This is a genomic window from Chelativorans sp. ZYF759 (assembly GCF_012911015.1).
Lineage (GTDB): Bacteria > Pseudomonadota > Alphaproteobacteria > Rhizobiales > Rhizobiaceae > ZYF759.
Genome location: NZ_WVVV01000020.1, coordinates 1 through 54,150 on the forward strand (window position 1 = coordinate 1; position 54,150 = coordinate 54,150).

Sequence of the window (54,150 nt, forward strand, 5' to 3'; positions counted from 1 at the left end):
GCTTCATCCGTCCATCGACGGCGGCGACCAGTGTCGACGACCTCCAGCCGGGACACTTCGTGAGTGTGAGTGTGAGTATGCATATCCATACGCACAATCTCTTGGCCGCCTTCCAACCGCACAAGGCGTCCTACGCCGAAGGGTTACAGTTCACCGTCATAAGCGCGTTTTTCAGGTGCTTGATGACAAGGTCGAGGTCTACACCAATTGGACCTACGAGGCCGATAATTAGCTCTGGTTCACTTTGTGCCAACTGCCGCGTTCCCCATTCTGTGAATCTCTGATTCAAATGTCCGTTAATTGGTTGTCAATAGCTAGCTCACAGGATTAGATTACGAATCGGCGTCTTTCCAGAAGGAGGATCTTTTCGTGAGAAGATTGGAAACGCGCGACGAGCCAGTGAATGAAGGATTTCGGACACTTTTTGTTGAGCGACTTCTAATCGCCTTCAGGGAGGTTGAGAGTCTGCCTGAGGAACTGCAGATCTCTAGGACGGAGTCACTTGCGATTTGCCAGGGGCTTCGAACTGATATGGGAGTAGGCAGGCAGGGATAAACTAGGCCGCAAGGTTCAGACTCTCGCTTTTCTCCCAATGTGCGGTTCTGGTGGCTGCGGCGGCTACCGCCCGAGCGATCATTGTGTGGCTGCCTTATCTGAAGAATGCGCACTGAGGGTTCGTGAACCGCTTCGCAGTGACTTTGACTATCATCACTCAAATCCCCCCTTTCTATCCACMCCCCTTTCCCCCTCCCCCATACTCCCCCCGCCCAACCAACGGAGGCGGCGATGGATGGAACTGCGGCAATCGAGGCAAACCGGGCAGCACTCATCCGCATTGTCGCGATGCTGGTCGAGATGGCCGGGCTGGCCGATGTTGCGCCTCTTACCTCCCCCTTGATGGGGGAGGTCGCGACGCAGTCGCGGGAGGGGGTGTCCTCAGGGTCGCAACCCCCACCCGGCGCTTCGCGCCGACCTCCCCACAAGGGGGAGGTAGAGGGCCCCACCCTCCCCCGCATCCTCTGGCGCGCCATCCTCGCCCTTCTGCGCCCCGCCGAATCCGCCGCGCGACGGCTGATCATCGCGGCATCGCGTGGCCTCACCGTCCCGCCGCCCCGCCTGCGCCAGCCAAAACCCGCCACGATGGAACCGCTCCTCCGCCGCTTCGGCATTGCTGTCATGATGACCCGAGACGGCCGCGACGGCATATCCTCCCCTGCGAAGCGGGGGAGGGGGACCACGCAAAGCGTGGGGGAGGGGGCGCTTGCACCGGGCGCCGACGAACGCGGCGAACCCACCCAACCCCGCATCCCGGCCCTCCCGCTCTTCGACCCACCGCGCCGCCTCGCCCTCCACGACCGGCGCCGCCCCACAATCCCCCCGCACGCCGCCCCGCGCATTTTCGTGCCCGGCCTCACCGAACCCGCACCCCTTCCGCCGCCGCCCTCTTCCGACGATCTCGTGAGTGCGACGCGCCTGACCCAGCGCCTCGCAGCCCTTGCCGCGGCGCTCGACGATCTTCCCGGCCAGGCAAGGCGTTTCGCAAGATGGCAGGCCGCCCGCGCGGCCGCAGGCGCCCGCCACCCCGCCGCCCCGCGCCGCATCCTGCCCATCCCCCGAATGTCCGCGAGATCGACGAGATCCTCGCCCATGCCCATTCCCTCGCCCTCCACGCGCTCGAAAGCCCCGACACGTCGTGATGGGGGGAGGGCGCCCCCTCACCCTCCCCTTGATGGGGAGGGTCGTGGCGATGGCCGGAACGAAGTGGAGGCTATCGACGCGGGGTGGGGTGACCTCACCGCCGCTCACCCCCTCCCGCGACTGCGTCGCGACCTCCCCCATCAAGTGGGAGGTGATCACCTATCCCTCTGGTTGCAATCGCCCGCCATCCCGGCATAGTCTGGCCGCCTTAAATCGATTAGGGAGGACAAACCATGGCGACCAACATCAAGGGCCCGGCCATTTTCCTGGCCCAGTTCGCGGGCGACGCCGCGCCCTTCAACTCGCTTTCCGAGATTGCGAAATGGGCCGCCGGCCACGGCTACAAGGGGGTGCAGGTCCCCACCTGGGATGCCCGCCTCTTCGATCTCGAAAAGGCCGCCGGCTCGAAGGATTATTGCGACGAGGTCAAGGGCATCTGCGCCGATGCCGGCGTCGAGATCACCGAGCTCTCGACCCATCTCCAGGGCCAGCTGGTCGCCGTCCACCCCGCCTATGACAGCCAGTTCGACGGGTTCGCGCCGGAGAAGGTGCATGGCAATCCGAAGGCCCGCCAGGAATGGGCCGTCGCGCAGATGCTGGCCGCGGCAAAGGCCTCGCGCCATCTCGGCCTCGATGTCTCGGTCTCCTTTTCCGGCTCGCTCGCCTTCCCCTATCTCTATCCCTGGCCGCAGCGCCCGGCCGGCCTCATCGAGGAGGCCTTCGACGAGCTGGCCAAACGCTGGAAACCGATCCTCGACGCCTATGACGAGGTCGGCGTCGATGTCGGCTACGAGATCCATCCCGGCGAAGACCTTTTCGACGGCGCCACCTTCGAGATGTTCCTGGACCGGCTGAAGGGCCACAAGCGCTGCACGATCAATTACGATCCGTCCCATTTCCTCCTGCAGCAGCTCGATTATCTGGCCTTCATCGACATCTATCACGAGCGCATTTCCGCCTTCCACGTGAAGGATGCCGAGTTCAATCCGACCGGTCGCCAGGGCGTCTATTCGGGCTATCAGGGCTGGGTGGACCGCGCCGGCCGCTTCCGGTCGCTGGGCGACGGGCAGGTCGATTTCTCCGGCATCTTCTCCAAGCTCGCCGAATACGGCTACGATTCCTGGGCGGTGCTGGAATGGGAATGCTGCCTGAAACACCCCGAGCAGGGGGCGGCCGAAGGCGCGCCCTTCATCCAGCATCACATCATCCAGGTCACCGAGCAGGCTTTTGACGATTTCGCCGGCGGCGCCGTCGACCGCGCGCAGATCCGCGCCATGCTCGGCCTGAAATAGACGGGGAGGGGAGGAGAACATGGTCAGCGCATCGAAATCATCGGGCGGCAACGGCCCCATCCGGCTCGGCATGGTCGGCGGCGGGCAGGGCGCCTTCATCGGCGGCGTCCACCGCATCGCGTCCCGCCTCGACGGCGAGTTTTCCCTCGTCGCCGGCGCCCTGTCGTCCGATCCCGAGCGAGCAAAGGCATCGGCGGCCGAACTCGGCCTCGACCCGGCGCGGTCCTACGGCTCGTTTGCCGAGATGGCGAAGGTCGAGGCGGCGCGCGACGACGGCATCGAGGCCGTCGCCATCGTCACGCCCAACCACATGCATTTCGCACCCGCCAAGGCGTTCCTTCAAGCCGGCATCCACGTCATCTGCGACAAGCCGCTGACCTCGACGCTCGCCGAGGCGAAGAAGCTGGTGCAACTGGCGGAATCCTCGGCCAGCCTCTTCGTGCTCACCCACAATTACACCGGCTATCCGATGGTGCGCCAGGCGCGCGAGATGGTGGCCGGCGGGGTGCTGGGCGACCTCCGCGTCGTCCATGTGGAATACCCGCAGGACTGGCTCACCGAGAAGGCCGAGGCGACCGGCTCCAAGCAGGCCGAATGGCGCACCGACCCCAAGCGCTCGGGCGCCGGTGGGGCGACCGGCGACATCGGCACCCATGCCTACAACCTCGCCCGCTTCGTGACCGGGCTGGAACTCGATGCGCTCGCCGCCGATCTCGATGCCTTCGTCGATGGCCGCCTGGTCGACGACAACGCCCATGTTCTCCTGCGCTTCAAGGCAAACGGCAAAGCACGGCCGGCCAAGGGCATGCTGTGGGCCAGCCAGGTCGCGCCCGGCAACGAGAACGCCCTGGCACTCCGCGTCTACGGCACCAAGGGCGGGCTCGAATGGTCGCAGGAGCAGCCCAACCATCTCTGGTACACGCCCTTCGGCGAGCCGAAACGCCTGATCACAAGGGGCGGGGCAGGCGCCGGCGAAGCCGCCGCGCGTGTCAGCCGCATCCCGCCCGGCCATCCGGAAGGCTATCTGGAGGGCTTTGCCAACATCTATGCCGAGGCCGCGCGCGCCATCCGCGCGATGCGAAAAAAGGGCGGCAAGGTCGGCAAGGAGGTCGTGTTTCCCACCGTGCGCGACGGGCTGGAGGGGGTCGCCTTCGTCGATGCCTGCGTGCGTTCCTCGAAGAAGAACGGGGCGTGGACGAAGCTGGCTCTCTAGGCCGGACGCGCGGGCGGCCCGGCTTAGAAATTGCCGGGCTGGCCCTGGCAATGCGGGTTGGACCAGTCCTCACAGGGATCGGCCCCCCGCTCCGTACCCGGCCGCGCGTCGGAACGCTCGACCAGCTCGGCAAAGCCGTAGCCAAAGGCGATCACCAGAAGGATGACGATGGAAAGGCGAAAACGCATATTCTGACCCGGCAGCATGCCCCCTGCCGCAATCTTCCTTAAACATGATCGCGGTTCCTTTAGGAACCCTCAACGGCAAGTTTAATGCCTGTGGCGGCAATCTGTCCGGCCCGGAGCTCAGGCGTGGCCGTTGCCCTGCGAGGCGGACGGGAAGTCGGCGGGATCGAAGACATATTCCGTCGAGCAGAATTCGCACGACACCTTGATCCGGCCATCCTCGATGCTCTCGGCGATTTCTTCTTGCGTGAAGCCGTCGAGGATCGACTTGATGCGCTCGCGCGAACACGAGCAGTCGTCGCGCACCGGCGTGCCTTCGAACACGCGCACCCCGCGCTCGTGGAACAACCGGAACAGGAGCCTTTCCGCCCCCACCGTGGGATCGAGCAGTTCGTCCGCCTCGATCGTCTCGAGCAGCGCCCGCACTTCGTGCCATGCATCGTCGGTCGGGTCGGTCCGCATTTCCATCTGGTCGTCGCCATCGCCGCCCGGCAGGTCCGGCAGGCGCATGCGCTCCGGTGCGTCGGGCAGGAACTGGGCGACCAGGCCGCCGGCACGCCAGTGCAGGCGCGCGCCGTCTCCCGGCACCATCTGGCGGGCGACCGCCAGCCTCACCTCGGTCGGCAATTGCTCCGACTGTCGGAAATAGGTGCGGGCGGCGTCTTCCAGCGAGATGCCGTTCAACTCGACGATGCCTTGGTAGCGCTGCATGTGGCGGCCCTGATCGACCGTCAGCGCCAGCACGCCCTTGCCCAGCAGATCCGGCGGCGCGTCCTTGCCGGCGGCAGTCGCCTCGGCGACGCGGTCCGGATCGAAGCTCGCATAGGCCCGCAGCGAATGCGGCGTCGCGAAATCGGCCACCAGCATGTCCACCGGCCCGTCGGAACGGGTCTGCAGGATGAACTTGCCCTCGAATTTCAGCGAGGTGCCCAGTATGACCGTCAGCGCCATCGCCTCGGCCAGCAGCCGGGCGACGGGTTCGGGATAGTCGTGGCGTTCGAGGATCTGGTCGACCACCGGGCCGAGTTGCACCACCCGGCCGCGCGCATCGAGCGCTTCGACCTGGAACGGCACGACATGATCGTCGCCGGCGAAACCGAACTCGCCCAGCTTCCTGTCCGCTTCGGGCACTGTACCTACCTCACGATATGAAACGAGAAGCCGCTGCCGCAGCCCGCCTGTTGTGCGGCTCTTCCGGGCCGCATGAAGGCGTCAGATAGTGCCTTGGGTCGGCACGATCAACCGCGCGGATCGTGCCCCATGCACCACAAGAGGATCGCCTTCTGCGCATGCAGGCGGTTCTCCGCCTCGTCGAAGACCACCGAATGCGGGCCGTCTATCACCGCATCCGTCACCTCCTCGCCGCGATGGGCGGGCAGGCAATGCATGAAGAGCGCGTCGGGCGCCGCCTTTGCCATCAGTTCCTCGTTGACCTGGTACGGCAGGAAGACGTTGTGACCGCGCGCGCGGTGTTCCTGCCCCATCGAGACCCAGGTGTCGGTGACCACGCAGTCGGCCCCGGTGACGGCCTCTTCGGCCGACGCCTTGAACTCGACGCGCCCGCCGCGCGTTCGCGCCCATTCGACGTAGTCCGACGCGGGTTCGCTGCCTTCCGGCACCGCGATGTTGAGGCGGAAGGAGAAGCGCGCGGAAGCTTCGACCAGCGAGTGCAGCACGTTGTTGCCGTCACCCGTCCAGGCGAAGAGCCGGTCGCGCACGGACCCGCGATGCTCCTCGTAGGTCATGAGGTCGGCCATGATCTGGCAGGGATGGGTGTCGTCGGTCAGCCCGTTGATGACCGGCACCGTCGCGTTTTCCGTCATCTCCCTGAGGCGATCGTGCGAGGTGGTGCGCATCATGATGATGTCGACATAGCGCGACAGCACGCGTGCCGTGTCGGCGATGGTCTCGGATCGGCCGAGCTGCATCTCGGTGCCGGTCAGCATCAGCGTCTCGCCGCCGAGCTGGCGCATGCCGACATCGAACGAGACGCGCGTGCGCGTCGACGGCTTGTCGAAGATCATCGCCAGCACCTTGCCATCGAGGGGGCGGTCGCGTTCTCCGGCCTTCAGCCTCTCCTTTCGGCCGATGGCGCCGTCCAGCATGGCGCGCAGGTCAGCGGCATCGGTCAGGGAAAGATCGGTGAAGTGGCGGGTGCCGTTCAGCATATGTCTCGTCCTAACCGTTGGTGCCGGTCGCCGGCATTGCCAGGCTTGCGGCGCCTTCGCGCAGCTTGTCCAGCGCCGCCCTGATATCCTCGTCGGTCACCGTCAGCGGCGGCAGCAGGCGCACCACGTTCTCGCCCGCCGGCACGGCCAGGAGACGGGCGTCGCGCAGCGCCGTGTTGACGACCCCGTTCGGCTGCCGGCACTTCAGGCCAAGCATCAGGCCCGCGCCGCGGACATCCTCGAACACATCCGGGAACTCGTCGACGATGGAAGCAAGTCCTTGCTTCAGCAAAAGCGACTTGCGGGTGACCTCGTCGAGGAACCCGTCTTCCAGCACGATGTCGAGCACGGCGTTGCCGACCGCCATGGCCAGCGGATTGCCGCCGAAGGTCGTGCCGTGGGTGCCGGGCGTCATCGCCTCGGCCGCTGCTTCGGTCGACAGGCACGCGCCCATCGGAAATCCGCCGCCGATGCCCTTGGCGATCGCCATGATGTCGGGTGCTGCACCCGACCATTCATGGGCAAACAGCCGACCGGTCCGACCAATGCCGGACTGCACCTCGTCGTAGATCAGCAGCATGTCGCGCTCGTCGCACAGCGCGCGCAGCTTCTGCAGGAATGCGGCGGGCACCGGGCGGATGCCGCCTTCACCCTGGACGGGCTCGATCAGGATCGCGGCGGTCGCGTCGCTGACGCAGGCCATCAGGGCGTCCCAGTCGTCGAAGGGTACCTGGTCGAAGCCGTCGACCTTGGGACCGAAACCCTCGAGATATTTCGCCTGGCCACCGGCTGCGATGGTGGCCAGCGTACGCCCGTGGAACGCGCCCTCGAAGGTCACGATCCGGAAGCGCTTCGGGTTGCCTTTCGCGTAATGGTAGCGACGCGCCGTCTTGATGGCGCATTCCAGCGCCTCCGCACCCGAATTGGTGAAGAACACCCGGTCGGCGAAGGTGTTTGCCACCAGCCGTTCGCCCAGGCGGCGCTGTCCCGGAATCTCATAGAGGTTGGAGACATGCCAGAGCTTGCCGGCCTGCTCGGTCAAGGCGGCCACGAGATGGGGATGGCAATGTCCGAGTGAATTCACCGCGATGCCGGCTGCGAAGTCGAGATATCGCTCGCCCGAAGCCGTCAGAAGCCAGGAGCCCTCACCCCGCTCGAATGCGAGGGGCGCGCGCGCGAAGGATTCATATAGCGCCGAACCGCTCATCTTCGTCTCCGTCATCCGCTGAGGCGGCCAAATAACCGCCTAAAACCAAAACGCCGCCTCGGCGGCGGCGTAAACACCGTATATCCTGCGTTTGTCGGATCAAGTCAACGTTCCGGCTTTGGCACAGATTGCCCGGCAATTGACAGCGCGCGAACTCCAAGCTGGGGAAAAACGAAAAAAGCGATTCGCCTTGCCGCCCCGACTCTTGTCACGGAGTCAGCCGATAAGGTAGTTTCGCAACCTACAGACTATATTTGGTGCGGCAAAACCTTCCATCACCGTAGATGTGGTGTCACCCGACTGGGTCGGGCGGCGGTGGATTCGGATTCCGCAGGCAACAACAGGAGCCTGGCCACATGAACTGGACCGACGAGCGCGTCGAACTTCTCAAGAAGCTCTGGGCGGAGGGGTTGAGCGCCAGCCAGATCGCGACGCAGCTTGGTGGTGTCAGCCGGAATGCCGTGATCGGCAAGGTGCATCGCCTGAAGCTGTCGGGCCGCGGGCGAAACTCGGCGTCCACGCCACGCCCGAAAAAGACCGCGACGAATACCGGACCGCGTCCCGCCGCGCGCACGCAGCGCCCGGTCACCACGACGGTCGGCGCGACCGCGTTGCAGGCCCGCTTCGACGCCGAGCCGGACGTTCAGGCCAGGGCGCGTCCGCAGGACAATGTCGTCATCCCGATCCCGCTGAAGCTGAAGCTGGTGGAACTGGGCGAGCGCACCTGCAAATGGCCGATCGGCGATCCGATGCATGACGATTTCGCCTTCTGCGGTGTGGATGTGGGGGAATGCGGACCCTATTGCAGCTATCACTCGCGGCTTGCCTACCAGCCCGCCAACGAGCGCCGCAAGGCTCGCTGAATCGGACGTAGCGGTCACCCCGCCGCAGGCAGCAGCCGTTTCGCCTCGTCCCATAATTCAATGACGATTTCGCCCGCAGGGCGACATGGTGCCCGCGAGGCCGCCTGGCCGGCCCAGGCCTGGATGCGATCGATATCGTTTTCCCTCAATCCGCGGCTGCGCAATGCGCCGGTGAGGTTACGCTGAATGGGGTAGGGCGCGGGGGTCGGCGCACCCTCGTCTCGCCAGGCTTCTGCAAAGGCCGTTCTCAGGCTGCGTCCGAGGCGGCCGGAAAAGGCGCGCGTGGCCAGTGTGTGCTCGGGCCGTGCCTTTGACAGCGCATCCGCCCATGCGGGTGCGATCTCGGCTTCGGGTGATCGCAGCAGGGCCGTTCCGATCATGACTGCCGAGGCGCCCAGGATCAGCGCCGCCGCAACCGCCCGCCCGTCCGCAATGCCGCCGGCGGCAATGACAGGAAGGTCGACCGCATCGGCCACGGCCGGGATAAGCGCCATTGAGCCGACCAGATTGGTTTCGGCATCGCCTGCCGCGAAGGCGCCGCGATGCCCCCCGGCTTCCATTCCCTGCGCGATGATGGCGTCGGCGCCGGCCGCCTCGGCCTCGATCGCTTCCCCCACGGTGGTCGCCGTCGCGAACCAGGCGATGCCGGCCCGTTTCATCTCGACGACGAATGCCGGTGGATAGAGACCCATGATGGAAGAAACGACCTGCGGCCGGCTGGCAATCATCGCCCGGCACTGGGCTTCGAAATCGGGCATCGGCTGGTCTTCGGCGCCGGGCGCTGGCTCGGCTTCCCAGCCGGACAGGAACCGGCGGACGGCCGCTTCGCCGGCTGCGTCGCGCAGGGGCGGCGGGTCGGGTATCCAGAGGTTCATCTGGAAGGCGCCGTTGGATCGTGCGCGAAAACTCTCTGCCCAATCCTTGATCTGGTCGGGCTCGAAGAGCAACGCCCCGCACGCGCCCATGCCGCCGGCATTGGCTGTGGCAGCCGCAAGAGCAGGCGGGCAGGCGCCGGCCATGGGCGCCATCAGGATCGGTCGCTGCAGACCGTATCGGTCGCAGAAATCGGCCGCTCTGTCTGTCGGCGATGGGGTCAGCTGTGCCTCCCTGCTGGAACCTTCCTGGCTCAGCACAGTTTCGCCGGTCCGGGCGCTTGGCACAAGCTTCGGTCTCATTCGTGCGCCATCTAACCAATGAAGGCGGGGAAGCGATTCGAAAGGCCGCGCCGGCAAAGGAAAGATGTGCCGATGAAAGACCCTTCCAGCCAACTGGAATTCGTGATGTTCGACCTTGCTTTGCGCAGCGTCGACCTGATGCGCAGGAGCTTTTCCGCAGCCTTGGCCGAGGCGCTCGAAGAGGCGCGGGGCACGTTGCTGTTTGACGAAAAGATGTATGACGACCCGGATTACCAGCGCTGCGCAGCGGTCCGACTGGGCACGGGAAAGGAAACGGTTTCGCTCGTCTTCCTGTCGAAAGACGGTCGGCAGATCTCCGTCGAGAATGCCTTGGGCAGTGACCATCCCATGGCAAGGAAGGCGCTGGAAACGGCGTTGCCAGAAGCGGACTGACCCGCTCAGATCAATCGCGATTCCTGGGCAGCTTTTTCGAAGACCGACCGCGCGACATGCGGCATGGTCTTTCCCTCACTTGCACGGGCGCAGGCGCGGGTGGCCGCGTGATACCATTTTCCGCGCGTGGCCGGCCAGGAACGCTGCAAGAGCCGCGAGGCCTGCAGCGCGTCCTTGACGAGTTCAAACTGCTCGCCTTGGCGCAGGCGGACCGGCTGATCGAATTGCGTGTCGTGCATGGGATGTCTCCTGTCCCCCGCTCAACGCGCGATGAGGCCGCGGAGTTCCCCACGGTCATGCCGTTTCGACGATCTGTCGAAGCGGCGTCGAGAGCGACCGCAGGACCGATGCGGCTAGCCGCCTCGTGTGGCCGACCAGAGCGCTGCGTTGGGACAGAAATCGGGCGCCTTCTCGGCGCCATCGGCATGGGCTTCCTGCCAGCCGGCGCATTCATCGCCATGGGAGCACATTGCGCATGCGCGGGCCGCGTTGCCGAGTTGCTGGCCACGTGCCAGCGTGTCGAAGGCGCCCGGATCGACGCCGAGCCGCTCCATCATCCCGCCCATCAGATCGCTGCGGCGGTCCAGGTGATTTGCCAGTCGTGAAAAAATGCCCATTTCCGTCTCCCTCGCTTCGATGGTCGCGCTCAAGATTGTGCGGATTGGCGGCGACCGTCTTTGACCGAGCGCAAAAATCCCGGGAGAAACGCCCTGCCTCACGCAGGCCAATGAGCCATCGGCAGCCCGGCGACGGGGCTGCGGAAACACGGAATCTTCGTGCCGCGCAGCGAGCCGATATAGACGGTCCTGAGATCCGGCCCGCCAAAGGTCACGGAAGCAAACCACGGCGCGATCTCGCCCCCGCAGGCCAGCATCAGGTCGGGCGTCGCCTCGTCGCGCTCGAAGGCTTCGTAGAGCGCGCGGGAAGGAACCGGATTGTCGTCATCGAGGATCACGCGGAAATCACCCTGCGGCGTGATGGCGAAGATACGGTCCGACATCACATGCGTGCCCCACAGATTGCCATGGGCGTCGAAGGCGATGCCGTCGATGAAGCCGCCCGTGTCGGACGGCCCGAAGATTTCGCGTGCGACCGACTCGCCCTTTTCGTCGATCCTCAGGCGCGTGATGCATCGTCCCGTGGTCTCCACCACATAGAGCCACTCTTCCCTGGCATCGAAACGGATCTCGTTGGTGAAGCGGAACCCGTCGGCGACGATCCTCGGCCCTCTCTCGTCGATGACCGCCACGTAGCCGTCGGCGATCTTCGGGCTGATCGCCTCCATCCAGTTGACGATGCGGGTGGAGATTGTGAGCCAGATGCGGCCTTTGGAATCGCGCAGGACGAAATTGACCTTGCCGATCGGCGAACCGTCGATCGTGTCGAGCATCACCGTCGTCTCGCCGGTGCGGCTCATGCGCTCCAGCCGATCGGTGCCGAAATTGGAGATCAGGATCGACCCGTCAGCATCGAAGGCGAGCCCGTTGGGAAGCGTTCCTTTGGTGAAGCGTTCCGCCTCGTCCTGCGTCGCGCCGAACGTGGTGGCGAGCGCTTGGGCAACCAGTTTCTGGCTGCCGTCGGGTCGGATATGCACGACGCCGCCCCGCGCATCCGCCGACCAGAGCGAGCCGTCCGGTTCGGCGAGGATACACTCGGGTCGTTGCAGGTCCTGGCCGACATAGGAAATGTCGGCCCGGGTGACGGTGAAGCCGTCAATGGAATTGGCCATTGTCGCTCTCCTCAGAACGCGACCCTGTCGCCGCCCTTCAGCGCCAGCATCTCGCGGGCCTCGGCGGGCGACGCCACCTCGAGATCGAGCGATTCGATGATGGTGCGGATCTTGGCGACCTGCTCGGCATTGCTGGTCGCCAGCTTGCCGGGGCCGATATAGAGACTGTCTTCCAGCCCGACGCGCACATTGCCGCCAAGCACGAGAGCCTGGGTGAGCGTCGGCATCTGGTGACGGCCTGCCGCCAGCACCGACCATTGGTAGCTGTCCCGGCCGAACAGCTTATCGGCGGTGTTGCGCATGAAGGCGACATTGTCGGGATCGGCGCCGATGCCGCCCAGGATGCCGAAGATGGTCTGGATCAGGAAGGGCGGCTTGACGAGGCCCCGGTCGACGAAATGGGCCAGATTGTAGAGATGGCCGACATCGTAGCATTCATATTCGAAGCGCGTGCCGTGGCCTTCGCCGAGCTCCCGGATCACATATTCGATGTCCTTGAACGTGTTGCGGAAGATGAAGTCGTCGGAGGCGAGCAGGAAGGGTTTCTCCCACTCGTATTTCCACTCCTTGTATTTGGCCGCCATCGGGAAGATGCCGAAATTGATCGAGCCCATGTTGAGCGAGCACATCTCCGGCGACGCGCGCAGAGCCGCCGCGAGGCGCTGCTCAAGCGTCATGCCGAGCCCGCCGCCCGTGGTGATGTTCACCACCGCATCCGTCTGCTGCTTGATGATGGGCAGGAACTGCATGAAGACTTCCGGGTCGGGGGAGGGTCGCCCGTCATTGGGGTCGCGCGCATGCAGATGCAGGATCGAGGCGCCCGCCTTGGCGGCGTCGACCGCCTGTTCGGCGATCTCGGAGGGCGTGACCGGCAGCCCCTCGGACATTGTGGGCGTGTGGATGCCGCCCGTGACGGCGCATGTGATGATGACCTTGCGCGCTTCCTTAGCCATGGCTGGCCTCCTTGTTCTTGATTGTCAGTCTTCGAAAATGGCGACGGCGCGGATGAAGCCCGCCGAGGCTGCCCGGATCTTGAAGGGGAAGCAGGAGATCCTGAATCCCGTGGGCGGCAATTGATCCAGATTGGTCAGCTTCTCCATGTGGCAGTAGCCGATATCCATGCTGGCGCGGTGGCCCTCCCAGACGATCGAGCCGTCGCCCGTCTCGGCGTAGCGCTTGCTGGTGAATGAAAACGGCGCATCCCAGCTCCAGCCGTCGGTGCCGGTGATGCGCACGCCGCGCTCGAGCAGCCACAGTGTCGCCTCGCGACCCATGCCGCAGCCCTTGTTGAGATAGTCGGGCTGGCCGTAGGCGGCACCCGCCGCCGTATTGACGACGACGATTTCCAGCGGTTTCAGCTCATGCCCGATGCGCGCCAGCTCGTCCTCGATGTCCTTGGCCGTGACGAGATAGCCGTCGTCGAAATGGCGGAAGTCGAGCTTCACGCCGGGCTGGAAGCACCATTCGAGCGGCACCTCGTCGATGGTGATGGCCCGCTTGCCGCCATCCATCGTGGAATGGTGGTGATAGGGCGCGTCCAGATGGGTGCCGTTATGGGTAATGATCTCCAGCTTCTCGATCGCCCAGCCCTCGCTGCCGGGAAGCTCCTCCGGCTTCATGCCGGGAAAGAAGCTTAGGACCTGATGCGCCGTCGATTTGTGGTCGAGATAGGTGATCTTGGGCTCGAAACCGGGCGGGTCGGAAGCGATTCCGGATTCGAGCGGCACGGACAGGTCGACAATGCGCATCTGAAATTCCTCGTTTCGGTCAGAGCAGTCCCGTCGCGATCCAGGGGAAGGCGACGATGAGGATGAGGGCGAGAAGCATGATGAGCGCGAAGGGGGCCGCGCCCGCGAAAACGTCATTGAGGCTGATCGAACGGTCGTCGAGCGCGCCCTTGATGACATAGACCGACAGGCCGAGCGGCGGCGTCAGCAGCCCGATCTCCACGGCCAGCACGGTGATGATGCCGAACCAGATCAGATCCATCTGGAGCGCCGCCGCGACCGGCAGGACGAGCGGCAGGGTGATCAGCATGATGGAGGATGAATCCAGGATGGTGCCGAGCAGGATCAGGATGGCGATGTAGAAGAGCAGGAAGCCGTAGACGCCGACATCCATGCCGATGATCCACTGCGTCATGAAGACGGGTAGGCCCGACAGGGCCAGAAAGCGGCTGTACATGGTGGCGGCGATGATCAGGAAGCAGATGGCGGCGGTGATGTGGCCGGTCTCCAGCGTCACGCCCCACAGGGCGCGCGGCCCGAAGCGGCGCTTGGCGATGGCGATGACGATGGCGCCGAGTGCGCCGATGGCACCCGCCTCGGTCGGCGTGAAAACGCCGCCATAGATGCCACCCAGCACCAGCACGACCAGCGCGACGATGGGCAGAAGCTTGGAGGCGGTGTCGCGCGCTGCTGCGCCGGCGCTCATCTTCCGTTCCTCGACGGGCTGCGGCGTGCCGGTGAAGCCCGCAAAGAAGCGCAGCATGACCCAGATGCCGACGCAGAAGGCGACCGAGAGCAGGATGCCCGGCCCGATGCCGGCTATGAACAGACGCCCCACCGACTGTTCCGCGATGATGCCGTAGAGGATCAGCAGCAGGCTGGGCGGGATCATCATGCCGAGGATCGAACTGCCAGCCACGATGCCGGCGGCAAAGCGGCGCGAATAGCCTATGCGCACCATCTCCGGGACGGCCACCTTCGAGAAGACGGCGGCCGACGCGATCGAAATCCCTGTGATGGCAGCGAAGATCGAATTGGCGCCGACCGTGGCCATGCCCAGGCCTCCCCGGATGCGGCGGAAGGCGCGGTTGGCGACATCGAACGTATCGCGCCCGATATCGGCGCGACTGACGACGAGGCCCATGAGCACGAAGAGTGGCACGACGCCGAAGAGATAGCTGGAGATGCTTTCGCGGGCGGCTAGCGACAGGATGCGCGCGGCCTGTTCGGGATTGTCGCGCAGAAGCCAGATGCCGACAAAGCTGACCAGCGCCAGCGCGATCGCGACATGCATGCCGGTATAGATGAGGACGAGGATGGCCGCCAGCGAGGCAAGCCCGATCTCGATGCCGCTCATTGGCCGGTCTCCGCATCCCTGCTGGCTGCCAGCACAAGCAGCGAGACCGTGCGCTGCAGGAAAACAAGAAAGAGCAGGCTGGAGCCGACAAGCACGACCAAATGGACCGGCCAGATCGGCGCGATGAACTGACCGACTGTGCCCACCGTCTCGCCACGTCCATAGCTGCGCAGGAACAGCGGGTAGAAGGCGGTGATCAGGATACCGACCAGGACGGCGCCGGCGGCGTGCATCAGCGCGTCGATGAGGTCGGAAGTCCGGCGGTAGCGACTGCGCAGATAACCGAGAAGCGCGTCAGAACGGGTCAGCTTGCCACGCGCCAACGTGTTGGCGATCTGCAGGAAGACGATCGCCAGGATCGACATGGCGACCATCTCAGGCACCCCGGCAATCGGACGCCCGAATCCGAAGCGGCCAATCACATCGGTCGAGATCAGCAACATGATCGCCAGAATGCCGACTGTACCGATTGTACTGGCGAAAGCGGTCACCCGTTCGAGCAGGCCTGCGGCGATGTCGAGCGGACGGTATCCCGTCTCGTGTTCGCTGGGCGAAATCATGCTGTCTGCAATCCGTTGGTGTTGGCGCCCGCCCCGGATCGACCGGAGCGGGCGGGAAATCGGCTGGCGATCAGCGATCCGACCAGTCGCGCGGCAGGTCGACACCGGCGGCCTTCAGCGCGGCGATATAGGCGTCGAGCACCTCGGAGCCCGGCAGGCCGCGGCCATCGGCATCTTCCGCCCAGGCATTGGCAACGTTCGGCAAGGCATTGGCCCAGCGCGCGCGTTCCTCGTCCGACAGTTCGTTCACCTGGCCGCCGCCTTCGGCAAGTGCGTTCATCGAGGCTTCAATACGCTGCGCCTGCTCTTCCAGATAGGCGGCAGAGAAGGCGCGCGCGCCTTCCCGCATTGCGTCCTGAACGGTCTCGGATTGCGCGTCGAACCAGCTTTTGTTGGCGACGATCGAACCGGCATATTGCGCGCCAAAATTGGTGATGGTGATGTGCGGCGCCACCTCCTGCAGGCGGGCCGGGGCCGCCGCAGTCGGAAACACGATCACCCCGTCGAAGACGCCTGTCTGGATATCGTTGTAGTAGGTGGTCAGATTGCCGGCGACACCAACCGCGCCGGTGCCCTCCAGCCAGTTTACCGCCGGTCCGGGCGCTGCGATGCGCCGGCCTTCGAGGTCGTCGATGGAGTTGACCGGGAAGTTCGTCATCAGCAGGTAGTTGTCGAGCGCAAAGCCGCCGCCGAGATACTCGACGTCATAGGCATGCCAGCTTTCCGCCATGCCGGGGATCTCGGCATGCAAATTGTCGATGACCTCCAGAATGAGGTTCGGATCCGGCGAGCCGAAGGGCGTGAAGTAGGTGACGTTCTGCAGCGGCAGGTTGGTCGGCTCGAAGACCGTCGGTACGCCCCCGATTTCCGCCAGCCCATCCTCGATGGCTTCCAGTTCGCCGCCGACCGAAGCCAGCGTGCCGCCATAGGCCTCGGTCCAGTCGACCGAATAGTCGGTGCCTTCCAGTGCCGCGTTGACGGTCGGGATGAAGGTCTCGCTCAGATGCTTCACCCAGAGGAAGATCGGCGGATGGCCGTTCACCACGGTCAGGTTGAGCGTCTCCGCTTTGGCCGAAATCGTGGCGCCAGCGAGAAGCGTCGATGCGAGCAGGGTTGACTTCAGGACATGTCTCATTGGGTGGTTTCCTCCTTCAGATCGGTTTGGTTGTTATTCTTGACGGATCGGCCAGCGCGCGGATGCCTGCGGCGATGAAGGCGCGCGCCCGTGCGATCACCTCCTCGACATCATCGTCCTGGCACTCCCCATCGGACAGGTCGGCTGCGCGGCCGGTGCGCGCCATCAGGATCACGCCCACCGAAACGCCCTGCAGATAGCCCCAGACCGCCCGTTCGCGGGTTAGGCCCGGCACGATCTTGAGGATGGCGTCGACGAATTCGATGGCGATGGCGTCGTATTGTTGGCCCGTCATGCGCCGCGAGCGTTCATCCGTGCCGGTCGCGACATGGACGAGGAGGCGCGTGTAATTGTGGCCGCCATGCTCCTCGTCGCGCCCGAGCTCGATGGTGGGACGCAGGAAGGCGTCGAGCAGGTCTTCGAGTTCCGGTGCTCCATCGTTTGCGAAGAGCGCGTCCTTCAGACGCCGGCGTCGGTCGTTGATGGCACCGGACCGGCGTGCGAACACCGCCTCGAAGAGGCGCTCCTTGCTGCGGAAATAATAGTGGATGAGCGCCGAGTTGACGCCGGCCGCTTCGGCGATGGCACGGGTGGTTGCACCATCGAAGCCGCTATTGGCGAAGACGGCTTCCGCCGCATCGAGAATGAGCTGCTGGGTGTCCTGCCGTTCGGAGACGGCAGCTTGTGCCTGAGCCACGACCGCCTCCTCCCTGCGTTCGTTGGTCAATTGATTTAATCAGATGATTAGACAGGCAGGGTCCGTTGTCAAGCTGGGAACTGCGGCCGCAAATCCGGTTGGCATCGGCGTGAGTGAATTTTGCGAGAAGGGACGGCTCGAGCTCACCCGGCTCGGCGCGATCGCCGCCCCGATCCGTCCCGGACTCATGTGCCGCATCAATGGCGAGAGAGGGTCCTGCCCGCGCGGGTCAAGCGCCAGAGTCCGCCAGGCGTTCCGCCTTCGCAGAGCCCACAACAATACCGCCGATCCTACAAAGAGAAGCTGGAGCGGGCGATGGGAATCGAACCCACGACATCAAGCTTGGGAAGCTTGCGTTCTACCTCTGAACTACGCCCGCGCCGGCATCATTAGTCCATTGAGGGAGGACCGTTTGTCAAGCGCCTGACGAGGCCCTCGAAACGGGGATGTTACGGTTGACGGTCGGCGACCGGTGTTTCATGCCGCGATCCGAAGAAGCGCCGCAGCCTCTCGCTTCTCTCGATCAGCAGCGCCCCGAAGACCTCTTCGCCCTTGGCTGACCAGTGGTCGGTGTCGGCATAGGTATACTCGCCGTCGATCACGAATTGCGAACGCCGCATCGGGCCCAGCAGGTCGATCCGGGACAGATACTCAAACGAAGCCTGGCGTCGCTCGAGAACATCTTTGATCGTTTCATCGACGGAGATGATTTCGACGAGCCGGTCTCGCAGATAGTCAGGGCGGTCTCTTTTTCGCGAGACGGCGACAAATTTGTCGACTTCGAAATGTGGTTCCGATTTCGGCCCGACCCACAGGAGGGGAACGCCGTGACGGCCGATTTCCTCGAGATAGGAAATGATCCTCTCCATGCCGTCTCGATCGACGGGAAGTCGCTCGTAATCTTCCAGCAGATAGCTTCCCTTCTGGGTGAAGACGAGGAGGTCGATCCTGTCGCTGTTGGCCGCAACGAATTCGCCCAGTTCGTCATAGAAGCAGGTCGGATCGGGATGGCTCGGTCGGCAGCCTGCAGCCTGGACCGCGACGACATGCAGCCGCGAGCCCGCATGTGCCAGCGCATTGAACAGGTTCCCCGCGTGGCTGTCGCCGAAAACGAGAACGGCGTTGCCATGCCGCTCGAAGCAGCCATCGAATCGTTCCTGCAACTCTTCGGTCACCTGCGAACTGCGGAATTGACATTCGTCCTGAAGCTCGATCTGGCGGTGAGCGCTCGCCTGGAGACGCGCCGTCTCGGGTGGCAGCCGCCATTGCCAGCCCTCGCCAACAAGCACCGTGCCTCCGATTATCAGGAAAACAATGCCCGTCGCCGCCACGCCGGACATGAAGCGGCGCTCTTCGCGCTTGCGACCGGCGGGATAGCGGAACGGCTGCTCGACCAGACGGTACATGGCGGCGGCCAGGATGAGCGAGACCGCCACCAGACCCAGCCGGTCGGCCGTCACCAGCGGCCGTCCGATCGTATAGCCGTAGAAGATCAGCAGCGGCCAGTGCACGAGATAGAGCGAATAGCTGATCCTGCCGATGCCCACCGCGAGAGAATTGGCAAGGAGCAGATGCGCCGTACGCGCTTGCCCCGCGTAGATCACCATGGCGGCACCGACCGTCGGCACCAGCATCAGGAGGCCGGGAAGATGCGTGTGTTCGGAATAGAGGTGGACCGCGCCGACGATCATGGCCAGGCCGATCAGGAAGACGGGTTCGAACCAGCGTCGATCAGCCGGCTGCAGGCGTACCGCCCATACCAGTGCGGCGCCGATGGCGAATTCGAAGGCACGGAAGGGGGTGAGGAAGAACGCTGCGGCGCGGTCTGCCCACAGCTCTGCCATGGCGAGGCTGGACAGGCCGACCACAAGCAGCCCCATGATCAGGACCGTCCGGCTGCGCAGCAGGACGAACACCAGCAGCAGGGGCCAGAACAGGTAGAACTGTTCTTCCACGCTGAGCGACCAGGTGTGCAGGAGTGCCTGGAACTCCTTGCCGACATCGAAATAGCCCTGCACGGAATAAAAGAAGATGTTGGATACCGACAGAACCGCGGTCATCAGTTCGCGTGCAAAGCGCTTCAGATGTTCGGGGGAGAAAATCAGGATCGCGGCGATGGAACTGGCCAGCAGCGTGAAGGCGAGCGCCGGGAAGAGCCTGCGGATGCGCCGCCCATAGAAGGGGGCGAACCGGAACGTTCCCGTGGCGGCATGTTCCTCCACGATAAGCCGAGTGATCAGGAAGCCGCTGATGACGAAGAAGACATCGACGCCGACGAAGCCGCCGCCGAACCCCGGCCAGCCGAAATGAAACAGCACGACACTGAGCACCGCCACGGCACGCAACCCGTCAATGTCGGGGCGATAGTCGTGTCTGCGCGTGGGAACGGCGCTGGAGCGCGTCGAGTCTGAGGATTCTGGCACGTCAGGCGAGTTGCACAGCCCCCCCGGGCTGTCAATTCACGCTGCCCGTGATCGTGTAACAAGTTCGAGCATATCCGCGATCAGCGGTACGCCCGGGGCCACCGCGCGTCGGCGTCAGGCGGCCCGTCTGCCACGGCTTGACGGGCAGGCCGCCGCATCTCACTTCTGCCTTGAATCCAATCACGCCAGGGGACAGTGGCCATGGCCGCACTCAAATCGCTCATCGAATCGCGCCGCTTCGACATGGTGATCACCGTACTGATCGTCATCAACGCAATCACGCTCGGGTTGGAGACCTCGGCCGAGGCCATGTCCGCTTTTGGGCCGGTGCTGATCGCCATCGACAGGCTCATTCTGGGTGTCTTCGTCCTGGAACTTCTGGCCCGCTTTGCGGTCTACCGGACTGATTTCTTCCGCGACCCGTGGCGCATCTTCGACCTCCTGGTGGTCTCCGTTGCTTTCGTGGCCGCAACCAGCAACCTGTCGGTGCTGCGCGCGCTGCGCATTCTGCGGGTCCTACGGCTGATCACCGTGGTGCCTTCCATGCGCCGGGTGGTCGGTGGGCTTGTCGCCGCCTTGCCGGGCATGGGATCGGTCGTCATGCTGCTCATGCTCGTCTATTACGTGTTTGCGGTGATGGCGACCAAGCTCTTCGCGGCCTCCTTCCCGGACTGGTTCGGATCACTCGGCGCGTCTGCCTATTCGCTGTTTCAGATCATGACCCTGGAAAGCTGGTCGATGGGAATCGTGCGCCCCGTCATGGAAATCTACCCCTGGGCCTGGGTGTTCTTCATTCCTTTCATCGTGACGACGTCCTTTGCGGTCCTCAACCTGTTCATAGGCATCATCGTCTCGGCCATGCAGGAAGAAAGCGCGGAGGCAGCGGTGGCCGAGCGCGGGGCCGTGCATCACGACCAGGAGGTTATCCTGGCGGAAATCCGCGCGCTACGCGAGGAAGTGAGGGCGTTGCGCTCGGGCAAGCCCGGCTGAGTGCATGGACACACACCTGGCGCAATTGATCTTGCGCAATTTCTTAGCCGGCTTCGCCTGTTAGGGTTGGACAGAGGACGTCGGTGCACGAGGGAACGCTGATGGGGGAGGACAAGTCAGCCACAAGCAGGGAGGGGCGCCTTGCGGCGAGGCGTCCCAGCCGCAATTCCCGCCCGCAGGAACCTGCCGGCGCGGCCGCCGAGCCTCTGGTGGCAGTTCTTGAGGAGAAGGCAGCTGCCGAGCCTGCCGCGTCGCCCGCCGGAACCCACCGACTTGCTGAACTGCGCCATGACCGGGACGAAATCCGGCGCCTTTTCGAGCAGGGTGAATATCCCTACCGCACCAAGGTCGCACGCCGCCCCTACGAGGCGAAGAAGGCGGAATTGCAGGTCGAGTTGCTGAAGCTCCAGGAATGGGTCAAGGCGAGCGGCGCCAAGATCGTGATGCTCTTCGAAGGGCGCGACGCTGCGGGCAAGGGCGGCACCATCAAACGCTTCACCGAGCATCTCAACCCGCGTGGGGCGCGGGTCGTCGCACTGGACAAGCCGACCGACCGGGAACGATCGCAATGGTACTTCCAACGCTATGTGGAGAACCTGCCGGCGGCCGGTGAAATGGTCTTGTTTGACCGATCCTGGTACAACCGCGCTGGCGTCGAGCGCGTGATGGGCTTCTGCACGCCAAACGAATATCTCGAATTCATGCGCCAGACGCCTGAGCTCGAGCGCATGATCGTGCGCAGCGGCATCATGCTTTTCAAATACTGGTTCTCGGTCACTCGGGACGAGCAGATACGCCGTTTCCAGTCCCGCGAGCACGAGCCGTTGAAACAGTGGAAGCTTTCGCCCATCGACCGGCAGTCGCTCGACAAGTGGGACGATTATACCGAGGCGAAGGAGGCGATGTTCTTCTATACCGACACCGCCGATGCCCCATGGACGATCATCAAGTCGAACGACAAGAAGAGGGCCCGCCTCAACTGCATGCGCCACTTCCTAAACTCGCTGCCTTATGACGGGAAGGACCTGCAGGCCATCGGCCATGTGGACCCGCTGATCGTCGGGTCGGGCGGCGACGTGATCGGCAAGAGCGCGCATATTCTGGGCGCCAGCCTGCATCCCGGACATCGCAAGTCCTGACGCGGAACGGCTGACCGGTCCCGCGCCCTGCGATTGAAGCTTCCCGCTTGACTGGAATAGCGCGTCATCCCACTTGTGCGGCCACTGGAATCGTTCGGGGAACAAGCCGTGGCCGCACTCAAGTCGCTCATCGAATCGCGTCGTTTCGAAATGGCGATCACGGTCCTTATCGTCATCAATGCCATCACCTTGGGGCTTGAGACCTCTGCCGACGCGATGGCTGCCTTCGGCCCGTTGCTCGTCGCGCTCGACCGGATCATCCTGGCGGTATTCGTGCTGGAATTGCTGGCGCGCTTCGCGGTCTATCGGACCGAGTTCTTCCGCGATCCCTGGCGCATCTTCGATCTCCTGGTGGTGTCGATCGCCCTGGTTCCGGCCACGGGAAACCTTTCGGTGTTGCGCGCCCTGAGAATCCTGCGCGTTCTGCGCCTCATCACCGTTGTTCCGTCGCTGAAGCGTGTCGTCGGCGGGCTGATGGCCGCGGTGCCGGGCATGGGGGCGGTCGTGCTTCTGCTGTCGCTCGTCTTCTACGTGTTCGCGGTGATGGCGACCAAGCTCTTTGCCGCCTCGTTCCCCGACTGGTTCGGCTCGATCGGCGCTTCAGCCTACTCGCTCTTTCAGATCATGACGCTCGAAAGCTGGTCGATGGGCATCGTGCGCCCGGTAATGGATGTCTATCCGTGGGCGTGGATTTTCTTCATCCCCTTCATCGTGACCACCTCCTTCGCCGTGCTCAATCTCTTCATCGGTATCATTGTCTCGGCGATGCAAGAGGAGAGCGAGGAGGCGGCCGTCGCCGAACGGGGCGCGATGCACCGCGAGCAGGAACTGATCCTTGCCGAGATCAGGGCGCTGCGCGACGAGGTGAAGGCATTGCGGACCGACGCTCCGGGCGGATGACGCGGGTCCATGACCATGCTGCGGATTAACCATGTCCGGTATCGGTGCTTGATCATGGTTAGCGGTTCCTTAATTTCGACGGTAGCCAATAGGAACCGTCTTTTGCCTTCCACCGCCATCCGCGCCGCGCGCGCCTTCTTCCAGCCCGTCGCCTCCAATCCCTACGAGAACGATCAGAGTCTGGAATACAGTTTCCGCGCCCGGCGCTTCGCGCGCGTGCAATCACTTCTCGACGACATCATGCGCGAGAAGGAACATGTCGAAATCCTCGACATGGGCGGGACCGAGACCTACTGGCACATCGGTCGTGAGTTCCTTCGGCGCCACCGGTCACGGCTGCATATCACGCTGATAAACCCCCAGGAGCAGACGGTCTCGGACCGCGACCTGTTCTCGGCGAGCCGTGAAAGCGCAGTGGATCCGCAACTGATGGCGGAGCGGCGGTTCGATTTGGTCCATTCCAATTCTGTGATCGAGCATGTCGGCAGCTGGTCCGAATTCGAGCTGTTTGCCCGGAACACCCGCCGGCTCGCGCCCCGCTATTTCGTCCAGACACCCAATTTCTGGTTTCCCTACGAGCCGCATTTCCGCTTCCCCGGGTTCCAGTATCTGCCCAAGCGCCTGCGCGCCGAACTGCTGACCCGCTTCCAACTCGGCTTTTTCGACCGTATCGGTTCGCTGGAAGAGGCGCGCGAGATCGTCCACTACCACCGCCTGTTGTCGACGCGGGAGATGGGGACGCTCTTTCCAGACGGCGAGGTCGTTCATGAGAAATGGATGGGCGTCAACAAGTCGATCATGGCGATCCGGTCCGAGCCGCCGCTGACCTAGTGGCGCTCAGGCGGCGCGAAAATGTTTCGACAGCTTCAGGCCCTGCGCCTGGTAATTTGACTTGAGGTCCGTCCCGTAGAGCGCCTTCGGCAGCGCGGCCATGCGTTCGTAGACGAGCCGGCCGACGATCTGGCCATGCTCCAGGATGAAGGGCACCTCGTGGCTGCGCACTTCGAGCACGGCTCGGCTGCCTGTCCCGCCTGCTGCTGAATGGCCGAAACCGGGATCAAAGAAGCCCGCATAATGCACCCGGAATTCGCCCACCAGCGGGTCGAATGGGGTCATTTCAGCGGCGTAGCCGGGCGGTACATGGACTGCCTCGCGAGAGACCAGGATGTAGAACTCGTCGGGATCGAGGATGAGCTCGTTGCGCCCGCGCACCCTGACCGGTTCCCAATAGTCGAGAATGTCGTGGGCATCGCGCCTGTCGACGTCGATCAGGCCGGTATGTCGCTTGCCGCGATAGCCGACGAGACCGCCAACCTCACCCGAAAGGTCGATGGAGAGGGCGATGCCGCCGCCCGATATGTTCGGGCGTTCGGCAGCGACCAGCGTCTCGGCGGCATGGAGATCGTGAAGTTCGGCCTCGCTCAGCGTGCCGCCGCCCTGGCGGAACCGGACCTGAGACAGCCGCGAGCCGGCACGCGCCAGGATCGGAAAGGTCCGCGGGCTGATTTCCAGGTAGAGCGGCCCGGAATAGCCGGCCGGGATCTTGTCGAATTCCTCGCCATTGTCCGACATGACGCGGGTGAAGATGTCGAGCCTGCCCGTGGAGCTCTTCGGATTGGCGGAGGCCGAGATGTGGGCGGGAAGCTCCAGACTTTCCATCAGCGGCACGATGTAGACGCAGCCGGTTTCAAGGACCGCGCCCTCGGTGAGGTCGAACTGGTGCAGCTTCAGCCGCTCGAGCTTGTCGACCACGAGGCTGTCGGGACCCGGCAGGAAAGAGGCGCGCACCCGCCATGCCATGGCGCCCAGCCTCAGATCGAGGCTCGCCGGCTGAATCTGGTCCGCGTCCAGCGCACGCGTTGCCGTCAGTGCGCCCGTGTCGAACAGGGCCGCGATCTCGTGGTCCGGGAGTATGCCTGCTTCGGCCACCTGTTTCTCCGCATCTGGTCGGGTTCCTGCTTAGCTTTCCCGGCGATTGACGCAAGAAGCACGACGCACTAAAGCAGATTTATCCCGTGGTGATTTGGCCGGCCGGCTTGCAGCCACGTTAAACAAGTCGCTAAATAGGGCCGAATTTCGGACCGGTTGCGACTTCCCGCGGCCGGTTTTTTGTTGTTTGGAACAGGCATATGACCGACAGGACCAAGGATTGGAAGCCGGCAACCGCTCTGGTGCATGGCGGCACGCTGCGCTCCGGATTTGGCGAGACCTCCGAGGCGATTTTCCTCACCCAGGGCTTCGTCTACGAAAGCGGCGAAGCGGCGGAGGCGCGCTTTAAGGGCGACGAACCGGGCTTCATCTACTCGCGCTATGCCAATCCCACCGTCGACATGTTCGAGAAGCGCATGTGCCTTCTGGAGGGCGCGGAGGACGCCCGTGCAACGGCTTCCGGTATGGCCGCGGTCTCGGCAGCGCTTTTGTGCGGCATCCGAGCCGGCGATCATGTGGTTGCAGCCCGCGCCCTGTTCGGCTCGTGCCGGTGGGTCGTGGAAAAGCTGATGCCGCAATATGGCGTCGAGACCACGCTCGTCGACGGTACACGCATGGAAGAATGGGAGCAGGCGGTCAGGCCGAACACCAAGCTGTTCTTCCTGGAGAGCCCCACGAACCCGACGCTTGAAGTGGTCGACGTCGCGGCGGTATCCCGTCTCGCCAATTCCGTCGGCGCGCGCGTCGTTGTCGACAATGTCTTTGCCACGCCGCTGTTTCAGAAGCCGCTGGAACTGGGCGCCCATATCGTCGTCTATTCGGCGACCAAACACATTGACGGCCAGGGGCGTTGCCTGGGCGGTGTCATCCTGTCCGACAAGGCGTGGATCGACGAGAATCTGCACGACTACTATCGCCACACCGGCCCCGCCCTGTCGCCCTTCAATGCCTGGACGCTGCTCAAGGGGCTCGAGACTTTGCCGCTGCGGGTACGCCAGCAGACCCAAAGCGCGGCCGCCATCGCCGATCACCTCGCCGATCATCCGAAGATCGGGCGCGTCATCTATCCGGGCCGCAAGGACCATCCCCAGGCAGACATCGTGGCACGGCAGATGAGCGGTGGCTCGACCCTGATCTGCATGGAACTCAAGGGCGGCAAGGAGGCCGCCTTCGCCTTCCAGAACGCGCTCGAGATCGTGCGCATTTCCAATAATCTGGGCGACGCCAAGAGCCTCATCACGCATCCAGCCACCACGACGCACAAGAATCTTGCAGAGGAAGCACGCATCGAACTCGGCATTAACCCCGGTACGTTGCGGCTTTCAGTGGGTCTGGAGGACGTCGGTGACCTTATCGATGACCTCGATCGCGCCCTTGATCGTTCTGCTTAATAACTGTTCACGATGCGACAATTGTGCGCTGCAAAAAACGCATAGGTGCCATGCACAACACAGCGTTGTGGGCACGCGGGGGAGAGGCTAGATAAATACCCATGACGCATCTACCTCCTCCCAGATGCTGATTACCCGAATGCGGTGCACCTCCTCCCGCGCCGCATTTGAGATCCAGCCCGCTGCCACCTCCTCCCGGCAGCGGGCTTTTTCTTTTTGCGCTCTTGCTCATCCGAATAGCCGTCGGGCCTCCAGTATGCGCCAGAACGCCGTCCAGAAGCACATGGCGGCGAACACCAATGCCAGCGGGGCGAATGATCCGGGAAAAAGGCAGAAGAGGACGAAGAACAGGATCGTTTCCGTTCCTTCGGCCAGTCCTGTCGTGAAGTAGATCGATTTCGGCCCGCGCACGCGTGTTTCCATGCCCAGCCGCGCAGCAATGGCCGAGAACGCCAGAAAACTGGCGCCGTTGACGTAGAAGGAAACCAGCAACACGGCGCCCGCCAGCGCGTTCGCCCCCGGCTCGGCCAGGATGAAACCAAGTGGAACCGCGCCGTAGATGGCGAAATCCAGCACGATGTCGAGATAGCCTCCGAGTTCAGTGGACCCCTTCAGCCGCGCGATGGCGCCGTCGAGGCCGTCTCCAAGACGGTTGAGAAGAAAGAGCGCCAGCCCGAGCACATACCATTCGAATGCGATGGCGGCGGCTGCGGCGAGGCCCAGGACCCATGAGGCTACTGTCACCTGGTTGGCTGTTATGCCGATACCCGCCAAGCGCTCTGCGGAATGCTCCATGAGCGGATCGATCCGCGATTTCGCCCAGCCGTCAAGCATTGTTCATTCCCTTCGATCCGCTTCTATCTACAGTCGTCGCGGGGGATCACACAGGGGCATCATGCGGAAGTCTGGTCACTTTCAGGAGACGGCCCGTTGACCGCAGGCGTTTGGTTGCCAAGATCAGATGGCGAAAGGCAGTTTGACATGTACAGCACCACCACACGCGGGATCGCCGTTGAGGTCGAATCCTTCTTCCTCGAGGACAGGTCCGATCCCGGCGAGGATCACTATGTCTGGGGCTACCGAATCACCATCGCCAACAACTCCGACCAGGAAGTTCAGCTTCTGTCGCGATACTGGCGCATCACCGACGGACACGGACGCGTGGAGGAGGTGAAGGGCCCGGGCGTGGTTGGGGAGCAGCCCGAACTCGCGCCTGGTGACAGCTTCCAGTACACGTCCGGATGCCCTTTGAAGACCTCGTCCGGCATCATGGTGGGCAGCTACACCATGCGTACGGCTGGCGGTGAAATCTTCGACGTCGCCATTCCCGCTTTTTCGCTGGACCTGCCGGGCGCCAGGCGCTCCGTCAATTGAGGTCTGTCAGAGCGGGCGGGCGGGCATTCGCATTGCGGTGTAGGTCAGCAGCGCCGAGGCCGCGTAGATTACCGCAAAGGCGCCGTTAAGCCACAACACCATCTCCGCCTCGGCGGTAAAGAGCGTGAGGATCCAGGCGAGCAGGACAGCCTTCACGCCAGCCAGCAGCGCCAGGTTAAAGGCGCGGACGAGAGTCTGGCCGCGCGCATAGAGAAGCTCAGCGTGGTACTCGACGAGATTGCGCAGGCCCGGCACGAGCAGGGCCAGCAGCACCAGTGGCGCAGCTTGCGCGATATTGGCACCCAGCAGGCCGGGGCGGATGTGCAGGATGAGCGCCAGTGCCGAGATGCCGAGTGTCGAGACAGCGAAGACACCCACTTCGAGCAGCGCGCGTGTCGAAAGCGCAGATGCGCGGTCGGGCCGCTTCATGATCGATTGCACGAGCATCATCGAGAAAGTCCGGATGGGCACTGCGGTCAGATCGACCAGCCGCATGATGATGGCGTAGATGCCCGCGAGCTGCGCCCCGCCAAGCGCCAGCACCATCAGCTTGTCGAGTTCCATCTGGACGTAGAAGAGGATGTCGGACAGGCACACAGAGAGGGAGTCTCGCAGGTGCCGCAGGCAGAGTCGCGGTCGCAGCCTGAGCCTCTGGCGCGGCTGGAACGCAACCACCGCCAGCGCCAGCACGGCCGCGTTGGCCAGAAGATAGAGCAGCGCCCAATCGGCAAGCGTCTGGCTGGCCGAAAGCATCAGCGCCAGCGCGGCGAGCGCGCGCATGACCGTCCCGGCGACGACGAGGATCGCGCCGCGCCCGAACCTGCCCATTCCGTTATTGACGATAATCACGGCTTCCGTCGGCCGCCAGAGTAGTGCCTCGGCCCCAACGATGAGCAGGAAGGTGAGGATCGCCATCTGTCCGGCGAAGACCAGCTCGAACATCGCGTAGGCCGCAATCGCCAGCACAGGCAGCGAAAGCAGCGACATGAAGAGAAAGCCGGCCGTATAGGTGCCGATGAGGGACGGGCGCACGGTCGCGATACGATAGAGCGGCGACACATAGCCGAACGACAATATGCGCGACAGCACCACGCCGGTCGCAGATGCCGTCGCGAACAGGCCGAATTCGGCGATGGACAGCGTATTGGCAAGCACAACGAAATAGAGAAGCGAGAAGACGAGCCGTCCGCCCGACCCGCTGAGCGCGGCCAGGTAATCGCGGACGACCCGGCCCGGATTGGCGATAGCCTGCAGATTGAAGGCCATTGGCTGGCGCTACCTCGGCACAATGGTGAAGCTCAATCCGAGGTCTAGCGGAGAAAGCTTAACGCGCCGTTGGGTGAGCGATCGTTGGCGCAACCCCAGTTAACCTTTCATTTTCCATGCGCGTTTACATTCGCTTCAGGAATCGCGGCGCGTATGGCCCGCATGGGTTTTCCTTGGTGAGAGGCGTCATGGCGTCGGATTACGGGCAAGGCAGGGGCTCGGGCTCCCTTCTTACGGTGGACGAAGCGCCGCCGCGCGCCGCGCCACGCGATCGTGTCGTGACGTCGCCCGTGCCCGCCCCGCCTGAGACCCCTTCGGCGCCAATCGAAGCATCCTCCCCCGAGCCGCGGTCTTTGTGGTCCCGGCTTGCAGGACGGTGGAGACCGTCCGGGAACGCTCCCAAGGAAAGCGCGCGTGCGGAGGAGGTCCCAGCCAAGCCCTCCCGCCCTATGTCGGCTCCTGTCCCGCAGACGTCAGAGGACCACCTCGATCACCAGGAATTGAACCCGGCGAAGGGCCGCGCGAGCGAGCCTGTCCGACGCGCCGAACGGCGGCGCGATCCTGAACCCAGCCGTATGCGCGGCCAGGCAGTCTGGCGCCCCCTGGTCGACCCGGCGGCGGTTATCGGGGAGGTCTGGCGGTCCAAGGGGCTCATTATCGGCTGTGCCATTCTGGGCACGGTGCTGGGAATCGCGGTCGCGCTGTCGACACCTCGTGCCTATTATGCTGCCACTGACATCCTCATCGATCCGCGCGAATGGACCGTGCTTGATCGCGATGCCGGTCGCGGCGGTCTCCAGGCCGATGCCGCACTGGCCATGATCGAGAACCAGATCCGGGTGATGACATCACGCCCCGTCCTGCGTGAGACCGTTGACCGGCTAAACCTCACCGCCGATCAGGAATTCAACGGCCAGGGATCGGCAGGCATTTCGCCGATGGCTCTGTTGGATGCGCTGAGAAGCCTTCTTTCGTCCGCAGGCGTAGCCGGAGAGGATAGCCGTGAAGCGATCGCCATCGTCAATCTCGGTCGAGCCCTGAGCGTCAGCCGCGGCGGTCGAACCTTCGTCGTCAGTGTCGGCGTCCTTTCCAACGACCCGGAAAAATCCGCCCTGATCGCCAACACGCTTACCGATGTATATCTCGACGCTTCCGCCCGCATTCAGGCCGGGTCGACGGGCCGTGCGGCCGACGAACTCACCGCCCGGCTGGACGAGTTGCGCCTCGGCGTCGAACAGGCCGAACGTGCGGTCGAAACCTTCAAGGCCGAGAATCAGATCATCGACGCCCAGGGTCGGCTCATTACCGATGACGAGATCACCCGGCTGAACGACCAGCTGTCCCAGGCTCGTGCGCGAACCGTTGAATTGCGTGCCCGCGCCCAGTCCGCCCGCGACCTGGATGTACAGGCGGTGGTCAACGGTTCCTTGCCGGAACAGATTGCCTCCGGCTCGATAGCCGAACTGCGAGCCCAATACACGAACCTCCAGCTGTCGGGCGACCGGCTCGCGGTGCGATTGGGGCCGCGGCATCCCGAACAACTCGCCATCCAGGCGCAGCTTCGCGGCGCCGAACAGCAGATACGCACCGAACTGTCGCGGATCGTCGCATCGCTGCAGGTTGATCTCAGCCGCGCGCAGCAGCAGGAACAGGAACTGTCCACCGAACTCAACCGGCTCAAGCTCCGTCAGGGAGATCTCGGCAACGAGCTCGTCACATTGCGCGAACTCGAGCGCGAGGCAGCAGCCAAGCGTGCCGTCTACGAAGCCTTCCTCCTGCGCGCTCGCGAGACCGGCGAGCAACGCGAACTCAACACGGCCAACGTGGCAATCATCTCGGAGGCGGTGCCGCCCTTGCTGCCGAGCGGCGTGTCGCGCGCCGTGATCAGCGCGGGCGGGCTGGTCTTCGGCCTACTGCTGGGTATCGGATTCGCCGGTGCCCGTGGCGCGTGGATCGGCTGGCAGAACCCGCCCCGGCATACGCACGACGAGCGCGCCGATGACCGCGTTGCCCTCGCAGCCGCGGAAGAAGCAGGCGGACCCCAGGGTGCGGGCCGACCCTTCCCCGCTGACGGGTGGACCCCCGACACCCACGGCTATACTTCGTCGCGCCATGCGCCAGACGCGGCACGACGTACCTATCCGCCAACGGCGCACCCCCCGGCTGCTGACCCGGCGATTGCCCGCAGCACCTATCCCGTGGGTTCTTACCGAAGCCGGCAGCAAGACCGGCATTCGTCGGAACCGCTTGGCAAGACGACTGACATTCCGCAAGAGCGCGAGGCGGAGAGCTTCGACGACATTCGCGAAGGTCTGCGCGAGTGCCGCGAAGCCATCGAGCAATTGGCCCGTCAGCGTGCCGATCGCAGCCGCTACGGCACATGAATTTTCGTCATCGCGCCATAGGAAGGCGCGAACGCGGGATTGTATACAGCTCGTTCGACCATTATGCAGCCCTTGAACATCTGTAGATGGAAGGGTTGAGATGGCTGAGATTCTGGATGGCAAGGCAGTGGCGGGCGAGGTCGTGGCGACCGTCAAGCAAGCTGCCGCGGAACTGATCTCCGAGACCGGTGTGACACCTGGCATCGCGGTGGTCATCGTCGGCAAGGACCCCGCGAGCCAGGTCTACGTTTCCTCGAAATCGCGCAAGGCCAAGGAATGCGGTTTCCATTCCGTTCAGCACGAACTGGGCGAGGATACGTCCGAGGACGAATTGCTGGGGCTGATCGACGAACTCAATCGCGACGATGCCATCCATGGCATTCTTGTGCAGCTTCCGTTGCCCGACCACATCGATTCCGGACGAGTCATACAGACGATCGCCCCGGACAAGGATGTCGACGGCTTCCACTTCATCAATGTGGGCAGGCTTGGCACGGGCGAGTTGGCGAGTGCCTTCGTGCCCTGTACCCCCGCCGGTTCCATGCTGCTTGTCGAGCGCGTGCGCGGGACCGACCTGTCCGGCCTGAGCGCCGTCGTGGTCGGTCGTTCCAACATCGTTGGCAAGCCCATGGCCCATCTTCTCCTGGCGGCAAACGCCACCGTCACCATCGCGCATTCGCGCACGAAGGATCTACCGGGTCTTTGCGCGACGGCAGATATTCTTGTCGCTGCCGTCGGTCGCCCGGAGATGGTCAAGGGCGACTGGATCAAACCTGGCGCCACCGTCATCGACGTCGGCATCAACCGCATTCCGGCCCCCGAGAAGGGGGAGGGGAAGACAAGGCTGGTTGGCGATGTGGCCTATGAGGAGGCTGCGGCCAAGGCGGGTGCGATCACGCCGGTCCCCGGCGGCGTCGGCCCCATGACGATCGCCATGCTGATGGCCAACACGCTGGTCTCTGCCTGCCGCACTGCCGGGCGCGAGCCGCCCAAGTTCTAGGCTAGAGCGGCCAGACGAACAGGATTGTGGGCACCGCCACGACGATGATCAGGATTTCCAGCGGCAGGCCCATGCGCCAGTAGTCGCCAAAGCGATAGCCGCCGGGTCCCATGATGATCGTATTGTTCTGGTGCCCGATCGGCGTCAGGAAGGCGCAGGAGGCTGCCACCGCGACCCCCATCAGGAAGGGATCGGGCGAGACCTGCAGCGCGTCTGCGATGTTGATCGAGATCGGGGCGGCCACCAGCGCCGTGGCGACGTTGTTCAGGAAGTCCGACATCGTCATGGTCACCACCATGACCAGCGCCAGGATGGCCCAGGGCGGCAGATCGGACGAAACCGCAAGCACGGACTGGGCGATCAGCAGCGTGCCACCGGACTCTTCCAGCGCAACGCCGATGGGAATGAGCGATGCCAGGAGCACGATGACGGGCCAGTCGACCGCCTCGTAGACCTCCCGTGGTCCCACGATGTTGAAGATCGCGTAGAGGCCAACCGCCACGGCCAGGGCGATCGGCAACGAGGTCAGCCCCATCACGGCCGCGGCCACCGCGGCGAGGAAGACGCCGATCGTCAGAAGCGCCTTGTGGCGCTGGATCACCGGATGGCGACCCTGTTCGATCGGCCACAGCCCGAACCACTCGACCGATTGGGCGACCCGGGCTTCCGGGCCGAGCAGGAGCACCACGTCGCCGGCCTTGATCGACAGATTTCGCACGCGCTGGCGGAAGCGCCTGCCCTGTCGCGACAGGCCGAGCAGCGTGACCCCGCGCCGCTGGATCAGCCGCAGATCGTGTGCGGTGCGGCCGATCATGCGCGATTCATGGGGCACCACGGCTTCCACCAGTGTCATGGATTTCCCGGTCAGCCCGCCATGCGCGTCCTGTCCAGGAGCGCTCAGTTGGGCCGCGCCGATGAAGGCCTCGATGGACTTGGTGTTGCCTTCCAGAACGAGAAAATCGTTCTTGCGGATTTCCTCGCCGGCGGCAAAGCCGTTCAGCCTCCTGCCGCGCCTGACGATCCCGAGAATGGAAACGTCGTTGTCATCGCCCAGTTCATAGAGATCTCGCGGCCGCTGGCCGATGCTCTTGGAATCCTCCGGCACCTTGGCTTCCGCCACGAAGCGTTCGGTGTCGGAATTCTCGCCACCGGCATTGTTCTTGCGGCTGACGGGGATGAGGCGCCAGCCGACTGTCGCCACGAAGATGATGCCGGCCAGCGCGCAGACGAGACCCACCGGCGTGAAATCGAACATGCCGAAGGGTTCGCCGACGGCGCGCTCGCGGATCTGCGCGACGACGATATTGGGCGGCGTGCCGATCATGGTGATCATTCCGCCGAGGATCGCCGCGAAGGACAAAGGCATCAGCGACAGAGCCACGGCGCGCTTGGCTTTCTTGGCCGCATCCATGTCGATGGTCATCAGGACGGCGAGTGCGGCGACGTTGTTGATGACGGCCGACAGGCCCGCCCCCACCAGCGACATGATGCCGATATGGGCCGGCAGGCTTCGATCGGCCGACACGACGTAGCGCGCGATGAATTCCACCGAACCCGACGACAGCAACGCGCGCGAGACGATCAGCACCAGGGCGATGATCACCACGGCCGGATTGCCGAAGCCCATGAAGGCTTCGTCGGCGGGCACCACGCCGGCCAGCACCGCGACGATCAGGGCCCCGAAAGCCACGAGGTCGAAGCGTACGCGACCCCAGATGAGGAGTGCGAATACCCCGCCTATCAGCGCGAAGAGAAAACCCTGCTCGAACGTCATGCGTGCCATCGCCCCCGTATCGGCGCACAACGCCGCCGCTGCCGTCCGCGTTCCCGGGCCAACGCGCTATTTCTCAGATGCAGCGGCCGCCGTCGACTTCCAGCGCGACGCCTGTGATGAAGGCCGCCTCGTCCGATGCCAACCACAAGGCCGCATTGGCGATGTCGAGCGGGGTTGAAAGCCTGCCGAGCGGGATGGAGGCCCTGAACAGCGCCCGCTTCTCGGGCGTGTCCTCGCCCATGAAGGAAGCCAGCATGCCGGTCTCGCCGGCAACCGGGCACAGGCAGTTGACGCGGATGTTCCGGGGCGCCAGTTCCACTGCCATCGACTTGGTGGCCGTCACCGTCCAGCCCTTGGAGGCGTTGTACCAGGTCAGGCCAGGTCGCGGTCGCAGTGCCGCAGTCGATGCGGTGGTGATGATGGATCCGCCGCCCTGGGCCTCCATGACCGGCACCACGGCCCGGGTGGCGTGGTAGATCGCCTTCATGTTGACGTTGTAGATGCGGTCGAAGGTTTCCTCGTCGACCTCGCTCAGCGGGCCGTTGAGGTGGGTGTAGCCGGCATTGTTGATCATGATGTCGAGCCGGCCGAAATTGTCGGTCGCAGCCTTGACCATGGCGTCCGTGTCTTCACGGCTGGAGACGTCCGCGCCAATGGCAATCGCGCTAGCACCGATCTGCGCCGCTACCGCTTTGGCCCCGTCGGCATTGAGGTCCGCCACGACGACCTTGGCGCCTTCCTGTGCAAAACGGGCCGCAATGCCCGCGCCGAAACCCGATGCTCCTCCGGTCACGATTGCGACCTTGCCCTGCAGTCGATCCACGCCGCTCTCCTTCGATGCTTTTGATCGAAGGCCTATTAGACCAAGCGCTGGTTCTTGTCGTCCCCCAACTCAAGGGCGGCTGGGTGGACTTGAGCCTAGCTCGTACAAGGGGGAGGAGTAACTGGGCCTCTCGGGGGACCAGCAAGTGGCGGCCGACCTTTGCCGGCCGCGGCCGATCAACTGCTCGCCATCGGCTCCGATTGCTCAAGCCGCGCCAGCAACTGGCGCAGATGATCGGGTAGGTATTCGACCGGCTGAAACGCCGGCATACGGGACAGTTGACGGCGATTAGCGCCCTTGCCGATCTCCTTGCGGATGGTTCGGCTTACATCAACATTTCCGTTCTGATTGCTCTTGGCTGCCATCATGTCGCTCTTTCCGATTCTGATGGGGAAACAAGCCCGCCGACATGATGGTTCCCCATCCTGGCCCGAGCATCAAGAAGATGCGTCCAACAGGGTAAAATTTGAATTAAATACCCGGGGTCGCGTTCGCCGCGAAACTCTATTTCAGGATGCGGCTGACGAGTTGCGCGGTGTAGTCGACCATGGGCACGATGCGCGCATAGTTGAGCCGTGTCGGGCCAATGACGCCCAACGCGCCGATGACGCGGGCATCCTTGTCGCGGTAAGGGGCAACGACGAGCGAGGAGCCCGACAACGAGAAAAGCTTGTTTTCCGAGCCTATGAAGATGCGTACCCCCGATCCCTCTTCGGCGAGATTGAGCAAGCGCACCAGGCCTTCATTGGTCTCCAGATCTTCGAAAAGAAGCTTCAGCCGCTCCAGATCCTCCTGAGCGGTCACGTTCTCGAGCAGGTTTGCGCGCCCGCGCACAATGAGGCGTGAGGGGAGGCCGCTTTCCGAGCCCGCCCAGATCGCCAGCCCGCGCGCCACGAGGTCCTGCGACAGCGTGTCGAGAGCCGTCTTGATCTCGGCCGCCAGCAACGCCACCTCCTCGCGCGCCTCCGAAAGTGTACGACCTCGGATATGCGCGTTCAGGAAGTTGCTCGCCTCACCCAGTTGAGAGGCCGTGACGCCGGCGGGAAGTTCGATGACCCGGTTCTCGACATCCCCGTTCTGGGAGACGAGGATCGCCAAGGCGCGGGACGGTTCAAGCTGGATGAATTCGATGTGCTTGAGCGGAACCTCGTGCTTGGTTGTCATCACGAGGCCCGCACCGCGCGACATGCCCGACAGCATCTGGCTTGCCTCGGTCAGCATGTGCTCGATGGTCTGGTTGCGTCCTGAAGCCTCCACCTGCGCCTCGATTACCCGCCTTTCGTCGTCAGAGATGTCCCCGATCTCCAGAAAGGCGTCGACGAAGAAGCGCAGGCCCTGTTGCGTCGGCAGCCGGCCCGCAGAGATATGGGGCGCATGGATCAGGCCCAACTGCTCCAGGTCGCTCATCACATTGCGGATGGTTGCAGGCGATAGCGACTGCGGCAGCATCCGTGACAGCGAACGAGAGCCGATCGGCTCTCCTTCCTTCAGGTAGCTGTCGACGATCAGCCGAAAGATGTCGCGCGAACGCTGGTCCAGATTGAGCAGACTTTGATCGCCGGGTTGATGTGTCATGGCTGAAAGCCCCGTATGTACAGGCTTTCAAGGATATAGTCCGGCGGGCGCCGAACACAACCGGCTCCTCAGGCTGCGGACGCGCTTAGGGTAGAGCCGCGCGGGAGGACGGCGCGGTTTCTCCCGGCCTTCTTCGCCTCGTAGAGCCGCTTGTCCGCCAGGCGCATGACGGAGGACGCATCGCTGCTGCTGCTCAGGGCCGCTGCACCGATCGACACCGTGAGCCTCGCGCCGTCGTGACCCGGGATGTCGAGCCGCATCGATTCGACTTCGCGCCGAAGGCGCTCGGCCAAGGCGCGCGCCTCGGCTGGCGAGGTTTCGGACAGGATGACGGCGAACTCTTCTCCCCCGATCCGCCCGCAGATATCCCTGGAGCGCAAGGAGCGGCCCATGGCGTGAGCAATCGCCACCAGCGCCTGGTCACCCGCATCGTGGCCGAAACGGTCATTGATGCTCTTGAAGTCGTCCGCGTCGACCATGAGCAGCATGCCATCCGAGGCATCGGGTCCGCGGCATGCCGCCTCTATCGCGGTAAGAAAGGCACCGCGGTTCAGAAGCCCGGTGAGAGAATCACGCCGCGCGCTTTCGGCGAGAGATTGATGTGCTTCCGCAAGGCTCTCGAGGGCCGCCTGCAGCCGCAATTTCTGGACTGAACTGTGGTAGCTGATGGGGAAGGCAATCAACATCGGCGCGGCGATGCACATCACGAGCGTTATGATGGTAGGCTGCTTCCCCATCAGCGGCAGCGCGACAGCGGTGAGCACGAGGGAACCCGCCATGGCGATCGCTGCGATGCCGACCGATCTTTTCAGTGCCCCGACCATGCCTATCTCCCGTTGGGGAAACCAGTTAGGGGGCAAGCGTTAATCCTTGGTGGAAATCGGCAATGGGAAATTGGCGCGCGGCGCTGCCGGATGCGATAAAGCCTCATGACCAATATCCCCGACCCCTCCCGCTTCGGCCACATCCGCGAATGGGTATTCGACCTCGATAACACGCTATATCCGCATCATTCCAACCTGTTCTCGCAGATCGATGTCAAGATGACGGGATACGTGTCGGAACTTCTGCAGCTTCCCAGGGAAGAAGCGCGAAAGATCCAGAAGGAGCTCTACAAGGAGTATGGAACGACCCTGAACGGGTTGATCAGCCTGCACGGAATCGATCCCGACGACTTTCTGGAGAAGGTCCATGACATCGATTATTCCTGGCTCGATCCCGATCCGGCCCTTGGTGAGGCGATCAGGGAACTGCCTGGTCGAAAGTTCATCTTCACCAATGGCGATCGGCCCCACGCGGAGCGCGCTGCCCGCCAGCTTGGCATTCTGGACCATTTCGACGAGATCTTCGACATCGTGGCCGCCGGTCTGGTGCCAAAGCCGGCCCACTCGACATACGACAAATTCACTGCACTGCATCGCGTCGACACAAAACGGGCGGTGATGTTCGAGGATCTGGCGCGAAATCTAGCCGTCCCGAAAGCGCTGGGCATGACGACTGTCCTCATCGTGCCGCGCAATTTTGAGCCGACCTTTTCGGAAATATGGGAAAGCGACCCGGATCAGGAGGACGATGTCGATTACGTCACCGATGATCTGACGACCTTTCTTAAGACCATCATTCCGGCGGTGGCGGGCTGAAACTATTGCCGAGGCTTGCGCCGCCTCGCCGCGTCGCGCTGGGCCTCGTCGTCGCGACCCGTTTCCTCTCCACCGATCTTGCCCGAGCCCGTGTGGCTCGCCCGGGCGCGGTCGGCGCCGCCGGGCTTCAGGACCTCGTGACCGAGATCTTCTTCCTGCTGATGACGGACGACGTCGTCGTCGGAGTTCGTTCGACCGGACATGGGCGTTCTCCTTTGCTTGAAAACGCCCGCGTCCGGTCGCGGTTCCGCACGATCAGTGGCCGTGCGTGTGACCTTCCCCATCGTCCTGATCGTGACCGTGACCTTGGGCTCCCTGATGCCCGTGATCGTGTCCCTGATCCTGCCCATGCGCAGCCGACCGGCCATGCGCCATGCCGCGCACCTCGAACTCCAGGTCGACGCGTCCGGCATCCTCGAACTCCAGCGTGACCGGCACGATCTGGCCTTCCACAAAGGCGTCCGCCACACCGAGGAACATGACGTGGTATCCGCCGGGCTCGAGGTTCAGTGTTTCGCCGGCCGCGATTTCCAGGCCGCCCTCGACGGGCCGCATCGTCATCACGTCGTTGACGATCTCCATCGAGTGGATTTCGGTACGCGTTGCGCGCGGGGTGCTGGCATGGACCAGGCGGTCGGCCTCCTGCCCACGGTTGGTGACGGTGAGATAGCCGCCGCCGGCCTGCTGGCCAGGCTGCATGACACGGATCCAGGGATCACCGAGTTCCAGATCATCGAGAACCACGGTGCGAAGTTCGACGCAGCCCTGGGCATCGCTCTGTCGTTCGTCGCAATTTGCGAGCCCCTGAGGGAAGGGAAGGGTGACCGCCAGCAACGCGGCGGCGGTGAATGAAATCAATGCACGGTTCATGGAAGTTTCCTTGTCGTCGGAATGCAATAACGCTCTTGGGCGCGGATGTTTCACTGCAATCAGGCGAAAGGCGGGCCGCGAATGGAATCGGCATGGACAGTCGGCCGCCTGGGCAGGCCCGCATCACGGTATTGCCACGGGAAATCGCCGGTCAGGCCTGGCACGGGGTTTTTGACGGCGTGAGACGTGCCGAGTGTGGCAAGGCCGCCGGAACACGAGGCCGACACCAGGCAGATGGGACAGGAGTGCGCCGCCTCGACCGGTTGGCCTCGCTCGCCATCAAAGGTGCAGATGATGGCCGCTGCGTGGGCCGGCCCGTGCGTGAGGGGAAGCGCGTGGAAGGCCAGCAAAAGGGTGGCCACCGCGGCGAACAGACGTCTGTCGCGACGCAGCAGCGCAAACCAGCTCTGTGCGGGTTTCGAGCTCATGTCCGGCTCTTAGAGCATTTGCATAGCCGCACAAGGCCGTCTGGCAGCGGCGCCGCGTCGCAATCAGCTCTTGTTGTCGTCGGCGTAGAAGCGCGAGATGATGCCCCAGGCCTCCTCGGCGGTGTCGACGGCATCGATGATGTGCTGGTCGCCTGGCGAGATCGTGCCCTGGTCTGCCAGGTAGTCGAGATCGATCGCCCGGTCCCAGAATTCCTTGCCGAACAGAAGCACCGGGACGCGTTCCATGCGACCGGTCTGGATCAGTGTCAGCGTCTCGAACAACTCGTCCATCGTGCCGAATCCGCCGGGAAAGACCGCAACGGCTTTCGCACGCATGATGAAATGCATCTTGCGGATCGCGAAATAGTGGAAGTTGAAGCAAAGCTCCGGTGTCACGTAGAGGTTCGGCGCCTGCTCGTGCGGCAGGACGATGTTGAGGCCGATCGAGGGCGCGCCAACATCGGCCGCGCCGCGATTGCCGGCTTCCATGACGCCCGGACCGCCGCCCGTGACGACCACGAACTCACGAAAATCATGTTCGGCCGAATGCTTCGAGCACAGCTGCGCGAATTCGCGCGCTTCCTGGTAGTAGCGCGCATTGGCTTCGAGGTTCTTCTTCTGGGTCTCGTTCTTGGCTGCCCAGGCTGGGCCGCCCGGCTCCGGAATGCGCGCGCCGCCAAACAGCACGACAGTGGATTCGATGCCGCGCTCGGCCAGGATCAGTTCCGGCTTCAGCAGCTCCAGCTGGAGGCGCACCGGGCGCAGATCCCGCTGCGTCATGAAGTCTTCGTCGCTCCATGCCAGCCTATAGCTGGGTGCCATGGTCTGTGGTGTTTCAGGTACGCTTTTCGCCCGTTCCCGGTCTTCCTTGGAATGTGGCAGTGGCGACCAGCTTGGCTTGCGGCTGGATCTCATCTTGTTCTTCCCATCCCGGCCAGCAGCTACTTGCCGACCTCCTGCAATTGACCGCATGTGGCGCTTCGCATAGTTTCCGCGCCGGTCGCGGTATCCCCGACGCGTGATCGTAAGTCCACCCCCCTTAACAGCACCTTCCCTGCGGAGTTCCCGATGTCGAAAACGGATATCGCCAGCCTCGAAACCACAATCGAACGAGCTTTCGAGGAGCGAGAGGCACTCGGCTTCGACACGCGCGGCGAAGTGCGCGAGGCGGTCGAGTCAGCACTCGACATGCTGGATCGCGGTCAGGCGCGTGTTGCCGAGCGCCGCGAAGATGGTAGCTGGCATGTCAATCAGTGGCTGAAGAAGGCAGTGCTGCTCTCCTTCCGGCTCAACCCGATGGAAGTCATCAAGGGCGGGCCGGGCGAATCGTCCTGGTGGGACAAAGTGCCTTCGAAATTCGACGGCTGGGGCGCTGTGGATTTCGACAAGGCCGGTTTCAGGGCCGTTCCCAATTGCATTGTCCGCCGTTCCGCCTTTGTGGCGCCGGGCGTCGTGCTCATGCCGTCTTTCGTCAATCTCGGCGCCTATGTCGGGGAGGGCACCATGGTCGACACCTGGGCCACCGTCGGCTCCTGCGCGCAGATCGGCAAGAATGTGCATCTGTCAGGCGGCGTGGGCATTGGCGGCGTGCTGGAGCCGCTGCAGGCAGGTCCGACCATCATCGAGGACAATTGCTTCATCGGCGCCCGCTCCGAGGTGGTCGAGGGCTGCATCGTGCGCGAAGGCGCGGTCCTCGGCATGGGGGTCTATATCGGAAAGTCGACCAAGATCGTTGACCGCGAGACCGGCCAGATCCACATGGGAGAGGTTCCGCCCTATTCGGTGGTCGTCGCCGGCACCATGCCCGGCAAGCCCATGGGTAATGGCGAGCCGGGTCCCGGCCTTTATTGCGCCGTCATCGTCAAGAAGGTGGACGAGAAGACGCGTTCCAAGACGTCCATCAACGAACTTCTGAGGGATTGAGGTGAACCAGAACCCCATCGTCTGGCTGTTCTTCGGCATATCGGGGCGGGTGAGCCGGCTGGCCTATTTCCTGGCCGGCCTGTTTTTGGCGGTGGTCCAGGCTTTCCTGCTCTACCGCTTCACGCTGGTGCCGGAGGATTCCACGGCGGGGCAGTTCTGGGCGTTCCTCTTCTGGGTGGCGGTCGTCCTGTCGATCTGGTCCAATGTCGCGCTCGGCATCAAGCGGCTGCATGACATGGACAAGCCAGGTCTCTTCGCCGTCGCCCTCTTCATCCCGGTGGTCTCCATCCTTGCCTTCCTGATCCTGTGCCTGTTTCCTGGCACCACAGGCCCCAACCAATACGGCCAGGATACCAACCGTCCGGCATGAACGCAGAATTGTCCGACGCGCGCCCTGGTCGCCGCGTGCGGTCGCTGGACCTTTTCGAGGCATGCCTTCGCGCTGCTTGCCGGCTGGTCCAGCCACCGGCAGAACTGGATGGATGACAGCTCGCGCCGGTTGCATTATCCCTGCCGGTCATGACCCTGCCTATTGATCCCGTCGCCAATCTCTCCGCCCTCATCCGCTGCCCCTCGGTTACGCCCGAGGAGGGCGGTGCCATGGGCGTGCTGCAGGCCATGCTTGAGCCGATGGGCTTTTCTGTAGACCGCCCTGTTTTCTCCGACGCCGACACGCCCGATGTCGAGAATCTCTATGCGCGGTTGGGCGATGGCGGCCCGCACCTGATGTTTGCCGGCCACACAGATGTTGTCCCGCCGGGGGATGCAGCCTCCTGGACCTACCCTCCTTTTTCGGCCGAGATCGCGGAAGGCCGGCTCTATGGCCGCGGCGCGGTCGACATGAAGGGCGGCATCGCCTGCTTCGTGGCCGCCGTCGCACGTCTGAAGGCCGAGAGCGCGCTGGCGGCGGGCTCGATCTCGCTTTTGATCACGGGCGACGAGGAAGGTCCGTCGATCAACGGCACGTCCAAGCTGCTGGACTGGGCCGTGGCGCGCGGCGAGGCCTGGGATGCGGCGGTTGTCGGGGAGCCGACCAATCCGAACGAACTCGGCGACATGATCAAGATCGGCCGGCGCGGGACGCTGTCGGCCAATCTCGTCGTCAAGGGACGGCAGGGCCACGTCGCCTATCCGCATCTCGCCGACAATCCCGTGCGTGGCATCATGACGTTGCTCGATGCGCTTCTGGACCCGCCTTTCGATCAGGGTTCCGAGCATTTCCAGCCAACCAATCTCGAAGTCACCACCGTCGATGTCGGCAATCCGGCGGTCAATGTGGTGGCGGAGACCGCGCGCGCCTCCTTCAATCTGCGCTTCAACGACAACTGGACGGCCGAAACGCTGAAGGCTGAGATCACCTCGCGCCTTGAACGCGCGGCCTCCGAGCGGCGGCTGCGTCCGACAGCCAGCGCCGACATCGTCTGGGAGATTGCCTGGCGCGATCGCCCCAGCCCTTGCTTTCTGACCCGCAACGATGCCCTCAGCGGCACGCTGGCGGATGCCGTCGAGAAGGTCACGGGCCGCCGCCCCAACCTGTCCACCTCAGGTGGCACCTCCGACGCGCGCTACATCAAGGACCACTGCCCGGTCGTCGAATTCGGGCTTGTGGGGCAGACCATGCACATGGTCGACGAGAACGTCGCCCTTGCCGATCTGGAGACGCTGACCGAGATATACCGCCAGTTTCTCCTCGACTGGATGGCCAGGCATGCCGAGCGGTGATTACGTCCACAACGCACTGACCGCCTCCTGGCGCATGATGTGGGGTCGGCGCGAAGCCATCCGCATGCACGATCTGTCGGCAGACGGTTTCTGGACCTCCTTCTTCGCGATAGTGGTGGCCCTGCCGCCGCTGGTGGTAGGTTGGGTGGCCGTGGCCGATGACCTTGCAGGTTTTCCGGGCGGTTTTGGCAGCCGCTTGGGCGTGGTCGTGCGTCTGGCGATTGTCGACATTGGCACCTGGCTCTTTCCGCTTGCCCTACTGGCGGTGGTTTCGCCCTATGCCGGTATCCAGAAACGCTTCGTGCATTACGTCGTCTCGGCCAATTGGGGCACCGCCATCACCGCCTGGATCATGCTGCCGCCATCGCTTTTGCGCCTCGTCTATGGCGAGCCGGGCGAGGGGGTCGTCTTCATCTCGATCCTGCTTTTCGTCTTCACCCTGGTGCTCATATGGCGCCTGACCGACGCGGCTTATGAACGCGGCCCCGCGGTGGCGAGCGCCGTCTTTGCCGGCATGCTGGTCGCCTCTCTGTTCACGCTGTTCTCACTTCAGCGCATCCTGGGACTGACCTGACACCCGGCTTAGCGATAATCGACCGCCACGAGATAGAGCCCGCCAGGCGGGGCCACGGGTCCGCAGGCCGACCGGTCGCGCGCCTCTAGTGCCACGGCTACGTCCTGTGGCGTCCAGGCGCCGGCGCCGACGCGCTCCAGCGTGCCCACCAGGGAACGTACCTGGTTGTGCAGGAAGGAGCGCGCCGAAGCGCGGATCGCGATGATGTCGCCGTCGCGGCTTACATCCAGGAGGTCCAGCGTCTTGACCGGGCTTTTCGACTGGCACTGGACCGAACGGAAGGTGGTGAAGTCGTGATGACCCACCAGTTCCTGCGCCGCTTGATGCATCGCCTCAGGATCGAGCGGGCGAGGCACGTGCCAGACGCGATCCTTCTCCAGCGTTGCCGGGGCGCGCCGGTTGAGGATCAGGTAGAGGTAGTGGCGTGCCGTGGCCGAGAAGCGGGCGTCGAATGTCTCTTCCACCTTCGTCGCCGCAAGGATGGCGACCGCCGCTCCCGCCCGCGCCAGATGGGCGTTGAGTGCCCCTTGCACCTTGTCGGCAGGCCAGTCGCGGGAAAGATCGAGATGCGCCACCTGGCCGCGGGCATGTACCCCGGCATCGGTGCGCCCCGCGCCGCGGATGCGTATCTCTTCTCCGCAGAAGCCGAGAATGGCTGTCTCGATCGACTCCTGGACCGATGCCTGCCCGGCCTGGCGCTGCCAGCCGGAGAAGGCGCTTCCGTCATATTCGATGTCGAGGCGATAGCGGGGCATGGGATGGCTTCTGTGGGCCGCACGGTGCCGGGAACGGACAAGCGAATGGCTGACGGTCTCCATAAGCGCCCACGTCGCCGATGCCAACCCGGCGGCTTTCGGTGTTCAAACACCTCTGCCGCCGATCAGAGCTCCGAAAATGCGCCGGGATGGGTCAGGCGTCCTTTCTGCGGCGCTTCGCCCCAAGCCAGTGCCTGCAATGCCGGCCCCTGGTAGTCGCTTTCGAACTTCGACGCCCGATCATGCGTGTAGCCAAAGCGGCCATAATAGGCGGGGTCGCCCAGCACCACGCAGAGCCGCTCGCCGCGCTCCTCAAGCATGTGATGCGCGTTCTCCAGCAGCGACTTGCCGACACCGGAGCCTTGGCGATCGGGCGCCACCGCCATGGGGGCAAGTGCCAGCGCATCGAAGTGGTCGGGTTCAACCGCGATATCCAGTCGGGAAAAGGCGATATGGCCGACCAGTTCGCCCGCATTGGTGGCGACCAGTTCGAGCACCATGTCGCCATCTTCGCGCAGCTTTTCCACCAGCCGTGCCTCGGCGGGCCGCCCGAAGGCAGCCTCGACCAGCTTTGCGATCGCCAGATGGTCTTTGGATTCCGCTTCGCGGATCACCAGCCCCCGGATCATGGAACGATCCTCTCGGGCCGCGCGCCGCGAAGAAATTCCTCGGCCGCCAGCGCCTTGCCGCCCGCCCGCTGCAATTGGGTAAGACGCACCGCGCTTTCGCCGCAGGCAACGGTCAGCTGGTCGTCGAGCAGGGTGCCGGGTGCGCCTTCGTCTTTGGTCACCGTGGCGCGCAACACCTTCACCCGCTCGGCCTTGTCACCGAACATCATCTCGCACCAAGCGCCGGGAAAGGGAGAAAGCCCGCGAATGTGATCGTGCACCTCGCGTGCTGGCCGCGACCAGTCGATGCGCGTCTCCGCCTTGGAGATCTTCGCGGCATAGGTTGCGCCTTCATCGAGCTGCGACGCGAGCGGCAGGTCGCCGGCCTCCAGTCTCGCAAGCGCATCGACCATCAGATCGGCACCTTTGGCCATGAGTGTGTCGTGAAGTTCCCCGGCGCTCGTCTGCGGATCGATCGCCACGCGGACTGTCATCGCCACCGGCCCGGTATCGAGACCAGCATCCATCTTCATCACCATGACACCGGTCTCCGCATCGCCCGCCATGATCGCCCGCTGGATCGGGGCCGCCCCGCGCCAGCGCGGCAGGAGCGAGGCGTGGAGATTGAAGGCCCCCAGCCGGGTGCCCTCAAGGATGGGTTGCGGCAGGATGAGCCCGTAGGCCACCACGACCGCGACATCGGCTCCAAGCGCCGAGAAGGCCTGTTGTTCCGCTTCGCCCTTCAATGAGGCAGGCGTGCGCACGGCGAGGCCCAGTTCCTCTGCAGCGCGGTGAACGGGCGAACGGGTGAGTTCCAGCCCACGCCGGCCGGCAGGCCGCGGCGGCTGGGAGTAGACGGTGACGATCTCGTGGCCAGCAAGATGGATCGCGCGCAAGGTCGCAGCCGCGAAGTCGGGTGTCCCCATGAAGATGATGCGTAGGCTCATGCGCCCGTTTCAAACGGGTTTGTCAGCTTCACGTCAAGGCCGACCTGGCTTCGATGACGCCCAAAGCACGTCAGCGCCTCAGGCGGTGGCCTTTTCGCGTGCCAGCTTCTTGAAGCGGCGCACGACCATCTCGCGCTTGAGCCGGGAGATATGGTCGATGAAGAGTACCCCGTTGAGGTGGTCGATTTCGTGCTGCAGGCAGGTGGCGAGGAGCCCATCGGCCTGCATCTCATGGCTTTCGCCATCGAGGCCGACATAACGAACCGTTACCTCGGCCGGCCGCTGCACCTCGGCATAATAGTCCGGGATGGAAAGGCAGCCTTCCTCGTGGACGTTGGTGGCGTCGCCCGTGGCAACAATCTCCGGGTTGACGAAAACCTGCGGTGCCTTGGCATCCTCGTCCTTCGACACGTCCAGAACCAGCATGCGGATCGGCTCACCGACCTGGATCGCGGCAAGCCCGATGCCCGGCGCGTCATACATGGTCTCCAGCATGTCGTCGGCGAAGGCGCGCAACTGATCGTCGACACGCTCCAACGGCTTGGAGACCTGACGCAGTATGGGATCGGGAAGAATGATGAGGGGCCGGATCGTCATGGCGCTCACGTAATCGGTCCCAATGCGGTCGTCAACATGGGCTGGGGAAGCGTTCACCTTTTGGTCTTATAACTCCAAGCCAAAATTGCTAGGCTGCGCACATGAATGATCCCTCCGCCTTCCTGACTGTCCCCATCCTTCAGATCGGGGGCACCGGCTTCTCTCTGGGCGAAGTGCTGGCTGTCGCGCTGGCCTCGATGCTTGTTCTTTGCGTCCTTCTGGTGTGGCTCGCTGCGCGCGCCGCCACCTCAAGGCGCCAGGCGGCGGAGGAATCAGTGCGTCTTGCCCGCGAGGCGGAGGCACGCATGGCCGAGATCACGCGTGCTCAGGCGGAGATGCAGGGCCGCATGGGAACGATGGCGGAGATCTTTTCCACCCGCCAGGCAGAACTCAACAAGGCCATCGGCGAGCGCCTCGACGGCATGACCTCGCGCCTCGGTCACTCGATCACCGAGCAGACCAGATCGACCCACGAGAATCTGGCGAAGCTGCAGGAGCGGCTTGCCGTCATCGACACCGCCCAGAACAATATCCAGCCGCTCGCCGGGCAGGTGGTTCAGCTTCAGCACATCCTCTCCAACAAGCAGACGCGCGGCGCGTTCGGCCAGTCGCGGATGGAGGCGATCGTGGCCGATGGCCTTCCGATGGGCGGCTACACCTTCCAGGCAACGCTGTCGAACGGCACCCGGCCGGACTGTGTGGTGAAGATGCCCAATGACACGCCGGACCTGGTCATCGATGCGAAATTTCCGCTTGAAGCGTGGAACGCGATCCGAGCCGCCGGGGAGGCGGAAGGCGGAGATGCCGCGACGCGTGCGGCGGCCTCCTTCCGCCGCGACGTCGAGGTCCACATCAAGGTGATTGCCGAGAAATACCTTATCCCCGGCGAGACGCAGGACGTTGCCTTCATGTTCGTGCCGTCGGAATCGATCTTCGCCGAGATTCACGAGAATTTCGAGGGCCTGATCCATCGCGCCCACCGTGCCCGCATCGTCATCGTCTCGCCATCGCTACTCATGCTGTCGATCCAGGTCATCCAGTCTGTCTTGAAGGACGCCCGCATGCGCGAGCAGGCCCATCTCATCCAGCATGAGGTCATCCGGCTGATGGAGGATGTGAACCGCCTCGATGATCGTGTCCGCAAGCTGCAGGGCCATTTCCTTCAGACCGGCAAGGACATCGACCAGATTCTCACCTCGACGGAAAAGATCACCCGGCGGGGTCAGAAGATCGAAGCGCTGGAACTGGGATCAGCCGAAGCCGCGTTGCCGGAGGACGCCGACCAGACACGCGCCGCGGCCTCCACCACAGGCAAGCTGCGGCTGCGCGTTATCGATGACGAGTGACCAATTGCCTCCATGCCCGCCTCTCGCCATGATTGACGTTATGTCGGTGGGAAAACTCTCCCTGTTTCGGATTCGCATGAACCAGCCGCTACCCCGCCCGATCCGCCGCACCGCGGTCCTCGCCACTCTCATGACCTGTCTCTTGGCTCTAGCCTCCTGCCAGTCGATCTTCGCCGGGATAGGTGGTCCGTCCGGCACCGTCGCCAGTGCACAGGCGGCCGCGTCAGTGGCCGAGATCCGCGCCGCCAACGGATTGCCGCCCTTGCGACCGGACCGGGACCTGGAGCGTGCGGCCCTTGCTCAGGCCTCGAACATGGCTTCCGCCGGCCGCATGGCGCACAACACCGGCACACGCCGCGATTTCCCGAGCCGCATGCGGGCCGGCGGCATCCGTGGCACCGCGGCGGAAAACATCGCCCATGGCCGTTTCGACACAGGTCGTGTCATCAATGTCTGGATGAATTCGGCCGGTCACCGCCGCAACATGCTCGACGAGCGTTTCTCCCGTTTCGGGCTCGCCTATGTGCTGGATCCGGGGGATGGGGGGCGGCGTTATTGGGCCATGGTGTTGAGTGAATAGGCCTACACCTCGACCCAGCCGCCGGCTTCGCCTGCATCGTAGATGGCGTCGATGGCGCGCTGGTTCTTCACCGATTCCTCCAGCGTGAAGACGGGCGAGAATTCTCCCTCGGCCGCGCGGGCGAAGGCCTCGACCTGCATGCGATACTGACTGGCACCGGGAAAGCGCAAGCTCCGCGTCTCGCCACGCTTCTGGTCGTGCAAATCGATGCGATGATGGTCGTAGAGCCCCGCGTTGAAGGGCGATGCGACCTCGATGAACCCTTCGTCGCCATGGAAGACCATGGCCTGGCGCGCCGCCATCTGGGTCGATACGTAGAAGGAGAGTTCGAATTCATCGAAATCGGCCTTCACGCTGGCATAGATGTCGGTGCCGAATGCGGGATCGCGTTCCACGCTCGCCTGCATGCGCACAGGCTCGCCGCCGGTCGCAAGCCGCGTCGTGACGATCGGATAGACCCCGATATCCGGCAGCGCCCCGCCGCCCAGTTCCGGACGGTTGCGCATGTTGGCAGGGTCGACATTGTGATAGCTGAACGCGCCCTGCACATGGCGAAGCCGGCCGATCGCGCCATCGGCGATGAGCTCGCGCACCTTGTGCCACTGGGGATGGTAGAAGACCATGAAGGCTTCCGAGACCACGACGCCGTTGCGGTCCCGCGCGTCGATCACGGCGTCGATCTCGTCGGCCGTCATCGCCAGCGGCTTTTCGACCAGGACGTGCTTGCCCGCGTCAGCCGCCTTGATCGCCCATTCCACGTGCTGGGCCGTCGGCAGCGGTATGTAAACGCCATCGATCGTGTCGGAAGCCAGCATGTCCTCGTAGGAACCGAAGGCGTGGGCCGCATTGACCCGCCGCGCCAGTGCGGCAGCCCGCTTCTCGTCGCGGCTGGCGATCGCCGCCACGACGCCATTGTCGGAATCCAGAATGGCCGGAATCACGTGCTCGCGCGCGATCCTGGCTGTCGACAGTATGCCCCAGCGAAACATTGCATCCTCCCCCCATTCTCAAAAGACTGCCGCGCCGGCACCGGCCCGGCCCGCCATGCGGCGAAATCCCTCGAAGAGCTCACGCCCCATGCCGAAACCATTGGCCGAAAGATCCGGCGCAACCACCCTTCGCGCCGAAAACTCCGCTGCATCCACAAGCGCCTCCAGCACGCCTGTCTCCGGATCGAGCCGGACCAGGTCGCCGTCCCTGAGCTTGCCGATCGGTCCGCCATCGAGCGCCTCCGGCGTCACGTGGATCGCCGCCGGCACCTTGCCGGAAGCGCCGGACATGCGCCCGTCGGTCACCAGCGCGACCTTGTGGCCGCGATCCTGCAGGATGCCGAGCACGGTGGTCAGTCTATGCAGCTCAGGCATGCCGTTGGCCTTCGGACCCTGATAGCGCACCACCGCGATCATGTCGCCAGTCAGTTCGCCCGCCTTGAAGGCGGCATTCAGCTCTTCCTGGTCGTGGAAGATCCGGGCAGGCGCCTCGATCACCCTGTTTTCGGGTTTCACCGCCGAGACCTTGACGATGGCGCTGCCCAGATTGCCGGCGAGCAGCCGGATACCGCCATTGGGCTGGAAAGCCTTGGGGTAGGGCGCCAGCACCTTCTCGTCGCCGCTGTGGGCAGGTGCCGGCCGCCGCGCCACCGTCCCGTCCTCGGCGAGATGGGCCTCGACCGTATAGTTCCTCAGCCCCTCGCCCCAGATCGTGCGGACATCCTCATGCAGGAGACCGGCGTCGAGCAGTTCGCGGATCAGGAAGCCCATGCCGCCGGCGGCGTTGAAATGGTTCACGTCGGCAAGCCCGTTCGGATAGACCCGGGCCAGGAGCGGTACGTGATCGGAGATGTCGGAGATATCCTGCCACGTGATCGCGATACCCGCCGCCGCCGCCATGGCGATCAGGTGGATCGTGTGATTGGTCGAACCACCCGTTGCGTTCAGACCAACGATCCCGTTGACGATGGAGCGTTCGTCGATCATCCGGCCAGCTGGCGTGTATTCGTTGCCGAGCTGCGTGATCGACAGCGCCCGCTTCACGGCCTCCCGGGTCAGCGCCTCCCGCAGCGGCGTGTTCGGATTGACAAAGGAGGCGCCGGGCGCGTGCAGGCCCATGATCTCCATCAGCATCTGGTTGGAATTGGCCGTGCCGTAGAAGGTGCAGGTGCCCGGCCCGTGATAGGACTTGGATTCCGCCTCCAGCAGTTCGGCCCGGCCGACCTTGCCTTCGGCAAAGAGCTGGCGGATTCGGGCCTTCTCGTCATTGGGCAGACCGGTGGTCATCGGCCCGGCGGGAATGAAGATCGCCGGCAGATGCCCGAAGGTGAGAGCGGCGATGGTGAGCCCCGGCACGATCTTGTCGCAGATGCCGAGATAGACGGCGGCGTCGAACATGTTGTGCGAAAGGCCGATCGCCGCCGCCATGGCGATCACGTCGCGCGAGAAAAGCGACAACTCCATGCCCGGCCGTCCCTGCGTGACGCCATCGCACATGGCCGGTACGCCGCCGGCCACCTGCGCCACGCCGCCGGCGTCGCGAGCCGCTTCCTTGATGAGCGCGGGAAACGTCTCGTAGGGCTGATGTGCCGACAACATGTCGTTGTAGGCCGTCACGATGCCGAGATTGGGCACGATGTCGCCGGAAAGGGCCGCCTTGTCGCCCGGACCACAGGCGGCGAAGCCATGCGCGAGGTTGCCGCAGGACAAGACCCCGCGCCGCGGCCCCTGGTCCGCCGCGGCATCTATCCGTGCCAGATAGGCTTCGCGCTGGGGCCCCGAGCGCTCGCGGATGCGCTTCGTGATGGCTTCGATTTCGCGTCTCATCTCGGCTCCTTGTTCGATTCAGGCCGCGTGAAAGATATGGAGGGGACCCACCGCGTGGTCGAGAACCGCGCGGATCGGCAGTTCGCGGGCTGTGGCGCCGGCGAGCGCGCGGTCGAGCACGCGCTGCTTTTCGGCGCCCTCGATATGCAGCGCCAGGAACCGCGCCTGGACGATCACCGGCAGGGTCAGGGTCAGCCGCGGTTCGCCCGCCGATTCGGCATGGACCGGCAGGACCGGAACGGGGCAGGTCGGGTCGGTCAGGAGATCGAAGCCCTCGGCATCAGCGAAGAAAGAGGCTGTATGCCCGTCTGTACCCATGCCCAGCACGACGACGTCGAAGGGGGTCGGCAGCCTGGCGATATCCCGCAGCGCTTCCTGGGCGGCCTGCTCGACGCGATGTCCCTCGCGCCACAGCCCCGTGAAACGTGCCACCGACGGCCGGCCCTGAAGCAGGTGTCGGCGCACCAACGCCTCGTTGGAGCGCTCATGCCCCGGCGGGACGAAACGCTCGTCGACGAGCGTGACGGTGACCTTTGCCCAGTCGAGCTCCTTTTCCGAAAGCGCCTGGAAAAAGCGCACAGGCGTCGTGCCGCCGGATACGGCGAGCGTGGCGTGGTCCCGCGCGACGATGGCCTTCCGAAGCTCGTCCGCGACGGTGTCGCCCAGCGCCGCGGCAAGATCGTTACGCGACGAGAATTCGTGCCGTTCGATCCGCTTGCTGGTTTCAGTCATCTCGCCCTAACCGTTCTCGTGCCATGTCCGGCCGTCACGCTCAATCAGCGCGATGGCCGCTGACGGTCCCCATGTGCCTGCCGTATAGCCTTGCACCTTCTGGCCGTTTTCTTCCCATGCGGCCAGGATCGGGTCGATCCACTGCCATGCGGCTTCCACTTCGTCACGGCGCATGAACAGGGTCTGGTTGCCACGGATGACATCCATGATCAGGCGCTCATAGGCATCCGGGTTGCGCACGTCGAAGGACTGAGCAAAACTCATGTCGAGCGGCACGTGCCTGAGCCGCATGCCGCCGGGACCTGGATCCTTTATCATGATCCACTGCTTAACGCCCTCGTCCGGCTGAAGGCGGATGACCAACTGGTTGGCGACGACCGGACCCGCGGCCTCACCGAAAATGGAATGGGGGATCGGCTTGAAGGAAATGACGATCTCGGAGACGCGCTCAGACAGTCTTTTGCCTGTCCGCAGATAGAAAGGTACGCCCGCCCAACGCCAGTTTGCGATCTCGGCCTTGATGGCGACGAAGGTCTCCGTGTCGCTGGTGGCGCTTTCGAGGTCTTCGAGATAGCCCTTCACCGCGCCACCGGCCGACGCGCCGGCCCTGTACTGGCCGCGTACCGTTGACTTGCCGGCCTGGCCGTTCGTGACGGGCTTCAGCGCCTTCAGGACCTTGAGCTTTTCGTCGCGCACGCCATCGGCATCGAGCGAGAAGGGGGCCTCCATGGCGACGAGGCAGAGGAGTTGCAGGATGTGGTTCTGCACCATGTCGCGAAGCGCACCGGCCTTGTCGTAATAGCCGGCACGCCCCTCCAGACCGACGGTCTCGGCAACGGTGATCTGTACATGGTCGATATGCGCGGAGTTCCACAGCGGCTCGTAGAGCGCGTTGGCAAACCGAAGCGCCATGAGGTTCTGGACGGTTTCCTTGCCGAGATAGTGGTCAATGCGAAAGGTCTGGTCTTCCGAAAAGACCGCTCCGATCTCGTCATTCAACACGCGCGCCGAGGCGAGGCTCCTGCCGATCGGCTTTTCTACCACGATACGCGCCTTCTCGTTCACCAGTCCGTGGCCGGAGAGGTTCTTGGCGATATCACCAAAAAGGGCAGGGCCCACGGCAAGGTAGTAGGCGCGGATGCGGTTCTCGCCGTCGATTTCCTCTTTCAGCCGGTCAAAACCCTCGCCCGCCTGGGCATCCACCTGCACGTAGGAAATCCTCTCGAGAAAGCGCTTCAGTTCCGCCTGATCGATCTCGCTCGGCTTCACGTGGTCGGAGATCGCGCGGGCTGCGAAGTCGCGATATTCATCGGAGGAATGGGAAGTGCGCGAGGCACCAATGATGCGGGTCGGTTCCGAGAACTGCCCCGCACGCTGCCGCTGGTAGAGGGCGGGCAGGAGCTTGCGCTCAGCAAGGTCGCCCGTGGCACCGAAAATGACGAAGTCGAACGGATCGACCGGGATGATCTGGCTGGTCATGAGTGCTTGTGTCCACGCGTCCCTGATGATGGACAGGGATATAGTCTAATCGATTTAAAATGGCCAGTCCGAATGGGCCTCGGGGCGAGCCTTGACAGGCGGACAGGGCGCTGGTTTGTCGAATGTGAAGCCACAAGATGACGTTGTGAAGACCGTCGCCGCCAAAGCGGCGCCAGGTCGCGAAAAGCCGGAGCCAAATGATGGGTACACATCCAGCCACCACGATCGCCCAGGGCGAAGCCTTCATGCAGATCGTCGACGGCCAGAAGGTCGATGCCCTGTCCGGCAATCGGATCGACGTGGTCTGCCCGTCCGATGGAAAAGTCTTCGCCTCGATTCCGGCGGCCGGCGAGGCCGATGTCGACCGCGCCGTGCGGGCCGCCCACCATGCTTTCCACGAAGGTCCCTGGGCGCGCATGCCGGCGGTGGAACGCGGGCGCTGCCTGACCCGTCTTTTCCACCTGGTGGAAAAGCATGCAGATGAACTGGCCGCGCTCGAATCGCGCGACACGGGAAAGCCGGTGCGACAGGGAAGGGCGGACGTCACCGCCACCATGCGCTACTACGAGTTCTATGGCGGCGCCGGCGACAAGATTCACGGCGACACGATTCCCTTCCTCGATGGCTACACCGCCCTCACGCTTCGCGAGCCGCATGGTGTGGTGGCGGGCATCATTCCCTGGAACTATCCGCTGCAGATTCTCGCCCGCGTGGCGGGTGCCGCACTGGCGATGGGCAACACGCTTGTGGTCAAGCCGGCCGAGGA

At 64.0% G+C, this 54,150-nt stretch carries 56 protein-coding genes, 1 tRNA gene and 1 riboswitch (1 of these 58 only partly in view); of the genes, 21 read left to right on the plus strand and 36 right to left on the minus strand.

Annotation, left to right across the window (positions count from 1 at the left end):
• Positions 1-1,544 precede the first annotated feature (1,544 nt).
• The 3 genes from GRZ55_RS21005 (at position 1,545) to GRZ55_RS21015 (ending at position 4,203) form a co-directional block, all read left to right on the plus strand.
• Entirely contained in the window at positions 1,545-1,697 is a 153-nt protein-coding gene (locus GRZ55_RS21005; RefSeq protein ID WP_169288912.1) for a hypothetical protein, read from the plus strand.
• Between the two features lie 234 nt (positions 1,698-1,931).
• On the plus strand, positions 1,932-2,990 hold the full coding sequence (locus GRZ55_RS21010) for a sugar phosphate isomerase/epimerase (RefSeq protein ID WP_169288913.1): 1,059 nt from the start codon (positions 1,932-1,934) through the stop codon (positions 2,988-2,990).
• A gap of 19 nt (positions 2,991-3,009) precedes the next feature.
• A complete protein-coding gene (locus GRZ55_RS21015) occupies positions 3,010-4,203 on the plus strand; it encodes a Gfo/Idh/MocA family protein (protein ID WP_169288914.1) in 1,194 nt (397 codons plus the stop codon).
• Positions 4,204-4,226: 23 nt separating this feature from the next.
• Here the strand turns inward: GRZ55_RS21015 and GRZ55_RS21020 are convergent, their stop codons facing one another.
• From GRZ55_RS21020 to GRZ55_RS21035, 4 genes are all read right to left on the minus strand, one after another.
• Positions 4,227-4,391 (minus strand): hypothetical protein, encoded by a 165-nt coding sequence (locus GRZ55_RS21020; protein WP_169288915.1) that lies wholly within the window; start codon positions 4,389-4,391, stop codon positions 4,227-4,229.
• 117 nt (positions 4,392-4,508) lie between these two features.
• A complete protein-coding gene (locus GRZ55_RS21025; RefSeq protein ID WP_169288916.1) occupies positions 4,509-5,519 on the minus strand; it encodes an Hsp33 family molecular chaperone in 1,011 nt (336 codons plus the stop codon).
• Positions 5,520-5,626: 107 nt separating this feature from the next.
• The gene (gene argF, locus GRZ55_RS21030; RefSeq protein WP_169288917.1) at positions 5,627-6,556 is read right to left on the minus strand and encodes an ornithine carbamoyltransferase; all 930 of its coding nucleotides are present in this window, start codon (positions 6,554-6,556) and stop codon (positions 5,627-5,629) included.
• Positions 6,557-6,566: 10 nt separating this feature from the next.
• Positions 6,567-7,763 (minus strand): aspartate aminotransferase family protein, encoded by a 1,197-nt coding sequence (locus GRZ55_RS21035; protein WP_169288918.1) that lies wholly within the window; start codon positions 7,761-7,763, stop codon positions 6,567-6,569.
• Positions 7,764-8,119: 356 nt separating this feature from the next.
• On the opposite strand from GRZ55_RS21035, the gene GRZ55_RS21040 reads away from it, so the two are divergent.
• Positions 8,120-8,626 carry a GcrA family cell cycle regulator gene (locus tag GRZ55_RS21040; protein WP_169288919.1) on the plus strand — a complete coding sequence of 169 codons (507 nt, stop codon included), beginning with the start codon at positions 8,120-8,122 and terminating at the stop codon, positions 8,624-8,626.
• A gap of 14 nt (positions 8,627-8,640) precedes the next feature.
• On the opposite strand, the gene GRZ55_RS21045 is transcribed toward GRZ55_RS21040, so the two are convergent.
• A complete protein-coding gene (locus tag GRZ55_RS21045; RefSeq protein ID WP_169288920.1) occupies positions 8,641-9,801 on the minus strand; it encodes a nitronate monooxygenase family protein in 1,161 nt (386 codons plus the stop codon).
• An 18-nt stretch (positions 9,802-9,819) separates the two neighbouring features.
• Here GRZ55_RS21045 and GRZ55_RS21050 point away from each other — a divergent pair, with 18 nt between their 5' ends.
• The gene (locus GRZ55_RS21050; RefSeq protein ID WP_169288921.1) at positions 9,820-10,194 is read left to right on the plus strand and encodes a hypothetical protein; all 375 of its coding nucleotides are present in this window, start codon (positions 9,820-9,822) and stop codon (positions 10,192-10,194) included.
• A 5-nt stretch (positions 10,195-10,199) separates the two neighbouring features.
• Here GRZ55_RS21050 and GRZ55_RS21055 read toward each other — a convergent pair whose 3' ends face one another.
• The 11 genes from GRZ55_RS21055 to GRZ55_RS21105 all read right to left on the minus strand — a co-directional run bounded on the left by GRZ55_RS21055 (position 10,200) and on the right by GRZ55_RS21105 (position 19,822).
• Positions 10,200-10,433 carry a DUF982 domain-containing protein gene (locus tag GRZ55_RS21055; protein WP_169288922.1) on the minus strand — a complete coding sequence of 78 codons (234 nt, stop codon included), beginning with the start codon at positions 10,431-10,433 and terminating at the stop codon, positions 10,200-10,202.
• Positions 10,434-10,547: 114 nt separating this feature from the next.
• Complete coding sequence (locus GRZ55_RS21060; protein WP_169288923.1) at positions 10,548-10,811, minus strand: DUF6455 family protein; 264 nt, start codon at positions 10,809-10,811, stop codon at positions 10,548-10,550.
• Positions 10,812-10,909: 98 nt separating this feature from the next.
• Complete coding sequence (locus tag GRZ55_RS21065) at positions 10,910-11,923, minus strand: SMP-30/gluconolactonase/LRE family protein (RefSeq protein ID WP_169288924.1); 1,014 nt, start codon at positions 11,921-11,923, stop codon at positions 10,910-10,912.
• A gap of 11 nt (positions 11,924-11,934) precedes the next feature.
• Entirely contained in the window at positions 11,935-12,876 is a 942-nt protein-coding gene (locus tag GRZ55_RS21070; RefSeq protein WP_169288925.1) for a 3-keto-5-aminohexanoate cleavage protein, read from the minus strand.
• 24 nt (positions 12,877-12,900) lie between these two features.
• Complete coding sequence (locus tag GRZ55_RS21075) at positions 12,901-13,671, minus strand: cyclase family protein (protein ID WP_169288926.1); 771 nt, start codon at positions 13,669-13,671, stop codon at positions 12,901-12,903.
• 19 nt (positions 13,672-13,690) lie between these two features.
• On the minus strand, positions 13,691-15,007 hold the full coding sequence (locus GRZ55_RS21080; RefSeq protein ID WP_169288927.1) for a TRAP transporter large permease: 1,317 nt from the start codon (positions 15,005-15,007) through the stop codon (positions 13,691-13,693).
• Positions 15,004-15,567 (minus strand): TRAP transporter small permease subunit, encoded by a 564-nt coding sequence (locus GRZ55_RS21085; RefSeq protein ID WP_169288928.1) that lies wholly within the window; start codon positions 15,565-15,567, stop codon positions 15,004-15,006. Before GRZ55_RS21085 ends, GRZ55_RS21080 begins: the two co-directional genes overlap by 4 nt.
• A 70-nt stretch (positions 15,568-15,637) precedes the next feature.
• The gene (locus tag GRZ55_RS21090) at positions 15,638-16,702 is read right to left on the minus strand and encodes a C4-dicarboxylate TRAP transporter substrate-binding protein (RefSeq protein WP_169288929.1); all 1,065 of its coding nucleotides are present in this window, start codon (positions 16,700-16,702) and stop codon (positions 15,638-15,640) included.
• A gap of 16 nt (positions 16,703-16,718) precedes the next feature.
• Positions 16,719-17,399 (minus strand): TetR/AcrR family transcriptional regulator, encoded by a 681-nt coding sequence (locus GRZ55_RS21095; protein WP_368856659.1) that lies wholly within the window; start codon positions 17,397-17,399, stop codon positions 16,719-16,721.
• Between the two features lie 304 nt (positions 17,400-17,703).
• Positions 17,704-17,778: transfer RNA gene (locus GRZ55_RS21100), tRNA-Gly, on the minus strand.
• A 70-nt stretch (positions 17,779-17,848) separates the two neighbouring features.
• A complete protein-coding gene (locus tag GRZ55_RS21105; RefSeq protein WP_169288930.1) occupies positions 17,849-19,822 on the minus strand; it encodes an acyltransferase family protein in 1,974 nt (657 codons plus the stop codon).
• Positions 19,823-20,023: 201 nt separating this feature from the next.
• On the opposite strand from GRZ55_RS21105, the gene GRZ55_RS21110 reads away from it, so the two are divergent.
• From GRZ55_RS21110 to GRZ55_RS21125, 4 genes are all read left to right on the plus strand, one after another.
• Positions 20,024-20,812 carry an ion transporter gene (locus GRZ55_RS21110; protein WP_169288931.1) on the plus strand — a complete coding sequence of 263 codons (789 nt, stop codon included), beginning with the start codon at positions 20,024-20,026 and terminating at the stop codon, positions 20,810-20,812.
• A 101-nt stretch (positions 20,813-20,913) separates the two neighbouring features.
• Complete coding sequence (ppk2, locus tag GRZ55_RS21115) at positions 20,914-21,951, plus strand: polyphosphate kinase 2 (RefSeq protein WP_169288932.1); 1,038 nt, start codon at positions 20,914-20,916, stop codon at positions 21,949-21,951.
• 108 nt (positions 21,952-22,059) lie between these two features.
• Complete coding sequence (locus GRZ55_RS21120; RefSeq protein WP_169288933.1) at positions 22,060-22,851, plus strand: ion transporter; 792 nt, start codon at positions 22,060-22,062, stop codon at positions 22,849-22,851.
• A gap of 102 nt (positions 22,852-22,953) precedes the next feature.
• Positions 22,954-23,682: an SAM-dependent methyltransferase gene (locus GRZ55_RS21125; RefSeq protein ID WP_210257463.1), complete on the plus strand. Its 729-nt coding sequence runs from the start codon at positions 22,954-22,956 to the stop codon at positions 23,680-23,682.
• Between the two features lie 6 nt (positions 23,683-23,688).
• On the opposite strand, the gene GRZ55_RS21130 is transcribed toward GRZ55_RS21125, so the two are convergent.
• On the minus strand, positions 23,689-24,780 hold the full coding sequence (locus GRZ55_RS21130) for a 2'-deoxycytidine 5'-triphosphate deaminase (protein ID WP_169288934.1): 1,092 nt from the start codon (positions 24,778-24,780) through the stop codon (positions 23,689-23,691).
• Positions 24,781-24,856: 76 nt separating this feature from the next.
• Positions 24,857-24,935: riboswitch (SAM riboswitch) on the plus strand.
• Between the two features lie 45 nt (positions 24,936-24,980).
• Between GRZ55_RS21130 and GRZ55_RS21135 the strand changes: the two genes are divergently transcribed.
• Positions 24,981-26,171 (plus strand): O-succinylhomoserine sulfhydrylase, encoded by a 1,191-nt coding sequence (locus tag GRZ55_RS21135; protein WP_169288935.1) that lies wholly within the window; start codon positions 24,981-24,983, stop codon positions 26,169-26,171.
• A gap of 228 nt (positions 26,172-26,399) precedes the next feature.
• On the opposite strand, the gene GRZ55_RS21140 is transcribed toward GRZ55_RS21135, so the two are convergent.
• Positions 26,400-27,005: a CDP-alcohol phosphatidyltransferase family protein gene (locus tag GRZ55_RS21140; RefSeq protein WP_169288936.1), complete on the minus strand. Its 606-nt coding sequence runs from the start codon at positions 27,003-27,005 to the stop codon at positions 26,400-26,402.
• A 147-nt stretch (positions 27,006-27,152) separates the two neighbouring features.
• Between GRZ55_RS21140 and apaG the strand changes: the two genes are divergently transcribed.
• Positions 27,153-27,545: a Co2+/Mg2+ efflux protein ApaG gene (gene apaG, locus GRZ55_RS21145; RefSeq protein WP_169288937.1), complete on the plus strand. Its 393-nt coding sequence runs from the start codon at positions 27,153-27,155 to the stop codon at positions 27,543-27,545.
• 6 nt (positions 27,546-27,551) lie between these two features.
• Here apaG and GRZ55_RS21150 read toward each other — a convergent pair whose 3' ends face one another.
• Positions 27,552-28,811 carry a lipopolysaccharide biosynthesis protein gene (locus tag GRZ55_RS21150; protein WP_169288938.1) on the minus strand — a complete coding sequence of 420 codons (1,260 nt, stop codon included), beginning with the start codon at positions 28,809-28,811 and terminating at the stop codon, positions 27,552-27,554.
• A 575-nt stretch (positions 28,812-29,386) separates the two neighbouring features.
• On the opposite strand from GRZ55_RS21150, the gene GRZ55_RS21155 reads away from it, so the two are divergent.
• Entirely contained in the window at positions 29,387-31,195 is a 1,809-nt protein-coding gene (locus GRZ55_RS21155; RefSeq protein ID WP_169288939.1) for a GumC family protein, read from the plus strand.
• A 100-nt stretch (positions 31,196-31,295) separates the two neighbouring features.
• On the plus strand, positions 31,296-32,195 hold the full coding sequence (gene folD, locus GRZ55_RS21160) for a bifunctional methylenetetrahydrofolate dehydrogenase/methenyltetrahydrofolate cyclohydrolase FolD (protein WP_169288940.1): 900 nt from the start codon (positions 31,296-31,298) through the stop codon (positions 32,193-32,195).
• A 1-nt stretch (position 32,196) separates the two neighbouring features.
• On the opposite strand, the gene GRZ55_RS21165 is transcribed toward folD, so the two are convergent.
• From GRZ55_RS21165 to GRZ55_RS21185, 5 genes are all read right to left on the minus strand, one after another.
• On the minus strand, positions 32,197-33,969 hold the full coding sequence (locus GRZ55_RS21165) for an SLC13 family permease (protein WP_169288985.1): 1,773 nt from the start codon (positions 33,967-33,969) through the stop codon (positions 32,197-32,199).
• Positions 33,970-34,042: 73 nt separating this feature from the next.
• On the minus strand, positions 34,043-34,792 hold the full coding sequence (locus GRZ55_RS21170) for an SDR family oxidoreductase (protein ID WP_169288941.1): 750 nt from the start codon (positions 34,790-34,792) through the stop codon (positions 34,043-34,045).
• 176 nt (positions 34,793-34,968) lie between these two features.
• Positions 34,969-35,160 carry a hypothetical protein gene (locus GRZ55_RS21175; protein WP_169288942.1) on the minus strand — a complete coding sequence of 64 codons (192 nt, stop codon included), beginning with the start codon at positions 35,158-35,160 and terminating at the stop codon, positions 34,969-34,971.
• A gap of 136 nt (positions 35,161-35,296) precedes the next feature.
• On the minus strand, positions 35,297-36,367 hold the full coding sequence (hrcA, locus tag GRZ55_RS21180) for a heat-inducible transcriptional repressor HrcA (RefSeq protein WP_169288943.1): 1,071 nt from the start codon (positions 36,365-36,367) through the stop codon (positions 35,297-35,299).
• A 68-nt stretch (positions 36,368-36,435) separates the two neighbouring features.
• Positions 36,436-37,191 carry a GGDEF domain-containing protein gene (locus GRZ55_RS21185; protein ID WP_169288944.1) on the minus strand — a complete coding sequence of 252 codons (756 nt, stop codon included), beginning with the start codon at positions 37,189-37,191 and terminating at the stop codon, positions 36,436-36,438.
• Positions 37,192-37,296: 105 nt separating this feature from the next.
• Between GRZ55_RS21185 and GRZ55_RS21190 the strand changes: the two genes are divergently transcribed.
• Positions 37,297-38,007 (plus strand): pyrimidine 5'-nucleotidase, encoded by a 711-nt coding sequence (locus tag GRZ55_RS21190; protein ID WP_169288945.1) that lies wholly within the window; start codon positions 37,297-37,299, stop codon positions 38,005-38,007.
• 2 nt (positions 38,008-38,009) lie between these two features.
• Here the strand turns inward: GRZ55_RS21190 and GRZ55_RS21195 are convergent, their stop codons facing one another.
• From GRZ55_RS21195 to GRZ55_RS21210, 4 genes are all read right to left on the minus strand, one after another.
• A complete protein-coding gene (locus GRZ55_RS21195; RefSeq protein WP_169288946.1) occupies positions 38,010-38,210 on the minus strand; it encodes a hypothetical protein in 201 nt (66 codons plus the stop codon).
• Between the two features lie 52 nt (positions 38,211-38,262).
• The gene (locus tag GRZ55_RS21200; protein ID WP_169288947.1) at positions 38,263-38,877 is read right to left on the minus strand and encodes a copper chaperone PCu(A)C; all 615 of its coding nucleotides are present in this window, start codon (positions 38,875-38,877) and stop codon (positions 38,263-38,265) included.
• A 59-nt stretch (positions 38,878-38,936) separates the two neighbouring features.
• On the minus strand, positions 38,937-39,305 hold the full coding sequence (locus tag GRZ55_RS21205; RefSeq protein WP_169288948.1) for a hypothetical protein: 369 nt from the start codon (positions 39,303-39,305) through the stop codon (positions 38,937-38,939).
• A gap of 63 nt (positions 39,306-39,368) precedes the next feature.
• Positions 39,369-40,220, minus strand: coding sequence for an LOG family protein (locus GRZ55_RS21210; protein WP_169288949.1), 852 nt, complete (start codon positions 40,218-40,220; stop codon positions 39,369-39,371).
• Positions 40,221-40,373: 153 nt separating this feature from the next.
• Here GRZ55_RS21210 and dapD point away from each other — a divergent pair, with 153 nt between their 5' ends.
• The 4 genes from dapD (at position 40,374) to GRZ55_RS21230 (ending at position 43,524) form a co-directional block, all read left to right on the plus strand.
• Entirely contained in the window at positions 40,374-41,228 is an 855-nt protein-coding gene (gene dapD, locus GRZ55_RS21215; RefSeq protein WP_169288950.1) for a 2,3,4,5-tetrahydropyridine-2,6-dicarboxylate N-succinyltransferase, read from the plus strand.
• A 1-nt stretch (position 41,229) separates the two neighbouring features.
• Positions 41,230-41,598, plus strand: a complete 369-nt coding sequence (locus tag GRZ55_RS21220; protein ID WP_169288951.1) for a DUF805 domain-containing protein — start codon at positions 41,230-41,232, stop codon at positions 41,596-41,598.
• Between the two features lie 149 nt (positions 41,599-41,747).
• Positions 41,748-42,950: a succinyl-diaminopimelate desuccinylase gene (gene dapE / locus GRZ55_RS21225; RefSeq protein ID WP_169288952.1), complete on the plus strand. Its 1,203-nt coding sequence runs from the start codon at positions 41,748-41,750 to the stop codon at positions 42,948-42,950.
• Complete coding sequence (locus tag GRZ55_RS21230) at positions 42,937-43,524, plus strand: transporter (RefSeq protein ID WP_169288953.1); 588 nt, start codon at positions 42,937-42,939, stop codon at positions 43,522-43,524. Before dapE ends, GRZ55_RS21230 begins: the two co-directional genes overlap by 14 nt.
• Positions 43,525-43,532: 8 nt before the next feature.
• On the opposite strand, the gene truA is transcribed toward GRZ55_RS21230, so the two are convergent.
• From truA to def, 4 genes are all read right to left on the minus strand, one after another.
• The gene (gene truA / locus GRZ55_RS21235) at positions 43,533-44,279 is read right to left on the minus strand and encodes a tRNA pseudouridine(38-40) synthase TruA (RefSeq protein ID WP_169288954.1); all 747 of its coding nucleotides are present in this window, start codon (positions 44,277-44,279) and stop codon (positions 43,533-43,535) included.
• 125 nt (positions 44,280-44,404) lie between these two features.
• Complete coding sequence (locus GRZ55_RS21240) at positions 44,405-44,908, minus strand: GNAT family N-acetyltransferase (RefSeq protein ID WP_210257464.1); 504 nt, start codon at positions 44,906-44,908, stop codon at positions 44,405-44,407.
• Positions 44,905-45,834 carry a methionyl-tRNA formyltransferase gene (gene fmt / locus GRZ55_RS21245; RefSeq protein ID WP_169288955.1) on the minus strand — a complete coding sequence of 310 codons (930 nt, stop codon included), beginning with the start codon at positions 45,832-45,834 and terminating at the stop codon, positions 44,905-44,907. The genes GRZ55_RS21240 and fmt overlap by 4 nt, the downstream gene beginning before the upstream one ends.
• Before the next feature lie 78 nt (positions 45,835-45,912).
• Positions 45,913-46,431, minus strand: coding sequence for a peptide deformylase (gene def / locus GRZ55_RS21250; protein ID WP_169288987.1), 519 nt, complete (start codon positions 46,429-46,431; stop codon positions 45,913-45,915).
• Positions 46,432-46,532: 101 nt separating this feature from the next.
• Here def and GRZ55_RS21255 point away from each other — a divergent pair, with 101 nt between their 5' ends.
• Positions 46,533-47,777 (plus strand): DNA recombination protein RmuC, encoded by a 1,245-nt coding sequence (locus GRZ55_RS21255; RefSeq protein ID WP_169288956.1) that lies wholly within the window; start codon positions 46,533-46,535, stop codon positions 47,775-47,777.
• A 76-nt stretch (positions 47,778-47,853) separates the two neighbouring features.
• Entirely contained in the window at positions 47,854-48,357 is a 504-nt protein-coding gene (locus GRZ55_RS21260; RefSeq protein WP_169288957.1) for a CAP domain-containing protein, read from the plus strand.
• Between the two features lie 2 nt (positions 48,358-48,359).
• On the opposite strand, the gene GRZ55_RS21265 is transcribed toward GRZ55_RS21260, so the two are convergent.
• Genes GRZ55_RS21265 through zwf form a run of 4 tightly spaced genes read right to left on the minus strand, consistent with a single transcriptional unit; the run spans position 48,360 to position 53,384 of the window.
• Entirely contained in the window at positions 48,360-49,346 is a 987-nt protein-coding gene (locus tag GRZ55_RS21265; protein WP_169288958.1) for a Gfo/Idh/MocA family protein, read from the minus strand.
• Between the two features lie 18 nt (positions 49,347-49,364).
• On the minus strand, positions 49,365-51,173 hold the full coding sequence (gene edd / locus GRZ55_RS21270; protein ID WP_169288959.1) for a phosphogluconate dehydratase: 1,809 nt from the start codon (positions 51,171-51,173) through the stop codon (positions 49,365-49,367).
• 18 nt (positions 51,174-51,191) lie between these two features.
• A complete protein-coding gene (pgl, locus tag GRZ55_RS21275) occupies positions 51,192-51,905 on the minus strand; it encodes a 6-phosphogluconolactonase (protein ID WP_169288960.1) in 714 nt (237 codons plus the stop codon).
• A 6-nt stretch (positions 51,906-51,911) separates the two neighbouring features.
• Complete coding sequence (gene zwf / locus GRZ55_RS21280; RefSeq protein WP_169288961.1) at positions 51,912-53,384, minus strand: glucose-6-phosphate dehydrogenase; 1,473 nt, start codon at positions 53,382-53,384, stop codon at positions 51,912-51,914.
• Positions 53,385-53,584: 200 nt separating this feature from the next.
• Between zwf and GRZ55_RS21285 the strand changes: the two genes are divergently transcribed.
• Positions 53,585-54,150 carry the 5' end (the start) of an aldehyde dehydrogenase family protein gene (locus GRZ55_RS21285; protein ID WP_169288962.1) on the plus strand. 910 nt of this gene lie beyond the right edge of the window, so 566 of the gene's 1,476 nt are visible here — the first part of the coding sequence; the start codon lies at positions 53,585-53,587; the stop codon falls past the right edge of the window.

What these genes read in the sequence shown, in the direction of transcription:
- GRZ55_RS21165 (WP_169288985.1), bottom strand. Translation starts at nt 33,969, where the DNA reads ATGACGTTCGAGCAGGGTTTTCTCTTCGCGCTGATAGGCGGGGTATTC.
- folD (WP_169288940.1), top strand. Translation starts at nt 31,296, where the DNA reads ATGGCTGAGATTCTGGATGGCAAGGCAGTGGCGGGCGAGGTCGTGGCG.
- GRZ55_RS21055 (WP_169288922.1), bottom strand. Translation starts at nt 10,433, where the DNA reads ATGCACGACACGCAATTCGATCAGCCGGTCCGCCTGCGCCAAGGCGAG.
- GRZ55_RS21075 (WP_169288926.1), bottom strand. Translation starts at nt 13,671, where the DNA reads ATGCGCATTGTCGACCTGTCCGTGCCGCTCGAATCCGGAATCGCTTCC.
- GRZ55_RS21185 (WP_169288944.1), bottom strand. Translation starts at nt 37,191, where the DNA reads ATGGTCGGGGCACTGAAAAGATCGGTCGGCATCGCAGCGATCGCCATG.
- GRZ55_RS21150 (WP_169288938.1), bottom strand. Translation starts at nt 28,811, where the DNA reads ATGGCCTTCAATCTGCAGGCTATCGCCAATCCGGGCCGGGTCGTCCGC.
- apaG (WP_169288937.1), top strand. Translation starts at nt 27,153, where the DNA reads ATGTACAGCACCACCACACGCGGGATCGCCGTTGAGGTCGAATCCTTC.
- GRZ55_RS21135 (WP_169288935.1), top strand. Translation starts at nt 24,981, where the DNA reads ATGACCGACAGGACCAAGGATTGGAAGCCGGCAACCGCTCTGGTGCAT.
- GRZ55_RS21060 (WP_169288923.1), bottom strand. Translation starts at nt 10,811, where the DNA reads ATGGGCATTTTTTCACGACTGGCAAATCACCTGGACCGCCGCAGCGAT.
- argF (WP_169288917.1), bottom strand. Translation starts at nt 6,556, where the DNA reads ATGCTGAACGGCACCCGCCACTTCACCGATCTTTCCCTGACCGATGCC.
- GRZ55_RS21090 (WP_169288929.1), bottom strand. Translation starts at nt 16,702, where the DNA reads ATGAGACATGTCCTGAAGTCAACCCTGCTCGCATCGACGCTTCTCGCT.
- GRZ55_RS21195 (WP_169288946.1), bottom strand. Translation starts at nt 38,210, where the DNA reads ATGTCCGGTCGAACGAACTCCGACGACGACGTCGTCCGTCATCAGCAG.
- GRZ55_RS21265 (WP_169288958.1), bottom strand. Translation starts at nt 49,346, where the DNA reads ATGTTTCGCTGGGGCATACTGTCGACAGCCAGGATCGCGCGCGAGCAC.
- GRZ55_RS21190 (WP_169288945.1), top strand. Translation starts at nt 37,297, where the DNA reads ATGACCAATATCCCCGACCCCTCCCGCTTCGGCCACATCCGCGAATGG.
- GRZ55_RS21155 (WP_169288939.1), top strand. Translation starts at nt 29,387, where the DNA reads ATGCGCGGCCAGGCAGTCTGGCGCCCCCTGGTCGACCCGGCGGCGGTT.
- def (WP_169288987.1), bottom strand. Translation starts at nt 46,431, where the DNA reads ATGACGATCCGGCCCCTCATCATTCTTCCCGATCCCATACTGCGTCAG.
- GRZ55_RS21175 (WP_169288942.1), bottom strand. Translation starts at nt 35,160, where the DNA reads ATGATGGCAGCCAAGAGCAATCAGAACGGAAATGTTGATGTAAGCCGA.
- GRZ55_RS21230 (WP_169288953.1), top strand. Translation starts at nt 42,937, where the DNA reads ATGCCGAGCGGTGATTACGTCCACAACGCACTGACCGCCTCCTGGCGC.
- GRZ55_RS21200 (WP_169288947.1), bottom strand. Translation starts at nt 38,877, where the DNA reads ATGAACCGTGCATTGATTTCATTCACCGCCGCCGCGTTGCTGGCGGTC.
- GRZ55_RS21065 (WP_169288924.1), bottom strand. Translation starts at nt 11,923, where the DNA reads ATGGCCAATTCCATTGACGGCTTCACCGTCACCCGGGCCGACATTTCC.
- GRZ55_RS21205 (WP_169288948.1), bottom strand. Translation starts at nt 39,305, where the DNA reads ATGAGCTCGAAACCCGCACAGAGCTGGTTTGCGCTGCTGCGTCGCGAC.
- GRZ55_RS21080 (WP_169288927.1), bottom strand. Translation starts at nt 15,007, where the DNA reads ATGAGCGGCATCGAGATCGGGCTTGCCTCGCTGGCGGCCATCCTCGTC.
- pgl (WP_169288960.1), bottom strand. Translation starts at nt 51,905, where the DNA reads ATGACTGAAACCAGCAAGCGGATCGAACGGCACGAATTCTCGTCGCGT.
- GRZ55_RS21010 (WP_169288913.1), top strand. Translation starts at nt 1,932, where the DNA reads ATGGCGACCAACATCAAGGGCCCGGCCATTTTCCTGGCCCAGTTCGCG.
- GRZ55_RS21040 (WP_169288919.1), top strand. Translation starts at nt 8,120, where the DNA reads ATGAACTGGACCGACGAGCGCGTCGAACTTCTCAAGAAGCTCTGGGCG.
- GRZ55_RS21070 (WP_169288925.1), bottom strand. Translation starts at nt 12,876, where the DNA reads ATGGCTAAGGAAGCGCGCAAGGTCATCATCACATGCGCCGTCACGGGC.
- dapD (WP_169288950.1), top strand. Translation starts at nt 40,374, where the DNA reads ATGTCGAAAACGGATATCGCCAGCCTCGAAACCACAATCGAACGAGCT.
- GRZ55_RS21045 (WP_169288920.1), bottom strand. Translation starts at nt 9,801, where the DNA reads ATGAGACCGAAGCTTGTGCCAAGCGCCCGGACCGGCGAAACTGTGCTG.
- GRZ55_RS21260 (WP_169288957.1), top strand. Translation starts at nt 47,854, where the DNA reads ATGAACCAGCCGCTACCCCGCCCGATCCGCCGCACCGCGGTCCTCGCC.
- GRZ55_RS21110 (WP_169288931.1), top strand. Translation starts at nt 20,024, where the DNA reads ATGGCCGCACTCAAATCGCTCATCGAATCGCGCCGCTTCGACATGGTG.
- GRZ55_RS21015 (WP_169288914.1), top strand. Translation starts at nt 3,010, where the DNA reads ATGGTCAGCGCATCGAAATCATCGGGCGGCAACGGCCCCATCCGGCTC.
- GRZ55_RS21255 (WP_169288956.1), top strand. Translation starts at nt 46,533, where the DNA reads ATGAATGATCCCTCCGCCTTCCTGACTGTCCCCATCCTTCAGATCGGG.
- fmt (WP_169288955.1), bottom strand. Translation starts at nt 45,834, where the DNA reads ATGAGCCTACGCATCATCTTCATGGGGACACCCGACTTCGCGGCTGCG.
- GRZ55_RS21020 (WP_169288915.1), bottom strand. Translation starts at nt 4,391, where the DNA reads ATGCGTTTTCGCCTTTCCATCGTCATCCTTCTGGTGATCGCCTTTGGC.
- GRZ55_RS21210 (WP_169288949.1), bottom strand. Translation starts at nt 40,220, where the DNA reads ATGAGATCCAGCCGCAAGCCAAGCTGGTCGCCACTGCCACATTCCAAG.
- truA (WP_169288954.1), bottom strand. Translation starts at nt 44,279, where the DNA reads ATGCCCCGCTATCGCCTCGACATCGAATATGACGGAAGCGCCTTCTCC.
- GRZ55_RS21050 (WP_169288921.1), top strand. Translation starts at nt 9,820, where the DNA reads ATGAAGGCGGGGAAGCGATTCGAAAGGCCGCGCCGGCAAAGGAAAGAT.
- GRZ55_RS21035 (WP_169288918.1), bottom strand. Translation starts at nt 7,763, where the DNA reads ATGAGCGGTTCGGCGCTATATGAATCCTTCGCGCGCGCGCCCCTCGCA.
- dapE (WP_169288952.1), top strand. Translation starts at nt 41,748, where the DNA reads ATGACCCTGCCTATTGATCCCGTCGCCAATCTCTCCGCCCTCATCCGC.
- zwf (WP_169288961.1), bottom strand. Translation starts at nt 53,384, where the DNA reads ATGACCAGCCAGATCATCCCGGTCGATCCGTTCGACTTCGTCATTTTC.
- GRZ55_RS21140 (WP_169288936.1), bottom strand. Translation starts at nt 27,005, where the DNA reads ATGCTTGACGGCTGGGCGAAATCGCGGATCGATCCGCTCATGGAGCAT.
- edd (WP_169288959.1), bottom strand. Translation starts at nt 51,173, where the DNA reads ATGAGACGCGAAATCGAAGCCATCACGAAGCGCATCCGCGAGCGCTCG.
- hrcA (WP_169288943.1), bottom strand. Translation starts at nt 36,367, where the DNA reads ATGACACATCAACCCGGCGATCAAAGTCTGCTCAATCTGGACCAGCGT.
- ppk2 (WP_169288932.1), top strand. Translation starts at nt 20,914, where the DNA reads ATGGGGGAGGACAAGTCAGCCACAAGCAGGGAGGGGCGCCTTGCGGCG.
- GRZ55_RS21085 (WP_169288928.1), bottom strand. Translation starts at nt 15,567, where the DNA reads ATGATTTCGCCCAGCGAACACGAGACGGGATACCGTCCGCTCGACATC.
- GRZ55_RS21240 (WP_210257464.1), bottom strand. Translation starts at nt 44,908, where the DNA reads ATGATCCGGGGGCTGGTGATCCGCGAAGCGGAATCCAAAGACCATCTG.
- GRZ55_RS21005 (WP_169288912.1), top strand. Translation starts at nt 1,545, where the DNA reads ATGGCAGGCCGCCCGCGCGGCCGCAGGCGCCCGCCACCCCGCCGCCCC.